The 57,671-nt window shown below is 67.1% G+C and carries 51 protein-coding genes (1 of these 51 running past the window's edge); 35 read left to right on the top strand and 16 right to left on the bottom strand.

Annotation, left to right across the window (positions count from 1 at the left end):
* A protein-coding gene (locus tag JW364_RS16580) for a DDE-type integrase/transposase/recombinase (RefSeq protein WP_205333837.1) crosses the window boundary here: on the top strand, positions 1-1,103 show its 3' portion. 253 nt of this gene lie to the left of the window's left edge; 1,103 of the gene's 1,356 nt are visible here — the last part of the coding sequence; its start codon lies off the left edge, out of view; its stop codon occupies positions 1,101-1,103.
* Positions 1,100-1,933 (top strand): IS21-like element helper ATPase IstB, encoded by an 834-nt coding sequence (gene istB, locus JW364_RS16575; protein ID WP_205333838.1) that lies wholly within the window; start codon positions 1,100-1,102, stop codon positions 1,931-1,933. The genes JW364_RS16580 and istB overlap by 4 nt, the downstream gene beginning before the upstream one ends.
* A 176-nt stretch (positions 1,934-2,109) precedes the next feature.
* Here the strand turns inward: istB and JW364_RS24650 are convergent, their stop codons facing one another.
* Positions 2,110-3,150: a helix-turn-helix domain-containing protein gene (locus tag JW364_RS24650; protein ID WP_374100844.1), complete on the bottom strand. Its 1,041-nt coding sequence runs from the start codon at positions 3,148-3,150 to the stop codon at positions 2,110-2,112.
* A 4,083-nt stretch (positions 3,151-7,233) separates the two neighbouring features.
* Here JW364_RS24650 and JW364_RS16565 point away from each other — a divergent pair.
* The 27 genes from JW364_RS16565 (at position 7,234) to JW364_RS16430 (ending at position 38,770) form a co-directional block, all read left to right on the top strand.
* On the top strand, positions 7,234-8,205 hold the full coding sequence (locus JW364_RS16565; protein ID WP_240199201.1) for a ParA family protein: 972 nt from the start codon (positions 7,234-7,236) through the stop codon (positions 8,203-8,205).
* Between the two features lie 227 nt (positions 8,206-8,432).
* Positions 8,433-8,783, top strand: a complete 351-nt coding sequence (locus JW364_RS16560) for a hypothetical protein (RefSeq protein ID WP_144066077.1) — start codon at positions 8,433-8,435, stop codon at positions 8,781-8,783.
* 1,920 nt (positions 8,784-10,703) lie between these two features.
* The gene (locus tag JW364_RS16550) at positions 10,704-12,353 is read left to right on the top strand and encodes a cutinase family protein (RefSeq protein WP_240199200.1); all 1,650 of its coding nucleotides are present in this window, start codon (positions 10,704-10,706) and stop codon (positions 12,351-12,353) included.
* Positions 12,354-12,498: 145 nt separating this feature from the next.
* The gene (locus tag JW364_RS16545) at positions 12,499-13,023 is read left to right on the top strand and encodes a hypothetical protein (protein WP_205333841.1); all 525 of its coding nucleotides are present in this window, start codon (positions 12,499-12,501) and stop codon (positions 13,021-13,023) included.
* Entirely contained in the window at positions 13,020-13,868 is an 849-nt protein-coding gene (locus JW364_RS16540; protein ID WP_205333842.1) for a hypothetical protein, read from the top strand. Before JW364_RS16545 ends, JW364_RS16540 begins: the two co-directional genes overlap by 4 nt.
* A 17-nt stretch (positions 13,869-13,885) precedes the next feature.
* A complete protein-coding gene (locus tag JW364_RS16535; RefSeq protein WP_205333843.1) occupies positions 13,886-15,256 on the top strand; it encodes a hypothetical protein in 1,371 nt (456 codons plus the stop codon).
* 161 nt (positions 15,257-15,417) lie between these two features.
* Positions 15,418-15,891: a hypothetical protein gene (locus JW364_RS16530; protein WP_205333844.1), complete on the top strand. Its 474-nt coding sequence runs from the start codon at positions 15,418-15,420 to the stop codon at positions 15,889-15,891.
* A gap of 43 nt (positions 15,892-15,934) precedes the next feature.
* Positions 15,935-16,222 (top strand): hypothetical protein, encoded by a 288-nt coding sequence (locus JW364_RS16525; RefSeq protein ID WP_182374557.1) that lies wholly within the window; start codon positions 15,935-15,937, stop codon positions 16,220-16,222.
* Positions 16,223-16,247: 25 nt separating this feature from the next.
* Positions 16,248-16,517 carry a hypothetical protein gene (locus JW364_RS16520; RefSeq protein ID WP_205333845.1) on the top strand — a complete coding sequence of 90 codons (270 nt, stop codon included), beginning with the start codon at positions 16,248-16,250 and terminating at the stop codon, positions 16,515-16,517.
* A complete protein-coding gene (locus JW364_RS16515; protein WP_205333846.1) occupies positions 16,463-17,149 on the top strand; it encodes a hypothetical protein in 687 nt (228 codons plus the stop codon). The genes JW364_RS16520 and JW364_RS16515 overlap by 55 nt, the downstream gene beginning before the upstream one ends.
* A gap of 4 nt (positions 17,150-17,153) precedes the next feature.
* Positions 17,154-18,053: a hypothetical protein gene (locus JW364_RS16510; RefSeq protein ID WP_205333847.1), complete on the top strand. Its 900-nt coding sequence runs from the start codon at positions 17,154-17,156 to the stop codon at positions 18,051-18,053.
* Positions 18,047-19,558: a hypothetical protein gene (locus JW364_RS16505; RefSeq protein ID WP_205333848.1), complete on the top strand. Its 1,512-nt coding sequence runs from the start codon at positions 18,047-18,049 to the stop codon at positions 19,556-19,558. Before JW364_RS16510 ends, JW364_RS16505 begins: the two co-directional genes overlap by 7 nt.
* A gap of 42 nt (positions 19,559-19,600) precedes the next feature.
* A complete protein-coding gene (locus JW364_RS16500; protein WP_205333849.1) occupies positions 19,601-21,097 on the top strand; it encodes an SCO6880 family protein in 1,497 nt (498 codons plus the stop codon).
* A gap of 26 nt (positions 21,098-21,123) precedes the next feature.
* Complete coding sequence (locus JW364_RS16495) at positions 21,124-22,182, top strand: hypothetical protein (protein WP_205333850.1); 1,059 nt, start codon at positions 21,124-21,126, stop codon at positions 22,180-22,182.
* Between the two features lie 21 nt (positions 22,183-22,203).
* The gene (locus JW364_RS16490; protein WP_205333851.1) at positions 22,204-24,168 is read left to right on the top strand and encodes a hypothetical protein; all 1,965 of its coding nucleotides are present in this window, start codon (positions 22,204-22,206) and stop codon (positions 24,166-24,168) included.
* Positions 24,165-24,563, top strand: coding sequence for a hypothetical protein (locus tag JW364_RS16485; RefSeq protein ID WP_205333852.1), 399 nt, complete (start codon positions 24,165-24,167; stop codon positions 24,561-24,563). The genes JW364_RS16490 and JW364_RS16485 overlap by 4 nt, the downstream gene beginning before the upstream one ends.
* The gene (locus JW364_RS24445; RefSeq protein ID WP_205333853.1) at positions 24,556-26,580 is read left to right on the top strand and encodes a transglycosylase family protein; all 2,025 of its coding nucleotides are present in this window, start codon (positions 24,556-24,558) and stop codon (positions 26,578-26,580) included. Before JW364_RS16485 ends, JW364_RS24445 begins: the two co-directional genes overlap by 8 nt.
* Positions 26,577-27,122 carry a hypothetical protein gene (locus JW364_RS16475; protein WP_205333854.1) on the top strand — a complete coding sequence of 182 codons (546 nt, stop codon included), beginning with the start codon at positions 26,577-26,579 and terminating at the stop codon, positions 27,120-27,122. Before JW364_RS24445 ends, JW364_RS16475 begins: the two co-directional genes overlap by 4 nt.
* Before the next feature lie 39 nt (positions 27,123-27,161).
* Positions 27,162-27,863, top strand: coding sequence for a hypothetical protein (locus tag JW364_RS16470; protein ID WP_205333855.1), 702 nt, complete (start codon positions 27,162-27,164; stop codon positions 27,861-27,863).
* Positions 27,860-29,794: a type IV secretory system conjugative DNA transfer family protein gene (locus JW364_RS16465; RefSeq protein ID WP_205333856.1), complete on the top strand. Its 1,935-nt coding sequence runs from the start codon at positions 27,860-27,862 to the stop codon at positions 29,792-29,794. Before JW364_RS16470 ends, JW364_RS16465 begins: the two co-directional genes overlap by 4 nt.
* The gene (locus JW364_RS16460) at positions 29,794-30,204 is read left to right on the top strand and encodes a DUF4913 domain-containing protein (RefSeq protein ID WP_205333857.1); all 411 of its coding nucleotides are present in this window, start codon (positions 29,794-29,796) and stop codon (positions 30,202-30,204) included. The genes JW364_RS16465 and JW364_RS16460 overlap by 1 nt, the downstream gene beginning before the upstream one ends.
* A 17-nt stretch (positions 30,205-30,221) precedes the next feature.
* Entirely contained in the window at positions 30,222-30,386 is a 165-nt protein-coding gene (locus tag JW364_RS16455) for a hypothetical protein (RefSeq protein WP_205333858.1), read from the top strand.
* Between the two features lie 142 nt (positions 30,387-30,528).
* Entirely contained in the window at positions 30,529-30,906 is a 378-nt protein-coding gene (locus JW364_RS16450; RefSeq protein WP_205333859.1) for a hypothetical protein, read from the top strand.
* Between the two features lie 309 nt (positions 30,907-31,215).
* The gene (locus JW364_RS16445) at positions 31,216-31,800 is read left to right on the top strand and encodes a hypothetical protein (RefSeq protein ID WP_205333860.1); all 585 of its coding nucleotides are present in this window, start codon (positions 31,216-31,218) and stop codon (positions 31,798-31,800) included.
* 41 nt (positions 31,801-31,841) lie between these two features.
* The gene (locus JW364_RS16440) at positions 31,842-37,568 is read left to right on the top strand and encodes a DEAD/DEAH box helicase family protein (RefSeq protein ID WP_240199199.1); all 5,727 of its coding nucleotides are present in this window, start codon (positions 31,842-31,844) and stop codon (positions 37,566-37,568) included.
* Positions 37,569-37,910: 342 nt separating this feature from the next.
* Positions 37,911-38,327 (top strand): hypothetical protein, encoded by a 417-nt coding sequence (locus JW364_RS16435; protein ID WP_159372083.1) that lies wholly within the window; start codon positions 37,911-37,913, stop codon positions 38,325-38,327.
* Positions 38,328-38,521: 194 nt separating this feature from the next.
* Complete coding sequence (locus JW364_RS16430) at positions 38,522-38,770, top strand: hypothetical protein (RefSeq protein ID WP_205333861.1); 249 nt, start codon at positions 38,522-38,524, stop codon at positions 38,768-38,770.
* 268 nt (positions 38,771-39,038) lie between these two features.
* Here the strand turns inward: JW364_RS16430 and JW364_RS16425 are convergent, their stop codons facing one another.
* Positions 39,039-39,671, bottom strand: coding sequence for a hypothetical protein (locus JW364_RS16425; RefSeq protein ID WP_205333862.1), 633 nt, complete (start codon positions 39,669-39,671; stop codon positions 39,039-39,041).
* A gap of 49 nt (positions 39,672-39,720) precedes the next feature.
* Between JW364_RS16425 and JW364_RS16420 the strand changes: the two genes are divergently transcribed.
* Positions 39,721-39,912, top strand: coding sequence for a hypothetical protein (locus JW364_RS16420; RefSeq protein ID WP_205333863.1), 192 nt, complete (start codon positions 39,721-39,723; stop codon positions 39,910-39,912).
* 156 nt (positions 39,913-40,068) lie between these two features.
* On the opposite strand, the gene mobF is transcribed toward JW364_RS16420, so the two are convergent.
* Positions 40,069-46,266 (bottom strand): MobF family relaxase, encoded by a 6,198-nt coding sequence (mobF, locus tag JW364_RS24540; protein ID WP_307814800.1) that lies wholly within the window; start codon positions 46,264-46,266, stop codon positions 40,069-40,071.
* Between the two features lie 7 nt (positions 46,267-46,273).
* On the bottom strand, positions 46,274-46,615 hold the full coding sequence (locus tag JW364_RS16410; RefSeq protein WP_240199198.1) for a hypothetical protein: 342 nt from the start codon (positions 46,613-46,615) through the stop codon (positions 46,274-46,276).
* 259 nt (positions 46,616-46,874) lie between these two features.
* Here JW364_RS16410 and JW364_RS16405 point away from each other — a divergent pair, with 259 nt between their 5' ends.
* The 3 genes from JW364_RS16405 (at position 46,875) to JW364_RS16395 (ending at position 48,927) form a co-directional block, all read left to right on the top strand.
* Positions 46,875-47,351, top strand: a complete 477-nt coding sequence (locus tag JW364_RS16405) for a hypothetical protein (protein ID WP_205333865.1) — start codon at positions 46,875-46,877, stop codon at positions 47,349-47,351.
* Positions 47,352-47,368: 17 nt separating this feature from the next.
* Entirely contained in the window at positions 47,369-47,944 is a 576-nt protein-coding gene (locus tag JW364_RS16400) for a hypothetical protein (RefSeq protein ID WP_014928894.1), read from the top strand.
* Between the two features lie 98 nt (positions 47,945-48,042).
* Positions 48,043-48,927 (top strand): hypothetical protein, encoded by an 885-nt coding sequence (locus JW364_RS16395; protein ID WP_205333866.1) that lies wholly within the window; start codon positions 48,043-48,045, stop codon positions 48,925-48,927.
* A 7-nt stretch (positions 48,928-48,934) separates the two neighbouring features.
* Here the strand turns inward: JW364_RS16395 and JW364_RS16390 are convergent, their stop codons facing one another.
* The 8 genes from JW364_RS16390 to JW364_RS16355 all read right to left on the bottom strand — a co-directional run bounded on the left by JW364_RS16390 (position 48,935) and on the right by JW364_RS16355 (position 52,864).
* Entirely contained in the window at positions 48,935-49,528 is a 594-nt protein-coding gene (locus tag JW364_RS16390; protein ID WP_144066083.1) for a thermonuclease family protein, read from the bottom strand.
* Between the two features lie 37 nt (positions 49,529-49,565).
* A complete protein-coding gene (locus JW364_RS16385) occupies positions 49,566-49,775 on the bottom strand; it encodes a hypothetical protein (RefSeq protein ID WP_014928897.1) in 210 nt (69 codons plus the stop codon).
* A 21-nt stretch (positions 49,776-49,796) separates the two neighbouring features.
* Complete coding sequence (locus tag JW364_RS16380) at positions 49,797-50,363, bottom strand: DnaB-like helicase N-terminal domain-containing protein (protein ID WP_014928898.1); 567 nt, start codon at positions 50,361-50,363, stop codon at positions 49,797-49,799.
* 3 nt (positions 50,364-50,366) lie between these two features.
* Positions 50,367-50,789, bottom strand: a complete 423-nt coding sequence (locus tag JW364_RS16375; RefSeq protein ID WP_205333867.1) for a hypothetical protein — start codon at positions 50,787-50,789, stop codon at positions 50,367-50,369.
* Positions 50,786-51,199 carry a hypothetical protein gene (locus JW364_RS16370; RefSeq protein WP_205333868.1) on the bottom strand — a complete coding sequence of 138 codons (414 nt, stop codon included), beginning with the start codon at positions 51,197-51,199 and terminating at the stop codon, positions 50,786-50,788. The genes JW364_RS16375 and JW364_RS16370 overlap by 4 nt, the downstream gene beginning before the upstream one ends.
* 81 nt (positions 51,200-51,280) lie before the next feature.
* On the bottom strand, positions 51,281-51,517 hold the full coding sequence (gene nrdH, locus JW364_RS16365) for a glutaredoxin-like protein NrdH (RefSeq protein ID WP_014928901.1): 237 nt from the start codon (positions 51,515-51,517) through the stop codon (positions 51,281-51,283).
* 301 nt (positions 51,518-51,818) lie between these two features.
* Positions 51,819-52,193, bottom strand: coding sequence for a helix-turn-helix domain-containing protein (locus JW364_RS16360; protein ID WP_240199197.1), 375 nt, complete (start codon positions 52,191-52,193; stop codon positions 51,819-51,821).
* Positions 52,190-52,864 carry a DUF6349 family protein gene (locus JW364_RS16355; protein WP_205333869.1) on the bottom strand — a complete coding sequence of 225 codons (675 nt, stop codon included), beginning with the start codon at positions 52,862-52,864 and terminating at the stop codon, positions 52,190-52,192. Before JW364_RS16355 ends, JW364_RS16360 begins: the two co-directional genes overlap by 4 nt.
* Before the next feature lie 115 nt (positions 52,865-52,979).
* Between JW364_RS16355 and JW364_RS16350 the strand changes: the two genes are divergently transcribed.
* Positions 52,980-53,234 (top strand): hypothetical protein, encoded by a 255-nt coding sequence (locus JW364_RS16350; RefSeq protein ID WP_205333870.1) that lies wholly within the window; start codon positions 52,980-52,982, stop codon positions 53,232-53,234.
* 30 nt (positions 53,235-53,264) lie between these two features.
* Complete coding sequence (locus JW364_RS16345; RefSeq protein ID WP_205333871.1) at positions 53,265-53,753, top strand: hypothetical protein; 489 nt, start codon at positions 53,265-53,267, stop codon at positions 53,751-53,753.
* A gap of 34 nt (positions 53,754-53,787) precedes the next feature.
* On the opposite strand, the gene JW364_RS16340 is transcribed toward JW364_RS16345, so the two are convergent.
* From JW364_RS16340 to JW364_RS16325, 4 genes are all read right to left on the bottom strand, one after another.
* Positions 53,788-55,050, bottom strand: a complete 1,263-nt coding sequence (locus JW364_RS16340) for a PIN-like domain-containing protein (protein ID WP_205333872.1) — start codon at positions 55,048-55,050, stop codon at positions 53,788-53,790.
* A gap of 64 nt (positions 55,051-55,114) precedes the next feature.
* Complete coding sequence (locus JW364_RS16335) at positions 55,115-56,146, bottom strand: nucleotidyl transferase AbiEii/AbiGii toxin family protein (RefSeq protein ID WP_205333873.1); 1,032 nt, start codon at positions 56,144-56,146, stop codon at positions 55,115-55,117.
* Positions 56,146-56,814 (bottom strand): type IV toxin-antitoxin system AbiEi family antitoxin domain-containing protein, encoded by a 669-nt coding sequence (locus JW364_RS16330; RefSeq protein ID WP_205333874.1) that lies wholly within the window; start codon positions 56,812-56,814, stop codon positions 56,146-56,148. The genes JW364_RS16335 and JW364_RS16330 overlap by 1 nt, the downstream gene beginning before the upstream one ends.
* Positions 56,815-56,929: 115 nt before the next feature.
* Positions 56,930-57,490 carry a hypothetical protein gene (locus JW364_RS16325; protein WP_240199196.1) on the bottom strand — a complete coding sequence of 187 codons (561 nt, stop codon included), beginning with the start codon at positions 57,488-57,490 and terminating at the stop codon, positions 56,930-56,932.
* Between the last annotated feature and the right edge of the window lie 181 nt (positions 57,491-57,671).

Raw genomic sequence — 57,671 nt, 5'->3', positions numbered from 1 at the left:
GCTACACCCAGTCGTATCAGAGCTTGACTCGTCAGATCCGGGCTCGTGGACTACGGCCGACGTGTGAGCAGTGCGCTACCGCGATCCACCGGCCGAACGCGGTGATCGAACATCCTTCTGGTGAAGAGACACAATGGGATTGGCTCGAACTTCCCAATCCGCCGGCGGCGTGGGGATGGGGATCGACGGCGTATCTGTTCGTCGGTTCGCTGGCGCATTCGGGACGCTGGCGCGGTTATCTGGCACCGAATATGACCCGCCCACATGTGGTCGCCGGCCTCGATCGCATCACCCGCCGGCTCGGCGGGGTGACGAAGGTGTGGCGGTTCGACCGGATGGCCACGGTCTGCCACCCGGCCAGCGGCACGCTGACCTCGGAGTTCGCCGCAGTGGCCAAACATTACGGCGTTGAGGTGGCAATCTGCCCACCACGACGCGGTAACCGCAAAGGCGTCGTCGAATCAGCCAATCGTGTTGCTGCTCAACGGTGGTGGCGCACCGTGGCCGATGACGTCACCGTCGAGCAGGCCCAAGCGAGCCTGGACACCTTCTGTCGTACCCGCTCGGATGTGCGAATGCGCCGCACCCGCGACGGCCGCTACAACGTCGCCACCATCGCCCAACGCGAACCACTATCACGACCGCCAGCCACGCCGTTCCCGGCGGTGGTGAGCGAACCCAGGACGGCGTCGCGTCAAGCGCTCGTCGCCTGGCGCGGAAACCAGTACTCGGTGCCACCGGAGCTGGCGATGGCCGAGGTGACGGTGACCGAACGCCTCGGCCAGGGCCATATCGACATCGCCACCACCTCGGGGATCGTGATCGCCCGCCACCGCCTCGCCACAGCCGGAACCGGCGCCCAGATCCGCGACCACGGCCATGTCGTCGCCCTCGACCAAGCAGCCATGGCTGCCGCGGTCACCGGCGGCAGACCGCACCGCCGCAAAGAACGCACCCCACCCGGCCAACACGCCCGTCAAGCCGCAGAACGACTGCGCCACAACACAACCACGACAGCGGACCCATCGACTCCGGCCGGACCATCGGTCATCGATATGAGCGTCTACGAACGCGCCGCACAGAACAGGACCCACCTGCCATGACCACCAACACCACCACATCCGAGCCGCAAAGTCAGGCGGCGGTCTCGACCTACCAGAAGTTGCGGGGCCATCTCTCCGTACTCAAACTCGACGCTGCCGCCGAAGCACTGCCCTCAGTGCTGCAGACCGCCGGCGACGAAGAGTGGTCGATGACCCAGATGCTCGAACATCTCCTAGAGATCGAGGTCTGCGCGACCGAAGCCCGTCGCCTCGCCGGGCGGTTGCGGTTCGCCTGCCTACCGACCCCGGCCACCCTCGAGGGCTTCGACTACGACGCCGCACCCGGCGTGGACCGCCACCTCATCCGCGAGTTGGGCACCTGCGCCTATCTGGAATCAGCGACCAACGTGCTGCTCATCGGACCGCCCGGCACCGGCAAAACCCACCTCGCGGTCGGTCTGGCCCGCGCCGCGGTCCACGCCGGCTACCGCACCTACGTCACCACCGCCGCCGATCTGGCCGCCCGCTGCCACAAAGCGGCCATCGAGGGCCGGTGGGCCACCTGCATGCGATTCTTCGCCGGACCCACCTTGCTCGTCATCGATGAACTCGGGTACCTTCCACTACCCGCCGAAGCCGCCTCAGCATTGTTTCAGGTTGTGGCACAACGCTATCTGAAAACCAGCATCGTGATCACCACCAACAGGTCCGTAGCCGAATGGGGCGAAGTCCTCGGAGATACCACCGTCGCCGCGGCCATGCTCGACCGACTGCTACACCGCTCGGTCGTGCTCAAACTCGACGGCGACTCCTACCGCCTACGCGACCACCACGCCCGCTCCCAGAACCAGCGGACCGCGACCGCACCGACCCGGCGAACGCTAGAGTAGAAGCCGCCTCCGGGTGGGGAATTTCAATGAACACACCTGGGGAGAATCGATGAGCCTTGTCACCGGCGTGAGCAGGCGTCCAATTCGGCCCAGCACTATCTCCTTAAACTCCGCGGGAACTTCGCTGTGGCGTGACGTTGAACTGTCACGCGGAGTCCTGATGATCGCGGTGACACCTAAGCAGCGTTACTTGTCTGCATGTGACTACGCACCAACGAACGAGCCGACGGATAGTCGACCTTTCCGCTGGGCCGCGTCGGGAACCGCCCATACCGTGTCCGCGAGGGCGCTGCGATTGGCAGTGCGATCGCATGCGGATCCGTTGCCACTCTGCCCGGTCCTCGATACCTTCGCTTCCCTTTTTGCTTTCGCCAGCGAAGTTCTTCATCCCACCAGTCCCGAACCAGTCGATCGACAAGATGGCTCTGCGCCCGTCGGACCATTGCGCCGTAAGATCCGAATGCGACGGCTACTTCGTCCCACCTATTTCTGGAGGGAGTCAGTAGGTTCAGCTCCCTGAAGTAGCGAAGCCACGCACGGACGCACCGGCTGGAGTAACCCGTGGCACTCACAAGGCCGACCACGGATACGTGACCACCCTGCCAGGCTGCGTGGATCCTCTCGGCGATTCCACCTAAACCTTCTCGCCAGACCCAGATGTCGTGGTGGGCATGGTGGAGTCGCATGGTGGAGCTGGCAAACGGGGGGCGTGTTTCCCCTTGTGTTGCAGCTGTGTCATGCGCAACATGTGCGAGCTCCCAAGTTGCCGACTCTGTCCCCTGCGCCTCAGCGACTCGTCTGATCCAGCCTTCTGCCTGGAGGCGGTGGAGTGCCCTCGATGCTGTTGCGGCGTGAACGTTAGCGGCTTCGGCTAGCCGGCGAACGTCGATGTTCACGGTCGTTGTGTGCGCCTGAGCGCACACAACGAGGAGGCTGTGCAGGACCCGTTCAGCACTGGCCCACCCCTTCCGTGCCCAAGTTGCGGGATCTGAGTTCGCTGCAGCGAAGACAGCCTCAATGTGAGTGCGGACTGGGTCGTCGACGGTGTGGTCGCCTTGCGCTCTTGGCCACGCTGTCTCGGCAGCAGTGCGCAGTGCTTTGTGCCATTGCGTGAGGGCGTGCGCCTCGTTCTGGCGGAGGTCTTCGCGCAAGCGGACGAGTCCAGGCTTGTGCAGATGTTGAAGCACATCAGTCCAGCACCAACCGCTAGCGGCCATCCCGAGCATGATCGACCACGCGTGTGCCGAGCGATCGTCGGCGGCTGTGAGCCGCGTGGCTAGGCGCTCAGCCGTAGTTGTGGATAGTTCGGTTCGCGCGCGATCAACCCGTGTGGCAGGCCCCTGCCCGACCAGCCGTAGGCCGATAGCCGTCGTTCGCTGCGTGGAGTTTTGCCGCGCGGTTGTTGGGAACCTCGCTATCAGCCACTCAGCTAGGTCGGGTGGCGCCGGCCGAGCCTGCATGTCCCTGACGGCGTTGCCCAGTTCCCGTCCGGTCAATAGTGGGCTCGCGTTTCCGCCCGACCGGTGCACAGACCCGGGGATCCGAACTGCGCCCGACACGGGGTTGGTAAGCGGTGAGATGTCGAGGGTTGGAAGGTGCGCGCGCAGCCTACGAGCAAGGTCGGCGACTTTCTCCGCGGGTATCCCTGGGTCAATGACGCGCACCCAGATGTGCCGCCCTCCTGAGGGCCCCGACTGCACTTGCAGGTGGCTCACACCCAAGTCGGTTAGGACGCCGGTAAGTACGTTGGCATCCACAGCAACGGCCTCGGGACCGTACGGTCCTGCATCCAGGTCGAATGCGAGCAGCGTGTACCGGGAATGGCGGTCCGCTAGATACGTCGCAATAGGCACCGGTGGCATTCGTTCTGGCCATGGTGCTGATCGGTATCTGTGTTCTTTTGTTGCGTCGACACGCACTGTGGAGCGGGGCGACCACTGCCTCCATTCACTCAGCATGTCCACCCACTAGTGGGCGAGTGCTGCGGACGAATGCAGTCGATTCCCCGCGTGTGGTTGTGCGACACGCGGAGCACAGGGATTGCGGGCACTCCGAGAGGGCGCACGCTACCCTGAGATCTGTCCGGCAAGACAGTCCCTTCGGGGATGGGCGAGAGCCCGTGAGACCGAGCTGGTAACTCAGTCTCGAAACTTCAGATCAAGGACCCTCCGACTGGTAATCGGGGGGTCCTTGTGTTGGACCTCGCGCGTTATTCAGATGTCAGCGTTCGGAAGGTTCGGAGGCTCCCTTCTGGGTTGGCGATGCTAGGCGCGCAGCACGAAGCTGGCGCAGGGTAGGAAAGATCTGGTTCGCGCCGAAGGCGCGGCACCGACGCTGATCGACCGTCGTCGGTAGTAGGGACCGACCGTGATGTTGGGCTGAAGAACTGCGCAAGCTCGAGCACGATCTTCCGCAGGGACGATCGAGCCGCGGTGCAGTGGCCACGCTAGGACCGGCGCTACCTGCGCGTCCTGCATTCATCACACCCCCTTGCTGGCTCGAATCACATCGGTGTAATTGTATGAGCGCGATTTCCGCGCGATTTTATGTTGGTGCTGGACGGCGGGTCAGGGGACATCAAGTAGGGCGGTTCTCTCATCTCTGCAGGTCATGGGCATTGTTCGGCTGTCTTTTCGCGCGAATTTATGCCACACTGGGTGGATGGATCGGTCCGCTGACGGCCGGCGTGGGCGCCTTGGCGCACCCACGCCAGTTCCGGCTGCTATCGAGAATCGGTCGACCAAAGCTCCGGTAGTGACGGCGTACTGCGCTGACCCGCAGTGCCGAAAGGAGTTTCGTAGGACCGCGGGTCGTGGTCGGCCTCGGATCTATTGCTCGGATGCCTGCCGGCGCTCCGCCGAGAACGCCGCTCGACGAATTTCCGCGCAACTTCAGCATCATCGCGAGATGGCGCAGATGCTCGAACGCGACCTCGCGGCGTTCGATTCGTCCGCGTCACCCAAGTCCACCCCGGAGCCCTCGTCAGTCGCTGGCTTAGACACAGCCGTTGCCCGCGCGGAAGGTGTGCTCCTGGGGCTTTCAGACGGGAGTGTTCTGGCAAGCGAGTTCACTCGCTTGCTGGACGCAGTTCGTGCTGCGCAGCCCTCGCAGCAGCAACATCGAGCGGGCTAACCGGCAGGCAATCGACAAGCCTGTCGGTAGAAGCGGCACCGACTGAGTCACAGGCGCGCCTCAAGCGGGCCATCAGCAGTAGTTCGTCGGTGGGTCAGAAAGATCTACTCCGCCGCGGTTCTCCGCTCCCCCACCGGCCAGCGGTGCCGGTCGAGAGCCAGCGCGTGACTACAATTATCGGATCACGACAGCATTCGAGCACCGTGACCTGCGCAAATTGAAACTGCCTCTCAGTTTCCCGCAGAACGACGAAACTGAGTTGTCCTATCCCCTAGGGCCAAAATAGGCGGCAGCTCGTTACGGTGCGATCTGGAGCCGTTTACGTAAGACTGTCGTCTCAGCGCGATTGCCAGGACTCCTGTCAGCCGCACTAAGCGTTCATTCTTGCTTCCTCAGCCCCAACGGGTCGTCGATACGCGATGGCCCACCTTCAGAGTCGAACATCTCCCGCCGGCCCATACGGCCGACCCATACGGGTGTCATCCGGTTGGTGACGACGTCGGCTCAGTTCTCGGAACCCCACCGCAGCCATCACTCAGGGAGTCTCCCGAAGTGCCGAGAGCTTTGTGGCATTGGGCCTAGCGGCCGAACTCGAGGGGCCGGCGGCGACACCGGTGCCCCCGGGGGAGTGAGACGACTCGGTGATCTACGTAGAGCACGGATTGTAGGTGCCCGCCTGAGCTGCCGCATGTAGTTGTGGCACTGGTTCCCCGGTCAGCCATCAGGTCATCCTAAGTGAGCCCGGTTCAGTTGTGGACCCACAAGAGCGGCCGATGTCTGTGTCGTGACCCAACAATGGGGTCCGCCCGGCCATTCCAAAGACTTCGAGGACCGCTGTTACTTGTTAGCGGTGGCTGCGCCGAGGTAGACAAGCGATCGAGCAAGGCGGACGCCAGCCCCCGGTCATCATTGGTGGGACGAAACTCGTCGTGAACGAGCTGCGCTGTGGTCTCATGTCTCTATGTCTCGGTGCACCCGTGTCGCGAATGGTCAAACCCGTCCCACCGGGTCAGGTCACGCAGACGCGCAACTCTGCGCGGGGACCGCTTCGTTGAGCTGTCGGCTCAAAAGCCACTCGGCCGACAGCCGTGCTGTGTGGCTATGTCACCCGGCACCTTGTTCTTACAAGGGTCTAGTCGAGAGCGCGAATCTCCCGGGTGCAGACACGATGCTTCCGTTCGTCCTGGGTATCGTATCCGCGATCCTGGTCTCCGACTCTCGTCCCCGCACACGTGGCTACCGACCGCGTCGATGGCGACTGCCGTGCGCACAAACGGCCTGTTCAGCTCGTAATAATGCACGCATTACTTCGCGCTGCAATGCGCGCAGCCACGCGCTCAGTGCAGTCGCCAGGACCGTCTAGGTGAATCGCGACAACACAGTGGTCACGAAGCTACGCGCTACGCCCCGAAATGGGCCTCCTAGCACGAACTACGACACTCGAGGAAATGCACCTTCGTGGGTTGCTGCCCGGACATTCTGCGTTAATGGGCGCCACCTCTTAGACCGCACGCCGACAAATACGTTCCTACGTCTGCCGGGCCGTACCGTGTACTGTTCGGCGCGCCATACATACAGCATGAAGTGCCGCACCGATGTACGGGATGGGCCCCAGCGTCCTTACCCCCATACGCCGAGCTGCGGTAAGACACGTATCTACTCGACTACGAGAGACCATGTCGCGCTCAGTACAAGGTGATGTGAAGTGCTACGTACTCGGCTACTCGCGGACGCTCGCAAGGCGATCTATGCGGCACAGAGCACTCATGTCCGCATACATCGCCATATCTTGACCCACGTCGCAGGGGTTGTGCGCCGAGATGTTTCTTCGTCTACGGGCTCCGCTAATGCGGTACATGTAGATTGGTGCACATACCACAATACTGAACACATACCCGTGCGCAGTCATGACAGCTCTGTCTAAGCAGTTATGGCTATACGTAACGCAGGACGTAGATGTTGCCTGCCGACCAGGCACATTGTCGTTGTTAACGCCTCGATCATTGCCGAGCTCAAGTGGGTATCTGCGGCGTCGCGCACGGGAGACCTCGCGGTAGAACGCCAAGTCATCTGCAGCGTGTCGTACACCGCGCGAACCGATGTGCGCTGTTATCCTCTGCGCATAGCGGACCCCAGTGCGCCCGGGAGGCACTGCCTCCCTGCGGTCCATGCGCAGCACCCCATTGGAGGATTCAGTGCAACACCTATCTCAACCCGCACTATCTCGGGTTGTCACGATCGCAAACGGCAAGGGTGGCGTCGGTAAGACGTCAACGGCGACAAATGTCGCTGGTTTGGCCGCTGCCGCCGGTTGGCACGTCCTGTTCATTGAGCTCGATCCGCAGGGCAACGCGGGACGCGACCTCGGCTACGAGATGGATGGGGCAGGCGACTCCGGACAACAGATCTTCGACGCGATCATGCAGGAGAAGCCACTACGACCCAGTCTTGTCAACTACCGACCCAACTTGGACGTACTTCCAGGTGGGAGCGGACTCGACGATCTTGAAGCGATACTGATCGGTCGTTCTCAGCGTTCGCCAGGTTCACACAGGCAACTCGCAGATGCATTAAGCCCCATCGCAGATGATTACGACCTCATCATCATCGATACCCCACCTACACGACCCCATCTTCTACGGTTAGCGCTGGCTGCTACACGTTGGATCGTCATCCCGACGAAACCGGACGACTCAAGCATCGACGGCCTGCAAAAACTCGCTGACGAACTGGTTAGTGCCAGATCAACAAACCCCGACATCGAGGTGCTGGGCGCCGTGCTTTTCGGTATCGAGGCCGCTGCGAAAGCCATTCGTAGAGAGGCGCGGGCCAAGCTAGACGCAGCGCTAGGAGGAGTGGCCCCGCTGTTCAATTCCGTTGTGCGCCATAGCACCATGACCTCGGTTCAGGTACGGGAGAAGGGCTTGCTTGCCCACGAGCTGGCCGAGCAGGTCGACAACGCCGAGCCGTACTGGAAGGCCCTCAAGGAAGGCAGGCGGCCCGACCGTGTGCCAGGCACAGCGCCGTCTCTCGCAGAAGACTACGTCCTCCTCGCCCAGGAGATCCTCCAGGAGATCGACCGACGCGAGACCGAACAAGATTCCTCCGCGGAGCCGGCACACGAAGGAGCACCTGCCTGATGGCCACCGATCGCAAGCCTGTCACCGGTCTCGCGAGGACCGGTAGCGTCCCGGGGCCGCCGCCCCGTAGACCAACCGCTCCTACAGCCGCACCGGCGGCGACCCCAGCAGTACCCGACGGCCCAGCGCTACCGCACAATCGACCGCAACCGGCAGCGTCCACTCGGCCTGTCTCGCGAGGTGCCCGACGCCCGAAACGCGTCGAAACCCGCCCAGACGAGATGCTGGTGTCAGTCACCCTGTCGCTTCCCACGCCACTCTGCACAGCCACCAAGGCACACAACAAGCAGAACGAAACAACCATTGCCGGGACATTGATGGACGCGATTGTCGCCAATCACGACCGCTTGCCGGCGTTAGTAGAGAAGCTCAAACGCCAGCACCACGACGATGGGCTGTTCGTACGAATCGAAGCCAGACCAGAAGAAGAGCGATCTTCGCTGACATTCCGGATGCTTGGTCGCAACCTGACTGTCATCGATCGCTTAGTTGTCGAAGTTGGTGCCGAGAATCGCTCGCAGCTGTGTAGGGCGGCTTTAGAAGCCCACCTCCAGTCTCAGTCGGTGGATTCGGAGTAAGCCGGTACACCCAATCCTCCGACGGTTCATCCCTGCCGGCTGGCGGTTCGCAGGCACGAGCTGCACACCCAAACCCGCGGCGTCCCTGCAGTCACGCGGGGGAGGGTGATGGGTCCGCGCGACTAAACGCAGTTCGATAGGTGAGGGTCGCCGAAGGGCGTCTGATATCTGGGTACGTATCAGAACGAAGCAACGGGCACGCAGTGAATTGCCAATTCATACCGTTGCGGGCGAGCCTGGGACTCACCCGCTTCGACGGGCGCAGAGAGTGCACGCCTTTATTTTGGTCTAATATCGGTGTAACTTCGGTTTGCCACCACCAATGGCGTCTTGTGGCGCGGCGCGATGTCCAACGACTGCGCAGCCTAAAGACTGGTCTTGCCGGATCGTGCTCGCGGGTCGGGTTGGAGGTTGCAGTAGACCAACCCGGCCCGCTGGGCCACCGCACCTAGCAACACCTGACGAGAACTCCAAGTTTGGGTCAGTCAGCTTGCTCCGACTGACTCGCTACGAACTCAGCGAACCGCGCTTCGTATCGCCGAACCTGAGGCATTGACATCGGGTAGCCGGCTAGCCACCTCAAGTAGTTGAGGTCATCGCTGTCAGAGGTGGACTCGCCTTCCGGTGGTGGCGTTCGTAGATGATCGTCAAGAACAAGGATTAGATCAGCGAGAGTGTCATCACGACGCGCTATTTCTGCTTGCCTGATTATCCACGCTCGGGTCAACCTGTCGGTCGCATGACGAAGATTCGCAACCACAACGCGCTGGTCCTCGTCGAGCGACGACGACAGGTCATCGACTGCGCGTACCTTCCGAGCGAGTTCGGCCAGCGCGTCGGTTCGAATGAACACGCCGTAAGCAGAGGGCGTCAGAGGACGTGTGGGGCGAGAAGAGACCGGATCATTCGTACCCGGGGCCAGATCGGTCGTGGGTTCGTCCTGCAGAGGTACCGGGTCACCTCCCTCGAAAGCGCGCGCGGCGCTTCCGGGGGACCACCGCAGCGGAGCGTCCAGCTTGGTCAACGTGACGAACCGCGGCTTGGCCATTAAACCTTGCTCGAGGCGTCGCATAGTCGGGTCACTCGGCCCGCCGGCGAGACTGACATCGGCTTGCGACATTCCCAGTTCCTGCCGGCGCCGTTGCACGAGGCGCCCAAAGCGCAAAGCATCGGCCACACCCGCACTCTAGGCGCTATAGACCGTTCCGGGGCGTGCCCCCTACGGTATTCCACCAATTATTGTTTAACTTCGGCTTTCAATCGGTCTACTGTCGGGCTATAGTACGTACCGACGCTCGATATTGATCGGTTACTGCACGGGTCAAGCTGCCGATTGAGCGGCTTTTGGCACTTTGCGAGACCCATGTACACCAGGTAGGCACAGGGTCTCCGTCTCGAAGTTTGACCCCGGCCGGACGCTGCAAAGTTTGGCGACTCGAACGGCGTCCGGACCGGGTGATTACCAGCTCGATGCGGTAAGTGCGGGCATCGAGGCGGGCGTTGAACAGTGTACCTGCGGGTATGCGCTGACAACGGTCGTCTGGGTGGGCTGCTCCTACAGCTTCGAGGAAACCCTTGGAGTGAAGGAACTCGCATGACGAACCTTCTTGAGCCCGATCCTCGTGGGCCAGATTGGTCTGGGCGTGTCGCTGTCGACTTTCGATCGATGGCACAGGTCCCAGGCTCCGGAGAGGGACGGTCAGATTGCCGTCGAACGGTCCCTCTCCGGAGTGGTGGTTGGCGACTACGCGCGAGCGCGATTGATTTGCCGTCGAACGGCTCACGCGTGGTCACCCGAGGAGACAGCTCCCTGTCTGTTGATGGGGGGCTGTCCCGGTGACCAGTGTAGAGATGCATCGTCCTGTCCAGAGGGGTGGACAGGACTCACGACACTCGATCTGGGCGACGACCCTGGCCGTCATGGCGACAGCCGTCATCGCCCTCGCCAATGTCGGGGTCGGGAACGTGTCTGCCGCGCCAGCGCAGCCGGGGGGCTGCCCTGGTCTGATGGTGTACGCGGTACAGGGCACCGGCCAGTCATCGCCGGACGCCGACCCGTCGAAGGACGCGGGCTTCCTGTCTCAGGTACTGCACCCGGCGATCACGGCCGCCCGCGGTGATATGGACCGCGCGTATGTGCCCTACGACGCCGGCTTCGGTGGTGCTGTAGCGGGCGGCAAGGTCCCGTACGAGCAGTCCGTTCAGGGCGCGGTCGCCAAGACACTGTCCTGGATCAAAGACAAAGCCGCCGCGTGCCCGGCCACGAAGTTCGGTCTGGTCGGCTACTCCCAGGGCGCTCACGTCACGCGGATCGTGTTGAACGACATCGTCGGTGGCAAAGCAGCGATCGGCGCCGACAAACTGGCTCTGCTGGCCAACCTCGGCGATCCTGGCCGTCCCGAAGGGGCTTCGTTGTTCCCCGGTAAGCCGGGGCAGACTTCTCCCGATCCGGTGCCGGGAACAAGCGGCGCGAACGTGTCCAAGGTCGTGGCGGTGTCGACGACCAACGCCCCGGGTGGCGGTATAGCCCCGGTCGGTGACGTCGAGGACACGTCGTACCAGGCCATCGCGGGGCGCTATCTGTCCGCGTGCACGCCCGGCGACCTCGCCTGCGATGCCCCGGCGAACGCACCGCTGGCGCGGTTGGTCACCAACATCGCGGGTCAATCGGAACTCAACCCGGACGATCCGATCGGGTCGTTGTCGACGATCGCCGAAGCACTGGCATTGACCGCAGTCAAGACCGCGGTGCCGGTGGTCAATGAAGATGTCCAGGCGCCGGAGAACAACCTCGAATCCGTGAGTTACCAACCGCGACAGACCCTGTCAGAGCGGTTGGCAGTGGCCTCAGACCCTCGTACGCCGTTGCCGAGTGTTCAGGACGCGTTGTCGGCGGTCATCAAGGTGGGCACGATCGGGTTCAACGCGGTGAAGACCGTTGTGCAGACAGTCGCCACCCCGAGCACCATCGCCGCGATCGCTACTGCGGGTGCTGCAAATCCACTGGCCATCGTCGGCATTCTGGGCGCAAAGCTGGGCCAGGCAGCGGTCACGCTGGTTCCACCGGCAACCCAGGAACGTCTTGTCTCTGAGGCATTTACCGCGTTCAAGTCCGAGTTCCAAGCGAACTCCGACCTGTTCAAGGTGTCCTCGCTGTTGAAGTACTGGGATGCGGCCAAGCAGCACACGTCGTACTCGCAGGTGTCGGCCACGCCGACAGGCCAGCCCCCGACGAAGCTGATCGGTGATTGGATCGTGGCGGCCGCGCGCGACATCGCCGGCAAGGACGGCGCGCCGTCGAACTCGTCCGGTAGCGGCAGCGGCAGCGATGACTTTTCGTGGCTGTTCGGCGAGGGGTCCGCTGGTTCGTCGACGCTTCCATCGTTGACCACGACGTCGTTGCCGCCGAGCGCTGCGACGTCGGAACCGGCGTATCCGTGGGAGCTCGACACTTCGTCACCATCGGCTTCGTCCGAGACAGTTCCCTCGGGGTCCTCACCGGTCCCGCAATCCACACCTCCTGGCGGCGCGTCCGGCCTTCCGCCGTTCCTCAGCGGGGCCTCGCAATGAGTCTGACCGTCCTCTCGGCCAGCCCTTCCCGCGTGTGCGGGCGCGGGTTGTGCCGCGCTTGTGGTGGTGGTCGAACCACCACCTCCAGTTAGACCCTTCCTCTCCACTAGCGCACTCAGCGAATCACTCCGGAAGGAGCGAGTACATGTTCAGTGACAGTGCAATCCGGCCCCCGTTCGGGGGACATGCCTCTCATAACCCCGGCCATCCGAACCGTCCCATCAGCTCGCAGGGTGGTGAGCCGGCGTGGTTGAGTCCCATCGATCTGATCACCGCAGTCACCGACCCGGCCACGTCGGTGATCTTGACCGATGAGAACGGCTGCGCGTCGACTCGATGGGGGATGGGCAATGGCCTCAGCATCACGCGGCTCAAAGAGGCTTACGACGAACGGGCGCGGTGCGTACTGCCCGGTGACCGCGGCTACCGCCTCGGCGCGAACAGCGTTGTGCTGGTGGTCGGTTCGAACGGTTCGTTGCCGGACGAGCTGCTGGTCGGCGCCACCTACCGCGACGTGTTCGACGACACGCTGCACACCATCGATCCGTTCTCGCTGACCGCGGTCCGGCGCGGTGTGTTCGGCGATGAACACCCCCTGCACTGGCACCTCGCCGCGTGCGATCGCTGGACCCGCGCATACCGCCACGGGAACGAGGTGACGTTCGGATGAGCACTGATTGGCAGAACGACCCGAGCGTGCAGTCCTGGCTGCACACCAGTGAGCCTCACTCCGACCAGCTCACCGAGTGGGTTGACGAGCCGACGCGCCCCGAGCAGGACATCCCAGCAGGGGGCGTTGACCAGGTCGACGACACTTACAGCTACGCCCCGCTCGATGATGCTGAATCTGATGACGCCGATTTCGCGGAGGTCGCCAAGCCCGCAGTCGAGGAGCCCCCGTACACCGGCAACGTCTATGCCGCAGCGCCATTCACACGAAGTGCGCCCGCTCCGACCCCGGTTCGACGTCGGGACCGCCGGTGGCTGCTGATCGTGGCGGCTGCCGCTTTGGTGGCGGTCATGGGGCTAGTGGCGATCGCGGTCATGATCCGGGGCCTGGTCATCGGCGGCGGCGAGGACGGCATCACCGATCCGGTTGCTGTGATGGACACCCCGGACCCGTTCTCCGATGCGGTGGAATGCCCCTCAACCAGTGAGGGAGCCACGACCACCGGCCGCGACCCGGGCGACCTGACGTCGGGGCCGAACGTGATCAAAGCGTTCAACTACGCCTACTTCCACTGGCGTTCGGGACCGGCCGCGCGGGCGATGGCCTCGTCCAATGTCGAGGGCATTGGCAGCGCCGTCGATTTGCAGTCGAGCATCGACACGCTCAATCCCCAAGCGCGGTACTGCCTGTCGATTGAGGAGACCGGTTCCAACAGCTATCGCGTGGCGGTCACGTTGATCCTGCCCGATGGCACCCGCGACCCCGACCCCGATGTCCAGAACATCACCACCACCCAGATCGGCGAACGCACCTACATCGCGTCTGTCACACGAAATAGGAAATAGAAAGGTCACCCCCTCCCATGTACATCACCACACCAGCGGTCACGGCTCCGCCGTATGACACCCCGCCCCGGCGGTCGCGAGCACAACGCCGGCACCGCACCGCCCCACCACCAGCCACCCCGTTCGTCGGGACAGTGCTTGCCGCGCTGATGGTTTCCGGTTCCTTCGGCGCCACCCTCCTGGTCAACAGCCCGGCCGCAGCCTACGAACAGGGCGGTATCGACCAGGGCGAGACCGACGATGGATTCGAGCAGGGCGGGGTCGGCGGTGGCGGCGACGACGCAACCCCACCGGCCGCACCTCCGCAGCGGACTGCGCCGAGCTACAACTACAACCCCGGCCCGGGCGCTATCCCGGCACCGCCCCGGGAAGCGCCATACCGGCCCTACGCCGATCCGCAGGCGTACAACCAGCCCAACTACGACACCGTCTACAACCCGGCGCCGCCGCGGGCCTACACTCTGCCCCGCCCGGTCGCGCCGGTCCGCCCGATTGCCTCGCCCCCGAAAACGTTGCGCGTGGGCAACTTCCTCGTCGAGGAAGACCAGCTGAAACGCGATGCTCCCTGGCTGACCGACCGTCAGCGGGTGTCGATCAACGAGTGGTCGGCCTATGGCGAAGCGAAGATCGCCCAGGGCCTCATCTCGGTCGGCGTTCCCGAGGACGAAGCGTCCCGCCAGGCCGCGGCCACCATCATCGGCGTCGCGCTCGGCGGCACCACGGGTGCGGTTGCTCTGGGCGTGCCTGCCGCGGTGACCGGCGGTGTCGGTGGTGCGCTGATCGGTACCGGCGTGGGAGCCGTCATCGGGTCGAGCATGGTGGTGCCGTTCCCCGGCGCGCACACCGGTACGGGCGCGGCGATTGGTGCGGCCGCCGGTGCGGCGATCGGCGCTGCGGCGCTGGGTATTCCCGCGGCGGTCGTCGGCGGTGTGGCCGGTGGAACGGCCGGTGGACTCCTCGCGCACGCCCTGGGTGCCGGAGATCCGGGCGCGAACCCGCGTCAGCCCGGGCTGCCCGGTCAGCCGGACCCGAACCGCCGCGCACCTTCGCCGCAGCGACCGGAGCCCGCTCCGCTGCCCAACCCCGGCGCCAACCAGTTCGAGCTGCACCTTCCTGCCGACCAGGCGACCAAGGCTGGTCTACCGGCGGTGCATTACCAGGTCAACGTCGGTGGAGATGTCAACGCCGAAACCACCATTGGTGGCCAGACCTACACCGCGAACTGGACCGCGGAGCAGGCCGAAGCCCCCTACAAGGCACTCGGCGGTGCAGCCGATCAGGTGCGCAAGACCGTCACCGACGCCGCGGTCGACCTCTCCCGGCAGGCCGAGAAGGCCGTCCCGGGTCTCAAGGTCACCTTCCCGCAGCTCACGCCGAAGGGGGCATAACAACGATGGCCGCGAGTGTGGAGACTGTGTCGGCGCACAACGCCGGAGCGATTCGGGGTGCGTCGATTCTGCCGCCGAGCGCATCGGAGATGTTGGGGCGGCGCACGACACGGTTACCGGCGCATCTGGTGGCGGCCGTGGGCTGTCACGGCGGTGCTGGTGTGTCCACGCTCGCGGCCCAACTCGAGCATGTCGGCGATTCCGGCCAGTTGTGGCCCGGGCGCGTCGACGAGCCACCGTTCGCGGTACTCGTTGCGCGGGAATCGGCGCGCGGCCTGGCCGCGGCGTCGCTGGCCGCGCGCCAGTACGCGACGAACAATGCGCCAGCCCATGTGCAGTTGCTGGGTTTGGTGCTGGTAGCCGGGCGGAAGGGAAAGCCGACCGCCCGGCTCCGCCGTGATCGTGAATTACTGGTCGGGTCGGGTCTTTTCGCGAACGTGTGGCACATCTCTTGGCACGACTTCCTCGTCGACACCCCGCTCAACGAACTGCCCTCGACCGGCCCCGACCCGGCCCCGGCGGCGCGGCGGGCCGATCCACGCACCGTCGTCGCCCCTGACATCGCCGCCGTCGGCCAGGGCCTGCGCGACGCCGCGGTCGCGGTGATGTCAGGTGACGCCGGCACAACCCCATAACGGCACAACTCCACAACCTCCACCTCACGAGAAGGAAGAGATCATGCTCCAGTCCACCCTGGCCTCGGCCACAGCCACCACCTACGTGGCGTTCAACCCCATCCCGATTCCCGGTCTGTCGGATCGGCTCAACACCTTCGGCGGGTGGGCCACCTTCCTGGCCTACTTCGCCTGCGCGGTGGCGATCGTCGTCGGCGGCGGCTTCATCGCATGGGACAAGATCACCGATCGCGGTGATAGCAAGGGGGTGAAGATCGCGATCAGCTCGATCGTCGGGACGATGGTGATCGCGACGGGCGCCACGATCCTGCAGGCCGCGGGCGGGCAGTGAGCCGTGCGGACCGAAGGCCTCAGCGATGAACACCACCATGACAGTGGCGTACGCGAAACTGCCCCCCGAGGTGATGAGCAACGTCACGCTGATCGGCGGCTGGTTCGTGTTCGTCGCCAACATGCTCGCACTCGTGCATCTGGTCTTTCTGGGCGCCTCGATCGCGTTCGACAAGGTGCGCGAGCATCCGTTCTCCCAGATCCCCGCGGGGGAGTGGTTCACCAAGATCATCTTCGGGGTGTGGGTGGTCGCGATCGCCGGCAACATCGCGGCGGCGGTGCTGGTGTTCGGCTGATCACCACACCGATCACCCTCCTCGGCCTGGTGTGCACGCTGATCGTGCTGCTGGCCGGGTGCGGATCAGACCCCGACACCGCCACATCGTCGACGCCGCAACAGATTCCGCTGACCGCGCCACCCACCGATCTGCGGTGGGTGGAGTTCAACGGGATGCGCCTTCCCCAAGCCGCCGAAGGCCCCCACGAGGTGTCCGATGTCATCGCTCCGGGAGGGTTCGACCGCACCCCTCCGGGCGCTGGGCTGGCCGCGGTCAATGCCATCGTGCGTCTGTCGGTAGCGCTCGATGACCAGTGGCCCCAGGTTGTGCGTGAGCTCCTCGCACCGGGACAGACGCGAGATGACTTCATCACCAACCGCATTCAGCTGTCGACCACGTCCGGCGTGCCAGCCGGTCAGGCCCCGCAAGTACAGGGCTGGAAACTGACCGCGTTCACCCCCGACAAGGCATCGGTCGACATTTACACCCGGATGCCGGACGGGTCGATGACGGTCAACCACACCACGGTCGTGTGGGCGCCAGCGTTCGGTGATTGGCGGCTGCTGCTGCCCGACGCGGCGGCGGGTGCCTCACCAGTGGACGCGATCTCGGCCACGCCGACCGACATGGTCGCACTGACAGGAGGGTAACCCCATGAGCACTCCCGATCCTCGCGAGGACCTCGGCCGCCTTGCGGCGCTGCACTCACTGCGCCAGTCCGGTGGCTACAAAGGCACCACGCTGGTGCTGTCGCTGCTGGTGTTGACCATCGTCATCGGCATGGCCGTGCTGGTCGCCGTCCGCGGTGACGGTGACGAGTCGTCAACGCAGCCACCGCAGGTCACCGCCACGGACACACCGACGTCGTTGCCGCCGCAAACCCCTGTGACCCGGCTGCCTGACGACGCGTTCGGGGTGCCCACCACCGATACCCGCGGCCGGCGGGTGGAAACCCCGACCAACCCGCTCGGCCAGGTCCTCCCGCAGACCACCGATCCCTCCGACACCGATGATCCTGAGGCTGTGCTCCCGCCTCCGCGGGGGTTGATGTGGCAGCGCGTGTATGGCGCGACCATCCCGTTCTCCACCTCCGACGGTCCGACTGCGATCAGTACAGACGGTGTGCCCACCGGGTTTGCCCACACCCCGCAGGGCGCGGCGATGGCCGCCTGGCAGATCGGCCAGCGCGCCACCTGGGCACCCGATGACCAGAACGTCGCCCTGCTCGATCGCGCGGCCGTGGTCTCCGAGGCCGCCCGTCCCGAGGCCGACAACTTGCGCACCAACGGCGCGCAAATCGATGCCGGTAACCCTGGTTTGCCCGCGCAGATTCGGGATGTGCCGGTCGCGGTCCGCGTCACCACCTACTCGACCGACTTCGCCCACGTCGAGTTCGCCCAACCGCTCACCCGCGACGACGGCTTTACCGCCATCTCGGTCGGCGTCGACATGGTCTGGCGTGACGGTCAGTGGAAATGGGTGGTCCCCGAACCCGGCAACGAACCGAGCCGACTGCTCATCTCGACCACCGACGATGGGTGGACCCCATGGTGAATCACCACAACAACGACTCTCGCCTCCGGGACTCGCGTTCGGGCCGCCTGCGCGCTCACCTGACCGGTCGACGCACCCACGCCGCGGTCGTGGTGGCGCTGATCGCCGCGACGGTGTCCTCGTGGGCCGGTGCGGGCACGGCCGCAGCGAACCCTCTGTGCGACATCGCTGGTCCGTTGAGCCGCGCCGTGTGTGACACCGCGGGCAACGCCGCCAGCAATGTGGCCGGCAGTGTGGTCGGCGGGACGTTCGAGAAGATCGTCAACTCGCTCCTGGAGGGCTATCAGACGGTCCTGACGTGGGCGATGGCGTGGTGGATCAAACTGCCAAACCCGCAGTTGGACAACAAGTCCTCCCTCATGCAGGAAGTGCACGACCACACCCTGCAAATCCAGATCGTGGGCCTGACGTTCTCGCTGATGTTCTTCGGCTTGCGGATGATGATCGACCGCAAACGCTCCCTAGCCGATGACGCCGAAGAGGGCTTCAAACTGATCTTCCGCTCGGCGATGGCCACCGCCGCGATCCCGCTGGCTCTGACCGTGGGCGGGCGGATCGCCGACGGCATCTCCAACTGGCTGGTTAGCGAATCGGTGACCGCCGGCGGCGGCAACGGCGACGTCATCAAGAACTTCCTCAAACTCAACCTGCTGACCAACTCCGGCCTGGGTACCACCGCCATCGGCATCTTCGCGCTCGTCGGATTCCTCGGCGCCTTCTTGCAGTTGGCGTTGCTGGTGGTGCGCGAGGCGATGCTGCTGCTGGTCGTCGCCGCGCTCCCGGTGGCCGCCGCATTCTCCGGCACCGGACCCGGTTCGCAGAGCTATCAGCGGCTCGTCGCGTGGTCGGTGGCGTTCCTGCTGTTCAAACCCGTTGGCGCGCTGACCTACTTCGTGGCGTTTCGCGCCGGAGCGTCCAAAGACAACGCCCAACAGGTGGTCCTGGGCATGGTGCTGATGATGCTGTGCGCGTTCGTGTTACCCGCGCTCATGCGCCTGATCGCCCCTGCAGTGGCAAGCATGGGCGGCGGCGGATCAGGTGCCGCAGCGGCCGGTGCGGCCATCGGTGCAGGCGTCGCGGCGGGCAAGGTCGCGGCCGCGGCCGCCTCGGGCGGAGCGACCGCCGGGGCCAGCGGCGGCGCGAGCGCAGGCGGCATGTCCTCGATCGCCGGTCGCGGCGGCGGCGGACCCTCCGGCGGTATCTCCACGGCATCGGCACCCTCACCACCACCGCCATCAGGTGGCGGCGGGCCCGGCGCCCAACCCGCCCTCTCCGGTGGCCAGGGCGGCCAAGCCAGCTCCGGCGGCGGGGGAGGAGGTGGTGGCGGTCCCACCTCCGGGCTGGGCGATGCGATGGGATCGGCCGGCGGACTGGCCGGGGCAGCAATGCAAACCGTCGCCGACAGCGTCGAATCCGAAGTCGAATCCACCACCAGTGCCGACCCGTCGCTGAGCAGCCCACCGCCGATGCGTTCGGGCTGGAACGAACACGCCATGGCGCACTAGCGGCCACCACTGACCCATCTCTGACTGTCGAAAGAGGTTGTCATGACCGACAAAGCCGGCACCCGCCGACTGCTGTACCGCCCTGCGGCGGCGTTCCGGTCCTCCGGCGCTTTCGGGTTCACCATGTTCTCGACGATGGTGCTGCTCGGGTTCCTGTTCATCGCCGTCGTCGGCCTGATGCTGCCGTTGCCCGGGATCATCAAATTCCTCGGGCTGCCGTTCACCCTGGCTGTGCTGTTCGTGCCGCTGGTGGTGTCGCTGCGCGGCCGCTCGGCGTGGGAGCTGGGCATGGGTGCACGGGCGGTGTCGAAGTCGCGCCGTGCCGGTGAGACCCTGGTGCGGTCCGGGCCGTTCACGAAGATCCCCGACGGCACCCCACCACCGGGACCGCTGGCCACCGCCGAGACGTTCAACTTCTCACCCGGCGATGGATCGGCGCCGTTCGGTCTGATCAGGTTGTCGTCGAAGAATTTCTACACCCTGGTGCTGCGGACCTGGCCCCAGGGCGGGGAGTGGAATGACCAGCCTGTGCGCGACCGGTGGGTCGCCCGCCTCGGCGACATGCTCACCTTCCTCGGGCAATCCCCGGACTTCGTGGCCGCCACGGTCACCATGGAAACCCTGCCCGAGTCGGGGATGCGGGCCTCCAGCATCGTGCGGTCGCGACTCAAGGACACCGCGCCAGCGTTGGCCCGCAAGATCATCATCGAAGCCACCGAAGCGGTGCCGACCGCCGAAGTGCGCCTGGAAGCCCGGATCGGATTGACCTGGCGCGCGGACACCATGCACCGCAAACGCGATGCCACCGACATGGGCAACGAGCTCGCACGACGACTCGGCCGGATTCGGGACTACTGCCACGCCGCCGGTCTGCGGGTACGGCCGATGCTCGAACGCGAAATCTGCGCGATCGCTCGCCGCAGTTTCTCCCCGGCCGACGAGCTCGACCTCGAGATCGGTCTGATGAGCGGTGAACCGATGCGCCTGCGGTGGGAAGACTGCGGACCGACCTCGGCCTCAGACCAGCACGGCCGCCTGCTTCACGATGCGGCGCAGTCGATGTCGTGGACGATGCGCAACGAACCCGAGGCGCCGTTCGACTCCAACGTGCTCGCCGATCTGCTGTCCCCGAACAGCGACGTACCACGCAAACGCGTCACCTTCGTCTACCAGCCCTACACCCCGGCCCAAGCCACCACCATCGTCAACAAGGACCACAACGATGCCCGCCAGGCCGTGCGCACCAACGTCGGCAAACTGCCCGAACGCGCGCTGGTGCGCCTGGACAGCGCCGAAGGCGCCCGCCAGGAACAGGCCCGCGGCGCAGGTGTGACCCGGGTGTCGATGATCGTCACCGCCACCTGCCCCATCGGTGCTGACACCCAGAAGATCGAAACCCTCGTCACCGATCTGGGCCTCTCTGCGGCCACCCCACTCGAACCGACCCGCGACGAACAACTCGTCACCTTCTGCGCCGGACTGGGATTCGGTGTCGTGCTCTCCGAAGAGAGCACCGTCTCCGACAAACTCGCCGCCTAACCCGAGACAGAAAGGACCACCCTGCGATGCCGACGCTCCCGGCCCTGACCTCGCTGCTCCAGCGCTCCCGCGCCCGCCTATCTTCCTCGGCGGCATCCCTGCCCCAGATCAACACCGTCCTGTCGATCACCGAACACCGCTCGGCCGGTGGCCACGACTACGGCCTGATCCGGGCCCACGCCACCGGTCACTACACGGTGATCCTCGCCGCGACCGGCGCGACACTGCGCGACTGGCAACAACTGTGCAACTACACCCGCATCGACTTCGGCGCCGACGCGTGGGATGTCGTCGCGGTCACCGCCGTCGCCGACACCTTCCCCCGCACCGACACCGCCCACCGGCAGTGGATGGTCCCCGAGGGCCATCACCACCTCGACGTCGCCGACATCGCCACCGACACCTATCTCGCGGTGACCTTCGTCGCGGCCACCTCGGCAATGAAAACCACTCCCGACGAGATGGCCGTGGAGGTGGGCCGGCGCCTGCACACGCTGATCGGGTCCCTGCACGCCGCCGGCCTGGACACCACACCACTGACCGCAGCGCAGGTCGCCGCGGTCGGAGTGCGGGCCTACCGCGGCGGCCTGGCCGACGACACCTCGCCCGCATTCGCCGACATCGCACCGGACTCGACACCACACCGGGTGCGCGATGTGCTCTGCCACAACGACCTGGTCTCGGCGACATGGGTGATCGCCCCACACGTGCTGGAACCGCCCCACGCGATGGGTTCGGTACTGGCCCAACTTCTTGAGCGTGACCCGACCACCCCGCGCACCCGGCTGGCGATCACCTGGCGGGCGACGTGCATCGCCGACACCATCCACCCCGATGACCCGATCCGACTCACCTTCGAGCCCGCTCTGCAGCGCTTCGGCGCCACGCTGACGATCACCGAGCCGCGTCCCCGCACGCCGTCGGTGGACTCCGTGCGCGACCGGTTGCCGCTGTTCGCCCGCCTCGGCGTGCGCAACGGCTACGACCGCCACGCCGAACTGTTCGCCGCCGGCATCGGGCTGGGGGTGTTGCTGCCCGAACACGGCGACATCACCGACGAAGCCCTGCGCCACCGCCACCGCTAACCGATTGCGAGACGCCCCACCATGACTGTCACCGACCTCCGTAAAGCCTCCACCGCCACCACTGACGGCGACACCCCGCCGTCGACGTTGCGCCTCAATGCCGGTGCCGCCTCGGCCACCCGGCCGAGCAGCAAAGAACGCTCGACCAAGCCGACCACGTTCTACGACGACGACACCCGCGAGGACCTGCTCGACACCGCCCGCAGCGGTGGGATCAGCGGCTACCTCGCCCGCCAGAAACTCGACAACGACGCCCGCCGCCGGGAACGCCACGAAGCCGCCATTGCCCGGCCGATCCAGTTCGACGTACCCACCTTGATCCGTACCAACCGGGGCTACGACGGGCGTGGCGGCGGCCGCGTCGCCCACGTGCGCCGCCCCAACGAGCTGCGCGGCACCACCGCGCACGTGCCGGGGTTCTACCCGTTCCCCATCGGCGCCTCAGCCCCCCTGGACGGCGCGCCCGTCGGCTCGCACCTCGACACCGGACAGCCCGTCGGGTTCGATCAGATCGGCTGGTTCGAGGCAGGACAGATCACCGCCCCGTCAGCGATGGTGTTCGGACTCAACGGGTTCGGCAAGAGCACGCTGAACCGGCGCATCGTCTGCCACGACCTGGCGACCGGGGTCCGCCCGCTCATCATGGGCGATCACCGCCCCGACTTCGTCAACATGATGCGCCAGATGGTCCTGCACGACAGCGACGGCCGGGTGCAGTACCGCGAGGACGGTGTCACCCCGGTCACCCCGCAGGTCACCAGCGTCGGATTCGACTCGCCGATGAATCCGCTGGCGGTGGGCACCTTCGGCAACCTCATCGCCCGGTTGCCCACCGCCGCGGCCCGCCAGCTCGCCGAACGCGAAATGCGGGCACGCCAGGTCACCGCCGCCACCGGCCTGCTCGAGATCAGCTCCGGCCGCCCGATCGCTCCGCACGAGGAGACGCTGCTGACCACCGCCCTGCGGGTGCTCTACGGCACGGCCAACGAGTTCACCCTGACCAATGCACCCCTGCCCGGCGATGTGCTCAACCTGCTACGCCAGGTCCCGCAGACTCTCATCGACGCCACCGCCCGCGACGCCGACACCAATCCCGAACTGCGCCGCGCCCACCAAGACCTCCTCGATGCCTCCGGCGCCCTGGGGCGTCGACCCCATGACGCGATCGCCGTCGACCGCTACCTGCTGCTGACCGAGAACCTGCGCCAGTCGCTCGACCAGCTGGTGTCGGGGCAGTTCGGCGAGATCTTCAACGCCCCCACCAAAGAGCCCATCGACATCGACGCCCTCGGGGTGTGCGTGGACATGTCCCGGCTGCCGGCCAACGCCCGCAAGCTGCGCGCCGCGGTGCTCCTGGCGTGCTGGTCGGACGGGTTCTCCGCCGTCGAAGCCTCGCACCTGCTCTCCGATCACGGCCTGCAAGAGCCCCGCAACTACGACCTGGTGTGCGACGAGTTCTCGCTGGTGCTCGGTGTCGGCAACGGCATCGTGTGGCGCGTCGACGAAGTCACCCGCGTCCAGCGCGAACAGGGCACCGGCAGCCTGTTCACCACCCACACCGTCAAGGACCTCCAGGCGTTCGACTCGATGGAAGATCGCCAGCGCGCCATGGGCTTTCTCGACCGCGCCCGGGTCAAGGTGTGCTTCCCGCTGCCCGAGGACGAAGCCTCGCTGATGGAAGGCAAGGTCAACCTCAACGAGAAAGAAGCCGCCACCCTCGCCGAGTGGGCCACCACCCCCCGCGGCATCGACGACCCGGTCGTCTCCGAGATCAGCGAATCGGCCTGGGCCGAGGGGGTCCGCGCGACCGGCACCGAAACCAACACCGTCCCGCCAGGTATGGGCAAATTCTTGATCAAAGAGGGTGAGCAGCCCGGTATCCCGGTGCAGATGCGGTTGACCGCCACCGAGCGCGCCACCGAGATGCACAACACCAACAAGCGCTTCAACCGCGGCCGCGGCGCCAAGTCCGGATCCGCGGCATGAGCACCGACAGCGACCCGGGGGTGGCCACCCCGATCGACCCGCTACCCAGTGCCTGGGAGCAGGTGCAGGACTGGGTGGTCGAACCCAACCCGCGCCGCACCGCCCACTCCGAGGAAGTCCGGCGACTGGCCGTGCGCGCCGTGGCTGAGCTACTCGCTCGCACATCGCTGTCGCTGACCGCCGCGGCCGCCGACGTCGCCGCCAACATCGGCGCCGGCACCAACAGCGTCATGCGGTGGTGCCGGGCAGCCGGGGTCGGCCGCGACGTCACCGCCCGCGACCGCGAATGGGCCACCCGCCTCGACGTCATGCGCTCGATGAACAAGGCCCTCACCGAGCACGTCCGCGACCTCGACACCACCACCGCGGACTATCGGGGTCTGCCTCGTGGGTGAGGGCAACGCCTCCACACTGCTGGTGCCGCTGCTGGCACTGGTGATGGGGTTCTTCGCCTCGTGCACGGTCATCATCTCCGTGGCCGGTGACGACGACGCGTGTCTGCCGCTGACCGGCGGTGTCGACCAACCCGCCGACGCCACTCTCTCACCCGGCGCCAAGGTCAAGCCGATGAAAGTCAAGGACTTTCAGATCACCTCCGGCTACGGGATGCGCGACGGGACGATGCACGAAGGCATCGACCTGGCCGGGGCACTCGGCGCACCGATCTATGCCGCCGCCGACGGCACCGTCACCGCCGCCGGGACCGCCTCCGGGTTCGGGCACTGGATCGTGCTCACCCACAACATCAACGGACACGTGTGGTCCACGGTCTACGGGCACATGTTCGCCGACGGCGTGCTGGTCAAAGCCGGCCAGAAAGTCACCGCCGGACAACACATCGCCAAGCTCGGCAACGACGGCCAATCCACCGGCCCGCACCTGCATTTCGAGGTGTGGGATGGCGGGCACCGCGACTTCACCGGCGGCCGCTCGGTCGACCCGGCCGGGTGGGTGTCCACCAGCCCCGAGCCCGGCGCCGCCCCGGCCGGGCGAGCCCCGGCCCAACCGGGTAGTCCGCGGGTGCTCACCGCACCCCGGGTCCTGCCCGCCGCCGACGTGGTCACCGCCGCCGACTGGGATGCCGTGGCCAAGCACGAATCCGGCGGCAACTGGAAGATCAACACCGGCAACGGCTACTACGGCGGATTGCAGTTCGCAGCGTCGACCTGGACCGGCGCCGGCGGTGCGCAGTACGCGCCGACCGCCGACAAAGCCACCCGCGAACAGCAAATGGAGGTCGCCAACCGCGTCCTGGGTTCCCAAGGCTGGAATGCCTGGCCGACCACCTCCAAGAAGGCCGGGGTCACCGGCAAGAAACCCGCTCCCGCAGGCACGTTCCTCAACGCCGCCGCGGTGCCGCCACCGGCAGGCGCCCCCAGCGGCCCGCCCGCATCGTCGGGGCCATCGGGCCCGCTGCCGCCGCTGCCGAAGTCCAAGGGCTCCGAAGCGCACTTCCAGGTCGACACCATCCGCCTCGCCCGCGCGATCGCCGCCAAGTTCCCCCAAATCCAGACCATCGGCGGCTGGCGCGCCGACGGCGGCGGATACAACGACCACCCGTCCGGCCGCGCCGTCGACGTCATGATCCCCAACTACACCTCCGCACAAGGGATCGCGCTCGGCAACGCCGTCAACAAGTACATCCTCGACAACAAGAAGCACTTCAAGCTCGAGTACACGATCTGGCGTCAGACCTACTACCCGGCCGTTGGCAAGTCCAACGTCATGAACGACCGCGGCGACCCCACCCAGAACCACTTCGACCACGTCCACGCCACCGTCGAAGGCCACGGCATGCCCCGCGGCAATGAGGTCTACACCGCGCCCGGCATCACCGGCGGGATCAGCGCCGACGACGGCGCCGACTGCGGCCCGGTCGAGAACCAGCACGGCGGGGGAGTCGACAACCTCGCCGCCGGGCGGGTCCCACCGGCCTACGAGCCGTGGTTCCGCAAAGCCGGACTGCTGTGCCCACAGATCAGCTCGGCGTTCCTCGCCGGAATCGGCAAGCAAGAGACCGGATTCAACGCCTCCCTGGTGTCCCCCGCAGGCGCGAAAGGACCGATGCAATTCATGGACTACACCTACCCGTCCTGGGCCAAAGACGACGACGGCAACGGCCGCGCCTCGGCCACCGACATCGGCGACGCCGTCATGGCCGCCGGTCGATTCTCCTGCGCCAACGCCAAACAGATCGACGCCGCGATCGCCTCCGGGCGGGTGAAAGAACCCGCCGAAGGCCGCGAAATTCTCTACGCCTACGCCTACAACGCCGGAGTCGGCGCGGTGCTCAACGCCGGCGGAACACCCACCGGCGGCGACTACGACACCCAGACCCGCCCGTACGGCCAGAAAGTCATCGCCTACGCCACACAGTTCGCCGATCAAGGACTTCCAGAGAAGAACCGATGAACCACCACCCCCGACACCACCTCCTGGTCGTCCTCGCGATCGTGCTGATCGCCGCACTGGCCGGATGCTCCGGCAGCGACGACACCACCGAACCCGCACACGACCATAGCCACGGCGAGCACTACAGCAGCCCACCCGGCCTGCCCGATCGCGCCGAACCGATCGGGGTGTTCACCACCACGGTCACCACCATGTTCAGTTGGCAACCCGCCACCGACACCTCACCCACCGACGCGCTGCGCCGCACCCGCGCCACCCTCACCGGCCAGGCACTGGCCTCCGCCGACAGCTCGGCCACAGTGCGGCCCAGCGCCCAGTGGGGCGCCTGGAAACAGTCCCTCGACGTCATCACCGCCCGCGTCGAGGGCGCCTCGGCAGTGCTGATCTCACCGGACAAGGCCAGCGCGCGCGGCACCGTCATCCAAACCGTGCTCGGCATCGACGCCACGGTGACCTCGTTCCGGAAGTTCACTGTCACCACCGATCTCGTCCGCGTCGACGGCCAGTGGAAGGTCGCCACCTACCCCCGCGCCGACACCTGACCCACCGACCTCTCATCACCCCTCGAAGGAAGGCACACCATGCTCGACCCACAGAGCGTCCCGCAGGACAACAGCCGCGAAGTCGACGACATCTTCGACGAAATCCGCACGATCATGCGGCACTCCCGACGTCGCGCCGACGAAGCGCTGCGTGAGGTCCGCAACCAGCAGCACCGCCGACGTGCCCGACAGACCCGCGCTCAACAGCGCCTGAACTTCGCGCGCCACACTGGCGCCCACCAGCCCCGCTACACCGACACCAGCGCCGAACGTCACCCGCTGACACCGGATTTGATGGCCCGCTGGGCCGGGGCGCACGCCGCCGCCGATCTGGCGCGCGAAGCCGCGGCCGAGGCCGCCCGCGAGGGTGACACCGCCCGGCAAGCCCAGACCAATGCCACCGCGCAGCGCGCCGAGCAATGGGCGCACGCCTGGGATGAGCGGCTGCGCGAGGCCGGCGTCGACCCCGACAGCATCGGCGGCCGCGACCGCGACAGCGACCTCGGCGAGGTCGCCGACACCGATCTGCTCGACCAGGTCTCGGCCGCGGCCGCGAACTATGCCATCGACGTCGACGACGCCGCGGCCGCGGGCGGGCACCGCTCGATGAGTGAACTCATCGCCGACACCGAACCCGCGCCCGAAGCCGCGTTGATCGCCGCTGGCGACAGCGACTGGCAGATCACCCCGGTCGCTGAGGTCGGGGCCAGCGTCACCCTCGACACCGGAGCCCAGCTGTGAGCACCACCCATCGCCGCGACCGCGGCCAACACGAGTCCATGGTCGGTTACTACCTCGCCGCAGCCGTGTTCGCGCTGCTGGCGATCGTCTACGTGTGCTGGCGGGCGGGTTGCTGGCTCGCCGGTCAGCCCGGCCCGGTGCTGATCAACCCGGCCACCGCCGCCGTCGACGGCACCTTCCAGTGGCCGGCGGCCTCCACCGTGCTCCTCGTGGTCGCGGTCATCGCCGCCGCCGCGATCGCGGTCGTGGTGGGACGTCATCGCGCCGCCACCGCCGTGCTGCGTGAGTTCGACCAGGTGGCACAGTTTCTTCCCCGCCCCCGGGAACTGCACGCCATCACCGCCCGCGATGCCAAGCAATCCGCGCAGCGCCTGCGTGGCCGCGACGCCATCGCCGGGCACCTCGACTACGGGCTCGTGCTGGGATCGCTGATCGGCGCGGGCACCTCCGCGCTCTACATGAGCTGGGAGTGGGTCGGACTCGTCATCGGCGGACCCCGATGCGGCAAGACCACCGGCTACGCCATCCCGATGATCTGCCAGGCGCCCGGAGCCGTGTTCGCCACCTCCAACAAGCCCGACATCTACGACGCCACCCGCTGGGTCCGTGACCGCAGCGACCTCGATACCACTCCCGCCGCCAAGGCCGACACCACCCGACAAGGGCTGCGCGCACTGTGGGCCTATCGCACCCAGCGGCGCGAACCGCCACGCACCCGCGGCACCATCTGGCTCTCGGACCTCCAGCACATCGCCGGCACTCAGGGCCAGCAGTGGTGGTGGGACCCGCTGTGGTGCGTGCACGAGCTCTCCGACGCCCGCGAGCTTGCCGCGATCTTCGCCGCCGCCGAAACCGCCGAAGGGTCACGCCTGGACGCATACTTCGACGGCGGCGCCAAAGAACTGTTGGCCCTGCACATTCTGGCCGCATCGGTCGGTGGGGGAGACCTCAAGCATGTCGACGGCTGGCTCACCGACCCCAAACTCAAAGTCGCCCGCCAGGTCTTGACCCGCCACGGCCACCACGACGCCGCCGCCAAGATCGACACCGCCGCCAACCTCAACCCCCGACAGCAAGACGGCCTCTACGACATGGCGCGACGGTTCATCAACGTCATGACCGTGCCCGCCTACGCCCGATCAGTCCTCCCGCCCCAACGTGTGCGGTTCGACGGCGACAACACCGTCGGCAGCAACGACATCCGCCACGACCTGCCCAAGTTCGATCCGCAAGCGTTCGTCACCTCCACCGACACCATGTATGCCCTGTCGATGGAAGGGGCAGGATCGGCCACCGCGTTGACCACCGCATTGGCCGACACCATCTTCAAAGCCTCCGTCGCCCAAGCACGGCGCAACGGTGGGCGTCTGCCGGTGCCCGTCGTGGCAGTGCTCGATGAGGCCGCCAACGTGTGCAAGCTGCCCGAACTGCCCGACTGGTACTCCCACTTCGGCAGCCAGGGCATCGTCATCGTCACGATGCTGCAATCGCTGGCCCAGGCCGCGAAAGTGTGGTCCAAAGACAAACTCGACATGCTCGTCGACTCCTCGAACGTCTACATCTACGCCGGATCATCGAACAACGAGTCCTACCTGTCCGGCCTGAGCCGGATGATCGGCCAACGCGACGTCCGACGCCGCAGCCGATCACACTCCAACTCCGGTCTGGGATCGACCAGCACCAGCGAATCCTGGTCCAGCGAACCCATTCTCGGTATCGACGACCTCAAAGCACTCCCCGCCGAGCGTGCAGTGCTGGCCACCTCCGGCAACCGCACCGTTGTCACCACCAAGAACTCCTACTGGCTCGGCCCCTACGCCGAACTGATCGACGCCTCCAAGAAGGCCTGCGCGACTGAACGCGCAGCACAGCAGACAGCACTGACCGCTTCACCGCCCGTCGCCGCCACCACCCGGGAAAGGACCTTCTGATGACCACCCACGACACCACCGACACCCCTGACGACGATCCCCGCGCGCACTGGCGGTTTACCTCCGGCGCCGACTGGTTCACCAACTGGCTCAGCCACATCAAAGCCGGGCGTTTCGACCGCGACACCCGCTGGTGTGCGCAGTGGTGGCGCCACGACGAAGTCGTCATCCGCCTCGAGGAGCTGTGGAAGGCGTGGGAGACTGCCCGCCTGAGCGAAGACCCCGCCGCGCTGTCGTCGTGGTGGACCGCCCACCTCGACGCCCACTGGCGAACGCTCACCGCCGAGAACGGGCCGCTGTACCTGTGCACCCCCGAAAAACACACCGCCACAGACACACTCACCGACGCGAGCACTCCACCACCGCCGGGATGGTTCGACCCACCCGCTGACCACACCGCCGCCGCATAGACCGCGAAAGCCAGCTCATGCCGTCACTCATTCATATCGCGCTCGTCGGCTGCTTCGTACTGCTGGTGGTCCTGTCGATCACCGGCGTCATCGTCGTCACCAAAGCCGCGCTGCGCCAACGCCGACGACCGCCCAGACACCACCACAGACCTGACCACGACGGAGCACACCATGACGACTAAACCGACACCCACATATCACCGCACCCGAAGGAGACCCGTCGTCATCGCCATCCCGGCGTTACTGGCGGCAGCGTTGATTGGCGTCGCATCAGTCGCAGGCTGCGCGGCCGGTGATGTGGACAGGTCATCGTCGCCCCAGACCGTGGGATGCACCCAGACTGCGGTCGCTCTGGCTGAGCGGCTGCAGGAGCGGTACCCGCAGACCGAAGTATCGGTACGCCCGACCACCGATACCAGCCCACCGGCTGACCGCGGCCGCGTGGTGCTGGTCGGGATCAACAACTGGGCTACCGATGCCGGTCGCGCTCTCGGTGCCCGCATTGCGACCGCGGTGCAGCGCGACGCCGCCGTCGACCGCGTCGAGTACGTGCTGTTCAACCGCACCTACTGGCCTGGCGATCCGACGGCGTATCCGCGAGCGCAACTGATGGAAGACCGTGGCAGCCCGATCGCCAACCACGCCACGCACGTCCGGATCACCACCCAGCCCGCACCGTTGGTCGAGTGCCCTGATGCCTAATCCCGGCGACGGCGAGGACCCGCCGTGAGATGACTCAGGCCCTGGCAGGTGCGTCAACACCTGCCAGGGCACTGATCGGTCAGAGATCGAGCCTCTGACCAGTGAGAAACGATAGCCACCCCCGCGAGGACCGGCGTTGGCCGGGCCGGGCGGACCTCACTTTGGTAGGAGCTCGACGCATGGCACGCAACGCCACCCCTGAGGACAACACCCCCAATCTGTTCGATCTACTCGCCGACACCGACCCATCCGGGAAGCGAATGTCGGCACCGCAGAGCACTATGAATACCCACACCGAGGAGGACACCGATGTTTCACGATCTGCGCACGGCACTGACCGAGCGGTACGCCCAGGAACTGACGCAGATGGACCGCACACAGTTCGAGGACTTCCTGACCGCGGAAACGACGCGACTGGAAGCCGAGATCGCTCAGACGCAGTCGCAGACCGAGCTGGCGACGATCGCAGCGTGGAAGGACCAGCACGGGGGCAACGACCCGGACGTGCTGACGACGCAGCGGCTGTATCAGCAGGCCCGGTACTCGGCGGAGGAGACGGTGCTGGCGACGCTATGGGAGGGATTCAGCAGTCCCGAGGACGACGACCAGCCGGACGACGAGCCGAACCCGGACACGATGACCGGGATGCAACGGTGGCTGACGCAGTGGGCGATCGAGGCGAGCCGAGAGACCGAACGACTGACCGAACAGGTGTGGCCGGATCAGACACCACGGTTTCAGGTGTGGGCCGAGCAACTGCTGGAAGCACGTCTGACCGACGGACTGCCGGTGCCCGACGGGCCGGCACATCCGCTGGTTCCGGAGCTGACCGCGATGGTGGACGCAGCGCTGGCCGATCAGGATCGCGCCGACGCCGAGCGCGTGCGGAGGTAGTCGACGACGGCCAGGGACTGCTGTTTGAGTCCCTGGACGATTTGCGGATCCCAACTGACCCCGCCGTCGTCGACCCCGGCGGCACGCCGCTGCCACCCAAGGCCGACGACGCACTGCCGCAGGTGCCGCAGTCCGAGACCGGGTTGCCGCTGACAGCGTGGGCGAGCACCCGAGTCGCCCCCGCACGCCGCCCGGACGGCTCGGTCGTCTACGTCAAGGCCGACCATGTGGTGGCCGGCCTCGAACCCGACCCCATCCCCGACTCGGAGGCACCGGAACCGGAGCCGCCGAGCATCGCGGCCCTCGACGAGGCCACCACCCCGGCACCGACCGAGGTGGTGGCCGCGACCCGGTTCACCCATCCGGGGACGGTGCTCGTGCCGTCGGGGGCCAAGTCCCGCGCCCGCGCCAATATCGCCGCACTCGAGGTCCTCACCGAGACAGCGCGCACCGGACGCCCGGCGACGCCCGCCGAGCACGAGGTCCTGGCGCAGTGGTCGGGGTGGGGTGCCGCGGCCGACATCTTCGACGAGTCCAAGCCGGAGTGGGCACCCGAACGCGACCAGTTGCGCGCCCTGTTGGATTCCGAGCAGTGGCGTCAGGCGAAGGCCTCCACACTCAACGCCCACTACACCGATCCGGCGATCGCCCAGACGATGTGGTCGGCGATGACTCGCGCTGGGTTCGACGACGGGCTGGTACTCGAACCGGGTTGTGGCAGCGGAACGTTCATCGGTCTGGCCCCGCCCGGCGCGCAGATGGTGGGCGTGGAGCTCGACCCGACGACCGCTCAGATCGCCCATCTGCTCTACCCCGACACCCAAGTGCGGTTGGAGGGTTTCGAGACCACCCGAGTCCCGGACGGCTCGTTCGCCGCGGTGATCGGCAATGTGCCGTTCGGCGGGTTCACCGTGCACGACCCGATCCACAATCCGGCCCGCCACCGCATCCACAACCACTTCCTGCTCAAGTCGCTCAACCTCACCGCCCCCGGCGGCTACGTCATGGCGATCACTACGGCCGGAACGCTGGATGCCGCCTCGGACAAAGCCCGCCGCGACATGCACGCCGTCGCCGACCTCGTCGGCGCGGTCCGGTTGCCCTCGACGGCATTCGAACGGGTTGCCGGCACCCAGGTCGTCACCGACGTGCTGGTGTTCCGCCGCCGCGAGGCCGACGTCGCCGCACCTGCGGACGCCGACTGGCTGCATTCTGACCTCGTCTCCCTCCCTGACCGGACCGGCGAGACCACCGAGATCGGGGTGAACCGCTACTTCACCACCCATCCCGAGCATGTGCTGGGCACGATGCGTGTCGATCGCGGGCTCTACCGCGACGGGATGCTCGTCGTGGCCGCCGAAACCGGCAGCGATGTCGCCGCAGACCTGAACGACCGACTGACCAACATCGTCGACGCCGCACTGGAGCGCGGCGACGGACTGTTTCTCGCCGACGACACCGCCACAGCCGGGATGGAGTTCACCGCCGGCGCCCTGGACGCCGACGCCCTCTACGGCGAGGACATCCCGATCGGGCACGTCAGCTACGACGAGACCACCGGGGTATTCACCCGCCGCGGGATCGACGGCGACGAGCCGATGAAGGTGCCCGCGACCCGCACCACCGAGACCCGGCACCTGCTGCGGCTGCGTGATCTGTTCGCGGCCACGATCGCCGCCCAGCGCACCCAGAGCAGCCGCGCCGAGCGGGATGCGCTGCGCGCGGACCTCAACGAGGTCTACGACGCATACCTCAACACCTACGGCCCGGTGAACCGGGCGAAGCTGGTGGGCGGCAAGGAACGCACCGCCGAGGAAGCCGCGAAGAAGTTCACAGAACTCGAAGGCAAGTGGCGTACTGCCAATCGCGACGCCGACGGCGCCGACTATCCCGGCCCGCTGCCCGAGGATGTGGCGGCCGAGCTCGATGAGAAAGCATGGCAGGTCAGCGCACCCTCGCGGCGCCAAACCCATCTCGAGGCGGTCCGCGCCGATCCAGGGATGGCCGGCGTGCTGGCGTTGGAACGCTACGACGACCAGACCGGCACGGTCAGCAAGACCGCGGTGTTCTCCCGCGACGTCGTCGTCGCGCCGGTCCCGGTGCCACGCGCGGACACCCCGGCCGAGGCGGTCGCGATCAGTCTCGGTGAACGCGGCCGGGTTGATCTCGACCGCGTCGCCGAACTGCTCGACCAACCCGCCGCCGAGGCGCGCGAGTCGATCCGTGGGCTGGTCTACGCCGACCCGGACATGCCCGAGGACCTGGTGCCCGCGCCCACAGCGTTGTCGGGCAACGTGCGCGCCAAACACGCCCGCGCCGCCGAAGCTGCCCGTACCGATCCCGGTAACCGGGACTGGGCAGAGCTAACACAAGCACTGGCGCAGGTGATTCCGGACGACAAGCAGCCCTCCCAGATCGGGTCGGTCAAACTCGGACCGACCTGGATCGAGCCGCGCGACTACGAAGCGTTCGTGCGCGAGACCTTCGGCGCCACGAGTGCCCGAGTGACGCGCGCGGCCGGTTCGTGGGGCGTCGAGGTGCCACCTGACGAACGCAACAGCGCGCTGATGCGCACCGAGTATGGCGCCGACAATGCCGACAGGAAGAACAAGGCGCTCGATGCGATCGACCTCACCGAAATGCTGCTCAACCAGCGGTCGATCGTGGTCAAAAACCCCAAGCCAGCGCAGGAAGAGGGGGCACCGGAAGTCGATGCCCAGGCCACCATCCTCGCCCAGGTCCAAGCCGAGAAGATCACCACCGAGTTCCGGTCGTGGCTGTGGTCGGATGATGAGCGCCGCGACCGCCTCGTCGCTGAGTGGAACCGCCGCTTCAACACCTGGGTCCGCCCCGAGCACGACGGATCACGGCTGGCACTGCCCGGTCTGTCCCCGGTGTTCGAGCCGCACCCCTACCAACGCGATGCGGTAGCGCGGATTCTCGCCGAGCCGACGGTGCTGCTCGATCACGTGGTCGGCGCCGGCAAGACCGGCACGATGTTCATGTCGGCGATGGAGCTCAAACGCCGCGGCCTGGTCAATCAGCCGTGGATCGTGGTGCCCACCCACCTCATCGAGCAGTTCGGCCGCGAAGTGAAGATGTGGTACCCCGCAGCGAACGTACTCGTGGGACGCAAAGGCATGTCGCCTGAGGACCGCCGCGTGTTCGCCGCCCAGACCGCGACCAGCGACTGGGACATGGTCATCATCCCAGCCTCGGTGTTCTCCGCGATCCGGGTCCACCCCCAGCGCCGTGTCGACTACATCTCCGGCCAGCTCGCCGAACTCGACGCCGAATTGTCCGCGAGCGCAGGCGACATGACCCAGGCAACGGTCAAGAAGATCGAACAGGCAAAGAAGCAGCTCCAGAAACGACTCGACGCCGCGACCGATCAGGCCAAGAAGGACCACGGGGTGTTGTTCGAAGACACCGGCGCGGACTATCTGTTCGTCGACGAGGCCCACGAGTACAAGAACAAGGGCCGCCAGTGCGCGATCGACTCGCTGTCGCTGACCGGGTCGAACAAGGCCGAGGACCTGTCATTGAAGCTGGACTACCTGCGTGAGCGTCGCCAGCATCAGGCGGTCGCGGCCGGGCGGGTCATTACCCCGGGCGCTGAGCGGGTCGCGACGTTCGCCACCGGCACCCCGATCGCGAACTCGCTCGCCGAGTCGTGGGTGATGCAGCAATACCTACGCCCGGATGTACTGGAGGCGGCCGGGGTCCGCTCGATCACCGACTGGGCGGCGTCGTTCACCGCGACCCGCTCCGAGACGATTCCCAACGCCACCGGCACCAAACTGCGTGTCGTGTCGAAGGTGTCGGCGTTCGCCAACCCCAAAGAGATGTTCGCCATGGCGGCTCAGTACACCGATGTCGTTGTCCGTGAACAGGTCCCAGCCAATCTGCCCGTCCATGACGGGCGGCAGATCATCACCAGCACACCCGGTCAGGAGCGGCGCGATTTCATCGCCGATCTGGACTATCGGGCCGACCATCTCGACCCGCGACGCGCCGACATCGACAACGTGCTCAAGATCCTCAACGACGGCCGCAACGTTGCGCTCGACCCGGCGCTGGCCAACCTCGAACCGGATCCGGGAAACACCCGCGCCGATGCCGTGGCCGAACAGGTCGCCCGCATCTACCACGCCACCGCCGACAACGAGTACCTCACTGAGGAAGGGGAGCGGTCCCCGATCCGCGGGGCGTTGCAGCTGGTGTTCTGCGACCGTGGTACCCCGCGACCCGACGGCCCGTCGGTGTACTCCAACCTCAAAGACCTTCTCGTCGAGCAGTATCAGGTGCCCGCGGAGAAGATCGCGTTCATCCACGACGCCAAGTCGCCGTCGCAGAAACTGGCGTTGCAGGCCGACTGCCGAGCCGGTCGGATCGCAGTGCTGGTCGGGTCGACCTCGAAGATGGGCACCGGCATGAACGTCCAAGGCCGCCTGATCGGTCTGCACCACATGGACGTGCCGTGGCGGCCCGCCGATCTCGAGCAACGCGAAGGCCGGATCATCCGGCAGGGCAACCAGAATCCTCGGATCGAGATTCTGAACTACGTCACCGCCGGCACCACCGACACCGTCATGTGGTCGAAGGTCGAGTCCAAGGCGGCGTTCATCGAACAGGCCAAACGCGGCCAGCTCGACGACGTCGCCGAAGTCGACGACATCGCCGACGACTCCCTGTCTGAGGCGGCCGCCGCAACCAAAGCCGCCGCGACCGGCGACGAACGGTTCCTCGAAATGGCGACCCTGGAAGACGAGGTGAAAAGCCTGTCCGCATTGGCCAGCGCCCACGCCGACTCACGCTCCCACGCGCGGCGGGTCGTGGCCGCCGCCGACCGGGCCATCCCACGATTGGAAGCCAGCATCGAGAAACTCGATCTTCTGCTGGCCGGTCACCAGGAGTGGATTGACGCCGGCAAGGAGTTCGTCGTCACCGGAGACCGGCCCCGGTCGAAACGTCCGGAACGGTCCGAGGCGCTGTTGTCGCGGGTCACCGCGGTCTACCACGAGCTCAAAGGTGCCGGCATGAAGCAATCCATGCCGATCGCGTCGATACCGTCAGGGCTCCAGGCGCACGCCTCACGCGAGTTCGCCCAGGACAAGATTCACGTGTGGCTCGATTGCCCCGGGCGGCCAGGGTTCACCCTTGACGCCCCTCAGGTGTTCACCACCAGCGAGCGGCGCACCGCGACCGCGTCCGGTCTCGCCACCCGCCTGGAGAACCTGTACGCCGGGCTCGACGACACCCGTGCTCAACTGGTCGCCGACATCGCCAGCTACCGACGCGAAGTCGAGGTCAATGCTCCGCGTATCGACGCACCGTTCGGCCTGGCGGAGGAGTTGCAGACCAAGCAGGTTCGGCTGCGGCAACTGCGGATGGAGATCGAACAGGCCCAACAGTCCGAGGAAGCGGTCGCCGCCCGCCAAGCCGCCGAAGAACGGATGCGCAGCGCCGGTCGCGGACCCGGCTGGAGTCTGGAACTCAACCCCACCCCGGTCATGGTCGAAGAAGCCGGCCTCGACCATGCCACCGAGTACATCGCCGCGATGAAACGCTCCCACCAACACCAAGCAGAGCTCTACCAGGCCGAGAAGGACACCACGACAGCAGAACCGGGAATCGGAACACTGCTCGCGGACACCCGGCCTGCACCGGACGCCGAGCGCACACAGGCCACGGACGCGCCGCAATCGCCGCACGATCCACTCGGTGAGGGCACACAGCCCCAGCGCGACCCGGACCTGGATCTGTGAGTACAGCAGCGACGTTCGCCGCGTTCAGACGGAGGCGTTGGCGGGTGCGCGCACGCTGCCGCCCCCCCGATGCCGCGCTCCGCCCTGCGGGCAAGCAGATCGAGCAGGCCGCCTCGGACCTGACTCGCCAACGGGCAACCGCTCTCAACAACCCGCCACGTGAAGGTCACCTGGCCCCCGGAGCACACGCCCGCCGATCGGCCGTGACCCACACCGGACAGGCGTGGCTCGCCACGCGCGACCAGCGTCGCCGGGCACGTCTGTCCCGGGTTCGTGATAGAAGCGAACCGCCACACCCGCGCACCCATCACCAGCAACCGATACCGAACAGGACGTGACCTCATGCCTTTGCCAACAGCTCGACTCTCCACCGCCGTCAAGACCATCGTCGCCGGACTTCTCATCACTGCCGGCCTCGCCACTGGTCTCGGCCTCGGTAGTGGGCAAGCGCAGGCGAAGATCGACGACGGCCGATACAAGTACCAGCTGGTCATGTACGGCGTCATCCCCTACCCGGAATCCAACGCGCGAGTGATCGGCAACCGCCTCTTCCAAGACATCTACGGCGTCGGACCGTGGAATGCCACCAACAGCCACATCACCCAGACCCGCAACGGCGGCATCGTCTCAATCGCCGGCGACCCAGTCGCGCACTGGTACTCCCGCATCGAACTACGCAAAACACCACACGGCTACAAAGGTGTTCTGTTCGCCGGCGGCGTCCCCACCGGCGACGTCTACCTACGTAAAGTCCGCTGACCACACAAAGGGTCGCGCAGGAAATGCCTGCGCGACCCTTGCCGTTCGGGCGATCGGACGGACCGGCGCTGTCAGGCGGGCGGTGATGGCCAACAGTGACGTTCACCGCGTTCCGACTGAGGCGTCGACGGGGAGGACATCCTGGCACTACCATTCGCGATGGCAAAGGTCGGGGTTATGAAAGGGAATACACGATGCTGACGAGGTCGGGGATACGCGCGGGGGTGGCGGGTGCGGCGCTCAGTCTCGCGGTAGCTACCGGTGGGGCGATACTGACGGGTCCGCCGGCACAGGCCGCGCGGATCGCGGATGAGTGCACCCTCGAGTTCGCGGATGTTGCGCTCGGTGGCAGTGGCCGTACGTTGCCGGACTCCCGGCCCATCGACGCAGCGATCATCTGGTCTGGTGCGGTGTGGGAATCGACGGCGCCACCGATCTCATGACGGGCGAGAGGTCCGGGAAATCGACCAGTGACACGGTCGGAGCGGTACGAATGAGGGACGCGAACGGTCGCGGTGTGGCGATGCCGAAGTCGGATAGTCGCGGCATCATCCGGCGGACGACCTCAGCGTTCCGCGCAACGACCCCCGTCATGGGGGTGCTGATGCGGACCGTGGACGTCATGCCTCACAGTCCAATGCGGTCGCTCAGGTGTTCGGTATTTCTTTTCGTCGCGGTGCGCGGCGGCATTCCTTCGCTCGGTGGGAACGTTTAGAACAGCTTGTACGTCGATCGGTTCACTGTGAAGCCGTGGCCGGTGTCGAAGTTGCGGCAGGTGGTGCCGGCGTCTCTGTCGACGGTGCAGGTGTAGCCGGAGACGAAGATCGGCTGGTTGTAGGGGAGAACGCGAGACTTTACGTCGCTGATGAACTGGTACTGCGGGTCACCGCGTTGCCGAAGCTGCCCGTGCTCGCCGTTGAGAGAGTCGATGGTGTTGGCTGTCTGAAAGTCTGGATGTTGGTTGATGGTCGGGGCCGCAGAGGGGAGCTGGCCGTGGCATCCGGCCGAGGCCGCACCAGGCGTGCCGATGATCGCGCAGGCGAAGTAGCCAGTAGGGCTCTGGAAGTAAAAGCCACTCTGTCCGTCGACTTGGTCACTGGCCCGGTAGTAGTCGTTGTTGTCGACCCAGTTGGCCGCCACCGGCACCGAATCGTCCTGCGACAGGACCTGATCACCGCCGCGGTCACAGCGGTACATGTAGCCGGACATGGCCAGGTTCCCGTAACCACCGTCGCGTCCGCAGGACCAGCCTTCGATGTCCGGCGGCGCGGCTTCTCCCACTCCCGGGATCGCGCTGATGATGCGGACCGCTTGTGCGCAGTCGGCGTGGCCGCGGTTGATCACGATGCGCCGAGCCTGGGTCGATTCGCACACGGTCCCGGGACCTCGAACAGTGGCGTCGACAGCCTGCGAGGGCGCCACCGACCCGTCGGTCACCGATGTCGGCGAGGACGCCTCAGGCGACGAAGTCGATTGCGTTGCTGTGGATTGGGTGGAGGTCGCCACCTCTGCTGATTGGTCGCCGTCGCCGCATCCCGCGAGCGTGACGGCCAAGGCCACGCTGACACCCAAGGCGGCGAAGTAGCTCCGCCCGACTCTGACTCGTCTCAGGCCCATAGACAGTGATCCCCCTCATCGACCGTGCCGTTACGCTAGCAAATTCGCACGTTCTCGACGCTCCACGATCGGTCAGTCGGCGGGCGCTGCCTGCCGTGCCCAACTTCTTGGGGTTGAGCGAGGGTTAGTCGCCCAGACCAGAGTCGTGGCCCCTATCCCTGGCTGGGGGTAGGTCGGAAGCGTGGGGCACGGGCGAGTGGGGTGCTGCTGTGGGGGTTGCTTCGGGGTCTGGCGGGTTGAGGGCAACCCGGATGGCGTCTTCGGCGTCGCGTCGGGCGGCGGGTAGCGCCTGGCGGCGGTCGCGTTCGGCTCGGCCGTGTTCGATCGCTACCGCGGTGGTGTCGCGGTCGTCGAGGGTTTTCTGTCGGAGTTCGCGGGCGCGGTTGTCGGCGTGTTCGGCGGCCGCGAGTTCGCTTGCAAGCATGGCGGTGTCGGCGGCGCGGGCGGTCAACTCGTCCCACTGATATTCAGGGATACCGACGTCCCGACGGGTCTGTTCGTGGGCGGCGGCGAGGTACTGGTGCTGACGCTCGGCCGCGGCGACTGCCTCGGCGAGGCGCTGGTGGTGCTGGTCGTGCTCGGCTCGTGCTTTGCGGCCGCGGCCGGCTGGCGGCAGTCCCGCCAGGGCGGCGCGCGCGTCGGCGACCCGGGCAGCGGCGTCAGCGAGAGCGTGGCCGGCGGTGCGGGCTGTGGCGATGCGGTCGACGGTGGCGGCGAGTTCGGCGTGGTCGGCGCGCACCCGCGGCGTCTGCTCGGGCGCGGGTCGGCTGGTTTTCAGGTCGTCGACGGCGAGGGTGTGGCGGCGGGTGAGGGTGCGTAGGTGCGCGGTGAGCTGGTCGTCACTCATGGCGCGGAGCGGGTCCTGGTGGAGCCAGTCACGCAGCTCGGCGTCGGCCGCCGGTTCGGCGACCGCGGTGGCGGTGGCTTCGGCGGCGGGTTGCGTCGTCGACGGCGTGACCGCGTCGGGGGTAGCGACGGGTGCGGTGGCCGTGGTGGGCATGAGGTAGGTGTCGCGGTGGTGGTGAGCGGTGTGGGTGAGGGCGTGGACGTGGTTGAGGCGGTTGTCGATTCGGTAGATGCGGGTGGTGAGGTCGGCGCGGCGGGCGCGCAGGTCGGCGAGGTTGAGTTCGTCGAGTTCGGCGGCTTGCAGGCGCATGAGTTCGACGTCGGTGTCGGTGACGCGGACACCGCCGGATTCGGCGATCGCCGTCTCGAGGCGGGCGTTCGCGTCGTTGTAGACGGCGGCGAGGGCGTCGCGGTCGGCGGTTGCGGCGGTGATGCGCCAGTCCAGGGCGGTGGCGTCGGCTTCGGCGCGTAGCGCGGCGAGGTCGGGTGCTTCGTCGTCGCTGAGGGGGTCGTGGTCGGTGGTGTCGGCGGCGCGGAGCTGGGCGGCGGTGCGGCGCAGGGCGGTTGCCTGGTTGGTGAGGTCTTCGATGAGTTGTTCGGCCATCATCAGGTCGTGGTGATGCCCGGCGGTGTCGGCGGCCGCGGCGAACTGGTGGTCGGCGGCCGCGCGCAACGCCAGGACACGTGGGGCCATGGCCTGCTGGTGGGCGCTGGTGCCGGCGTTGATCGCCTCGCGCAGCTGCGCCATGTCGGTGCCGAGTTCGGTGAGTTGGGCGGTGAGTTCGTAACGGAGCGCGATGCATTCGGCCAGGTCGGTCGGCGCGGCGAAGCGGTCGGGTGCAGCGACGGCGTCGGCGGCGAGGTCGTCGAAGTCCAGGTCCTCGTAGCGGTCGAGGTCGTCCGGGTCGAGGACGTCGATGCCGGTTTCCGGCGGCGGTTCGGTGGCGGTGAGCGCGGCGAGGTAGTCCTCGTCGACGCCGACGTTCTCGTCGAGGTTGTTGCCGGGTTGTCCGGTGCGGGTGTCGGCCCAGGGGTCGGCCAGTCCGGCGGCTTCGGCGGCGGCTTCGGCGGCGGCTTCGTCTTCGGGGGTGGGCGGTGCCGGCGGTAGTGGGGTGGTGTCGGTGGCGTGGCTGCTGTAGGTGACGAGCAGTTCGACTCGCCAGGTGAGTAGTCGGGCGTATTCGTCGAGGCGGACGGTGTGGTCGTCGTCGGTGCCGCTGTGGAGCAGGGTGTCGGCAAGGTCGAGTAGCTCGTGGGGGGTCCACTGGGCGGAGTCGGCGGCGCTGACCGCGGCCACGAGTGCGGGCCAGGCACGGTCGGTGAGGATCGCTTCGGCGGCCCGGTCCCCGACGATCCCGACGAGAGCGTCGGCCCAGTCGGGGCGCAGGCCGGTGTTGGTGGCTTCGGCCGCGGCGGGGGCCAGCTCACCGGACAGGCGCCACCACAGAGCGGCGGCTGGCATTTCGGTGGGCAGCGGGTTGTCGGCGAGGGCGTCGCGGGCCAGAGCATCGACGTTGAGGCCGGCGCGGGCGGCCAGCGACAGGTGGTCGGCGAGTTCGGGCCAGTACGGGTCGGCGAGCAGGTGGGGGTCGAGGTCGCGGGCGAGGTCGGCGTAGCGGGCGGCCTCGGCGGTGGTGGTGACCAGGGCGTCGGCGCGCTCGGTCAGCGCGGCGTGACGCCGCGCCAAGGCGATGGAATCTGGTCGCGGTCCGGCGGGACGCCGGTCGGTGTCGTCGACGCCGCGGGCGGCGCGGAACACGGCGAGTTCGGCGACGAGCTCGCCGCCGCGTTCGGCGTCAGCGAGGAGCAGCGGACGCGCCCACACGGGGGCGGTGGTGGCGTCCCAGGCGTGGGCGCGTTCGGTGACGGCGGCGGCGAGGTCGGTGACGAGGGTGCTGCGGCGGGTGAGGTAGGGCGCCCACTGTGGGTCGTCGAACCCGGCGGGTATGCGCGGCAGCCAGGGCAGGGGTCCGCCGCCTGCGGAGTGTTGCTGGGTGGGGTCCAGGCGCCAGTCGAGCACGGCGGCCGGGTCGGCGGCGGTGGCCAGTTCGCGGTGGGTGATCGCTGCTTGCAGCCGCGCGATCGGGTCGTCGCCACCGAGGGCCAGCGTGGCGAGGTGGGTGCGCAGGGTGGGCCAGGCTGCGCACGTGGTCAGTGTGCCGGCGGGGGTGCCGGTGTGGGTGCTGTAGAGGGTGTCGGCGTCGTGTTCGAGGTCGCGCAGCGCCTTGGCGCCGAGGGTGTGTTCGGCGGCCGCACCGAGGGCGTGGTCGTAGGCGGCGGCGGCCCGGGACAGACGCAGGAACGGGTCGACGGCGTCGCGTTGAGCGGTGGTCGCCGACTGCTGGGTGCCGTCGCGGCCGAGGATCGCGGCCAGGGTTTCCAGCCCGGTCTGGGGGTGGCGGGCCTTGGGGGTGGTGGCGTTGTGCGGGTCGGTTTCGGTGGTGGGCAGGTAGATGTGGTTGCCGTGGCGGCCGCGGGTCATCGCGACGTAGAGCAGCTGGCGGTCCAGGGCGTCGGAGCCGATGACGTGGCAGGTGTCGGCGGTCATGCCCTGGGCGGCGTGGATGGTGGAGGCGTAGCCGAGGGTGGTGTGTTCGGCGACGTAGTCAGCGGGTAGCTGCACGTGCCGGTTGAGGTCGAGGTGCGCGGCGGTGAGGGTGCCGTCGGCGCCGATGTGGGTGACCCGCCACCGGTCGCCGTTGCGGACCCAGTCGGTGGCCGACAGGCGCAGATCCCGGCGGTTGCTGCGGGTGCTGATGATGTCGCCGACGCTGGCGGCCAACCCATCAGACAGGCGCAGCTCGGGGCCGCGGAGGCGGGGGTCGATGCCGGCGAGACGGTCGGCGCGGGCCCGTTCGTTGAGGGCGTTGACGGTGTCGCGAGTGGCGGCGAGCATGACCGTGTCACGTCCGGCGGCGCGATCACCCAACCAAGCCAGGTAAGCGTCATCGGCGGCCACGGCGTCAGACTCGACGTGGATGCGGCCGTGGTCGGCATAGAAACCGAGCGCGGCAGGGTCACCGTCGCGCAGCGCCAGCGACGCCGCACCCTCGGCGGCATCGGAGAACCGCACCACCTGGCTCAGGGTGAGAGCGCCGGTTTCGTGGGCGACGTCGCGCAGCACACCGCCGGCCGAGATGGAGGCGAGCTGTTGGTCGTCGCCGACCAGCCGCACACTGCCACCGCGGGCGGCCACACACCGGATCACCTCATCGAGGTCGGCGGTCGAGGCCATTCCGGCCTCGTCGACAACGACGAGGGTGTCGGGTCCGATACTGGTGAACCAGTCCGGCTCCTTGGGTGCGTGATACCCGGGGTCGGCCAGCTTCATCTGTGCCGCGGCCACCTTCGCCGCGAGCTCAGGATTGCCGACGGTGCGCGAGGGCGGCGTCGCGGCCAGGGCGCGGTCGCGGCTGGCGTGGGCGAGTTGGACGAGCTTGGCGGCGGTGTCGGTGGTGGTGTCGAGTTCTTCACGCAACACCGCGGCCGCGGCGGCGGTGGGGGCCAGTCCGATGAGGGTTCCGCCACTGTCGGTCCACGCCCGGGCGAGGGTGCGCAGGGCGGTGGTCTTACCGGTACCGGCGGGCGCCAGCACCAGTTGCACACGGCGCCCGGAGGTGGCCAGTTCGCGCACCATGGCAGCTTGGCCGGCGTTGAGTTCGCGGCCGTTGGCGGCTTGCTCGAGCAACGCGATCTCGACGGTGGCCTCGTCGAGGCAGCGGCCGTCGGCGCGTTTGGCGGCGGCCACAATCCGGTGCTCGGCGGCGAGGATCTCGGTGCTGGTGTGCAGGGCGACGTCGTGGCGCACGAACACCGATTCGCCGTTCGCGCGGCGCAACACTTCCGGCTCGCCCAGGTCGCCGTCGAGGGCATCAGAGGACACCGCGACGCTGGTCTCGGCGGCCAGTGCGGTGTCGACGATGCGCTCGATGGCGGCGGCGAGTTCGTCGGTGTCGGTGATGCCGGCGAAGTCGCGGACACGCAGTTGCCGTTCGGCTTCGGCGCGCAGATGCGGACGCTGCCAGCGGGCGCGGGTGGACGAGATGGTCTCGATGCACGCACCGGCAAGGTCGGTGCACAACTCGTCGGTGAACTCCGGATACTCACGAGTCCGGGGGCGCGGGTGGGTGACCTCGTGCACGAGGTCGCTGATCGCCCGATCGCCGCCCAGGACGCGACGCGCTTGGCTGCGCCAGGCGTGGCGTTGCTCGGCATAGGAGCGGGGTTCGTGCTTGGCCTCGCGGGTGTCCAGGGTGGCCCGCTGGGCCAGATCGAACGCCTCACCGGTCGTAGGTTCGCGGCCGTGATCGGCGTGAAACTGCTGCGACAACTCCCCGAGACGGCGCTCGATCATCGCGCGTCGCGACGACCACTGCGTCATCAGTTCGGTGGACACACCGTCGATCTCGCGGACCGGTCGCTTCCGGGCATCGGCCTGTAGGCGTTCGCTGAACGAGACCCCGAGATCGCGCTGGAGGTAGAGCTCGATGCGCGAGTTGTACACCTCCGAGGCCGACACGGTGGCCTTGAACAACGGGGTGCCGTCCAGGGCCATCCACCGGGTGATCCCGGCGGCGTCACGCACCCGCACCTTGTTGGAGATGGCGACGTGGGTGTGTAGGTCCGGGTCCCCGGCGCGGGAGTCTCGGTGGGTGAACGCCGCGGCGATCAAACCGTCGGTGTCGACCTGGGCGATGCCGTCGGTTCCCAACCGCGACAGGCACGCTTCGCGCTCGATGAACGCCAGTGCATCGGCGACCGCCTGACGGTGGGCGGCCTCGATCTTCTCGGCCATCGGCAGCGGCGCGACCGCCCACAACGCCGACACCGATTTCACCGGACTGAACGTCATGTCGTAACCGGCCACCGCCGACTGACGCCGGCGGCTTTCCTGCGCGATAAACCCTGAGAGCTCGCGCGAATCCCGCGGCGGGCGACGGTAAGTTTGCGTGAATCGCTCGCGGCCCAACTCAGTCCGCAACGCCGCCCGGGTGTCGTCGTCGATGACCGCATCCCACCGCTCGCCGCGGGCGAGATTGTGGTCGCGGAACACCACCGCCAGTTCCTGTAAGAACTCCGGGAATTCGTTGTAGACGGCGTAGGCGTTGCCCAGTTTCGTCGCCGCCAACGCCTCGGCCGTTCGGCAGTCCGAGGACGCCACAGCGTGCTGTTCGATCGCGGTGGCGTTGGGGTGGCGACCCTCGCCGAACAAGGCCTTCATCTGCACCGCCGACACCATCGACCCGGCCTCGACGGTGCGCTTGCCGAGCAGCTGCTCCGACACTTCCAGCCCGGCCCCGACATCGCTCAACCCGGCCAGCCCAGACCCGATCCACTGGCCCGGGGAATCGCCTTTGGCGCTGTAGTAGTCGGCCAGCGACACCCGCCCCTTGTCGGTGGCATCCATCGCCGCAACGGATTTGGTCAGGTACTCATAGCCGTCGCCGGCGGTGAGCTTGTGGATGGTGGCGGTCACGGCCGAATCACCGTCGGAACGGGCGCAACTCGTTGGTCCGGATCACCGCATGGACGCTCGCGCGGTGCGCCCGGACCAGCTCGGCAATGACTCCGCTGGCGACCTCGTCGCCGCCCTCGATCCGCTCGGCCAGCGTCCCGAGAAGTTCCGCGGTGGCGGTAGGGGAGGCCAGCACCTGGGCCACCGCATCCTGAGCGGTCATCCCAGTCGCGGCGGGCCGGTCGTGGCGGCGGACCCACGCCGCGCGGCGGCAGTTCGTCGAGCACCAGCGACGCGGCCGACCGCGTCGCGGTCCGCCGTCTCCGGGCAGCACGCCACCGCAGTGATCGCACGCCCCGGCACCGGCCATGGCTGCATTCTGGCACATGAATTTCGTCGGACGAATCCGGAATGCAAGAGGTGTGTGGGAGTTATCTGATTTTGCAGATCGGGGGAGGTGGTGTGGAAAGTGGTGGCGCAGGGGTGTTGGTGCAGGTGAGAAGGCTGAGGGGTGGGACTGGGAACGCGGAAACGGTGGCGAGGTTGAGGGGGAGTGAGGGTGAAACGTGCACCGAGAACGGGCGTGTGGCGGTGGCGAGGGGGCGTTGGCCGGCGTTATCGTGGCTGGTATGCCGTCGAACAATTCAAAACTCACTGCCAGTCAGGCGCGCGCTGCTGCGCGCAAACGAACCCTCGGGGCGTTGGAGACGCGTCGAGCCGAGGAACGCGCGAAACTCGAACGCAGACTCGAAGCTGAGTTGCGGGTGATGGAAGCCAACGAGGCCAACATCGCCGAGTTCCTGCAAGCCGACTCCGAACTCGCCGCTGCCGAAGCGGAACTGCGAGTGATTACCGAACGGTCAGCGAAGGCGAAAGCCACCGCGCTCGCCGCGATCGCCGAGCGGGTAGGAAGTGTTAGTGGCGCCGCCGATCTCGTGGAGATCAGTGCCGCGAAAGCCAAGACGCTGCTGCGTGAGGCGGGCCTGTCCGTCGCGACGAAGAAGGCCACCCCCAGCGCGGAGCCAACACCGAATCCTGTCGCGCCGGATGCGGCCACCGATGAGACCCGCGGTGAGCCATCCGATCCGGCGGTGATGTCGGCCTAGGGCTCTACGGTTCGGCCATGAGTGTCGACCCTGACCACGATCAACTCGGCCTGTTCGCGGTGCCGGCCACCCACCTGGCGGTCGGCACCGCGACTCCGTCGCCGGGTGTGGTCACCGACCCGACGCTGATGCCCGATGCTCGCGCCGAAGAACACTTCTGGCAGCACGTCGTACTCACACCGCGTGGCTGCTGGTACTGGATCGGGGCGATCAGCTCGCCCGACGGGTACGGCCGATTCACCTTCCGGCGGAACAACCGTCAACGAGCGATCAGTGCGCACCGTTTCGCGCTGCTGCTGGTGCACCCCGACCTCGGTGCCGACGCCGCCGACATCGGCGAGCACTACTGCAATGAACCTCTGTGCGTGCGCGTGGATTCCGCCCACGTGCGTATCGGCACCCAGACCAACAACCTCACCTACGCCGTCGGTCTCGGCCGCCACCGCGGATCACGACCAACCACCGCTATCGACCGCGCCGCGCGTTCGATCATGCTGCGCACCTACCTACGCGACGGCGGCGACCCCGACCACGCGCATCGGCTGTTCCAGCCCGTACCGTCCGCGGCCGCCGACCAGCTCGGCCTGTTCTGAAACAGACACCCGCCTTGTGTTAGTGCCCGGGCGCTCACGCGAGGGGCACAAACCGCATTGCGGCGTCGTCCCGCCCCAAGGCCCGAAAGAGGACTTCGATGCTCGAACTCGAACCCACAGGCTCGCAGATCGTGAGCGGGCGTTGGCAGTTCAACGCTGCGCGCGTCGGCGCGCTCGTGATCGCGGCTGCGGCGTACGCGGCCGCGTTCGGCGAAGGTATCTCCACAGCGATCGACCGCTACGGGCAAGGCGCGTCCACGCAGCCGTTCTCCTGGTCTGGGGAAGTGCTGGTGTGGTTACGGCTTGTCGTCGCAAGTGGTGCGCTCGTCGGCCTCAGTTGGCTGATCCTTCGCGAACTCACCACGAGGCCGTGGTGGTGGTCGTGGCCGCAGTGGACTCGCCGCCCTCCGCTGTCGCGCTCGACCTACGTGGCGTGCGTGAGCGTGTACGTACTGAGCGTGTATGCCACCCTGGGTCTTCGGTGGCTCGTCGACCTCGCGCTGCCAGCGCTCGCCGTCGACGACACGAGCACAACAGCGCAGCGTCCGTTGGCGGCCGCGGTCATCGCGGGACTGAGGGCCGGGTTCGGTGAGGAGGTGTTCGTTGTCGCGGTGCCGATCGCGGCGCTGGCGATGTGGCTGCCGTCGACTCGTGTGGGCTTGATCGCGGCGTTGTGCGTGCTCGTTCCGATGCGGCTGGCCTATCACGTGTACTACGGGGCCGGCCTCTGGGTGAGCATGGGCCTGTGGGCAGTGGTGTCGGCGTACATGGTCTGGCGATGGCGCGACTACCGGCTCGTGATCGGGTTCGCGTTGGCGCACGCGGCATACAACATCTGCGAGGGCTACGCGTTGGCCTTCTGGGGGTTAGTCAGTGTTGCTGCGGCGGGCGTGGTCGCGCTCGCGCTGACGCATCGGGTCCGCACCGGACGGTGGATCACCATGGCACCGCCGCTGCGGGCGCCCGCCCCTGTGCGCGTCTGAGGTTCGGCTATCGCGGGCACTGGCCCCAGACACCGGCTCGGGCTGCTTGCGCGTCGCGTTGGGCGGCGGCGAGGGCGTCGGCGTGGCGGCCGGGTTGGTGGTTGTAGACGTAGGTGCGTGCCCACCCTTCGGCGACGAGTGTGTGGTTGAGCATCGTGTCGCCGATCCAGACGTAGGCCAGGGCGCGGCCGTAGCGGTCGGTGTGGTCTTGGGTGGGGTCGTACTCGAGGTGCACGGTGGTGCCGGGGGCGGCGAGTGCGCGGGTGCGGTCGCTGGCTTGCGGGCCGCACGGCTGGACCGGGGTATTGGGCTTGCGGACCTCGGGGGTGTCGATGCCGAGTAGCCGCACGGTGAGCGCGGGATCGGTGTCGGTGGAGACGGTGATCGTGTCGCCGTCGATGACTCTGGTGACCACTGCGGGCGTGGTACCGCCTGATGGCCGCGACGGCGCAGCAACAGAGGTCGTCCGCGGCCACAGGTCGCCGGGTGCGGGCAGGGCGTCGACGACGCCGCTGAGGGCCACGAATGCTGCCACGACGAGTGCGGCGAGCAGCGCGAGGCGCAGCACGGTGCGGGAGGCGAGACGGGTGAGGGTGCGCATGGACAAGGGCTCCGAACGAGGCGGGTGCGGGCAGGGGTCAGTCGAACAGCGACATCTGCTGTTCGGCGGCGGCGGCGTCGGTGCGGTCGATGTAGGTCTGGGCCCAGTCCTTGACCACGGCGACGGGTTCATCGAGGGCGGTAGCGACTTGGTCCCAGGTGAGGTTGTCGACGTGGCGCAGGGTGTAGGCGTCGGCGTGGAGCTTGGCGAGGTCGGCGGCCGGGTATCGGATGTCGGTGGTGGGCATGGCGGTGTTCCTTTCGATGTCTTAGTTCGGGCGCAGGTTGGACAGTCGGGTGCGGTGTTCGCGTAGTGCGATGCCGTGGGCGCACATGTAGTCCCACAGTTCGGCTTCGGGGAGGTGGTCGGCGGCGTGGGTGATGCCGTCTCCGGCGGCGCGGTAGCGGCGGCGGTAGGCGTCGGCGACGACCATCGCCGCGTAGTGGCGTGCCTGGATGCCGTCGGCGCCGGCGGAGGTCGCCGCGACGAGCGCGCGGGTGAGGCGCTCGGCGCCGAGGGTGGCCGCGCGGCCTTGGCGGCGTAGTTCGTGGGCGACGGTGGTGGCGTCGTGTGCGCGGCGGGTCCCGTCGGCGATGAGGTCGGCGATGATCGTGAACAGTTCGCCGTGGGCGGGCACGTAGAAGTCTTCGGCGCGGACCAGGCCGACGATGTCAGCGAGGTCGTCGTGGTGGGCGGGTGTGGCCCACAGCAGCGCCGAGAGCAACAGGACCTCGGCGTGGCCGGTGTCGCTGGCCCACCCGTGGCCATCAGCGAGCGCCGCGTCGTCGTGAGCGGCGGCGCTCACCGACGGGTCGGGTGGGGTCGCGGCGGGCATGGTTCAGATCACCTGGTGGCCTCGTGTGGTGTCGCCGCGGCCGTCGTAGTCATAGCCGAGGAAGTGGCCGCACTCACGGCGGGCGCGGTCGGCCAGTTCGAGGGCCTGATCGAGCAGGTGGGGAAGCACAGCAATGTCGGCGCGGCGAGTGGACACCTCCGTGAGCGGGAGGCGGGTGAGGTCACCGCCTTCGTAGACGGCGATGACGATCGGGTGAACGGGCGACCATCGCGGGTTGCTCGGCGCGAAGACACCGGCGCCGTTGTCGATGAGTGCCTGCCAGTCGTTGTCGATCATCACCACGACGTCGCGCGTGCGGGTGTAGGCGAGGTGCCCGCTGCGCTGCGTGCCGAAGGTGGTGCGGGTGAACACCAGCCCGGTGGTGGCCGTGATGTCGGCGAGAGCGGCGTCGAGGGTGTCGCTCATCGGAGACGCCGTTCCGCGCGGGCTTCGAGGGCGGCGAGCATCGCTGTGTCGTCCTGGGCGGCGAGCGCGATCTCTTCGGCGGCGCCGATCTCGCACTCGGGTGCGTGCGGATCGCTGAAGTGTTCCCCGCACCTCTGGCAGCAGTCGGAATGGATGTTGGCCAGGGTGACCTGGATGATGTTGTCGTCGAAGTTGGCCACGTAGGCCAGGCCGTTGGGAACGGCGATCCTGACGACAAGGTCTCCCTCGACGTCGGCGAGCGTGGCCTGCACCTGGGGTGCGGAGGTGTCGGCGGGATCCGCTGCGGCGGGGGCGGCCCACAGTGAGGCGTTGTCGGCGGCGATCGTGAGGCCACCGAAAGTCCACTGGGTGTGGTCGTTGGTGGCGCTGGTGGTGGATGGACGGCTCATCCTGGTTCTCCTTGGTCGGTGTACTTCGGGGTGGGTGTCGTCGACGGCAAGTGCGACACCCACGTTGCGGGACTGGTCGGGTCAGGCGGCGGTGGCCAGTGCCTTCACCCGATCGGGGCGGAATCCGCTCCATGACTGCTGGCCGTCGTCGACGACCACGACGGGGGCCTGCTGGTAACCCAGGCTCATCACGTAGTCACGGGCGTCGTCGTCGGCACTGATGTCGACCACCTGATAGGCCAAACCTTGCTTGTCCAACGCTTTGTAGGTGGCGTGGCATTGAACGCAAGCGGGCTTGGTGTACACGGTTATGGTCATTTCTGAAGCCTTTCTTCGGTGGCTGTTTGCTTTCTTCTATTCTATATCTATAGGGCTGTATATGCAAGGGCTGCAACGTCTTTCAGTAGTCGAAGAAATGCACCGAGACATGCTGTTAGGGGTCCTTTGAATGCCCTCCACCTCACCTATTCCAGGATTCTTTTATACGTTTGGAAATCTCCAGAGAAACACGCACCGAATAGCTTCGGAATTGCAGGGGGTTGCGTGACTGCGCCGGTAGGCAAGAGGGCCCTGGCCCTCGGGACGGCTACTGGCGGCGTTGAGAGTGGCGGGGCCGGCGTCAGCGGATGGTGGTGATGAGCGCGCTCGGTGTGGTGTGCAGGGCGCGGGCTATCCGGGTGAGTGTGACCACGGTCGGCGCACGCTCGCCCGCCTCGATGCCGCGCAGGAAGGTCCGGCTGGTGCCGACGGTGCGCGCCAGGGCTTGCTGGCTGATCTTGAGTTCGGCGCGGCGGGCGACGATCGCCGCACCGACGGCGGCCATGACGGCGGTCTCGTCAACGCTGGCGACGGACGGGTCGCTCGACATGGGATCGGGCCTCTCGGAGACGGTCGGTGATCGTGTGGTGTCGAGCTTGCCAGAGCCAGGGAAGAGCGAGAGCGTGCCGTGCCCGACAGACAGGTCGGGCACGGCACCATCGGTGGTGTCGGTCATCGGCCGAGGGTTTCGGCGGCGACGTCGTAGCCTCCCCACAGTGACCGGCCCGGCACGGCTCGCCACCCGTGCGGTCCGCGGCGGGTGATCATCGGGTAGCCCTGGGGACGGTCGGTGCCGTGCAGTTCGGTGACGGTGGTTTCCCAGTTGCGGCGGGTGCGGCGCTTGGGTCCGTCGTCGTAGGGCGCCGAGGGCACGATCGGGTCGTCGCGCCATCCGGGGAAGCAGTGGTCCAGGCCCAGCAGCGCCGCGTCGGTGTCGTCGTCGACGACCTCGGAGTGCCAGCCGCAGCCTCGGCAGAAGCTGCGCGAGACCAGATCACCCACGCACAGGCAGCCGCGGTGCGATGCCCGGTTGCATCGGAGGTCGGTTTGCAGGGTGATCGGGATGCACGCGCTAGTCGGCTCCCGGCTGCTCGCGTATTCACCGATCGCGACGTGCCAGCCGTGCGAGTCTCGCAGGCAGGCAAGGTCAGGCCACGCCTGGCTCCACTGCGTCATCGCGTGTTGATAGTCGGCAATCGTGGTGCACCGCAACGTATACAGCCTGGGCACGCCGGTCGTGCGTTCGGCGGTCTCGCGTTCATCGCGGGCCGCTTCGGCGAACATGTCGAGTTGCTGGCCGGGCGAGGGCACCGCGGTCGCTGATGTCGGGAGGGTGGTTGTGGTCATGACTTGGCTGTACCCCATAGGGTGCATATTGTGAACCCTATGAGGTACGTGCTTTCGGCGGTCGTATCGCCGGGAGTCGCACGGTCGCAGCAGCATTCACTAAGAGGGGCATCGCATGTCATGGAGCTACAGCAACATCGCCGCCAGCCCGAGCGCGCGTGAGATCATCCGCGCCACCAGCGTGCTGCAGACCGGCCACGCCGAGCTGGTGCCCATCGAGCACGTGCACGCCATGGTCGATCTGACCTGGTCGCAGTGGGCACTCGGTCTCGCCGAAATCCTCACCACCGGTGTCGGGGTCGTCTTCGGTGATGACGAGAACCGCGAATGCCTGTTCCTGACCCGCACGCCGATCTACGCCGCCGACTGATACCCGCGACGTCACCTGAGAGGACACCCAATGACGCGCCGACCTACATCATTCGACCACCACGACATCGACCTGCTCGATCTGCTCGACGGCACCGCTGAGCGCATCGAGGAGCAACGCCGCCTCGAGGCCGAGGTCGCCGCCCTGCGCCAGCTGTGGGAGCAACGTCGCGCGGGGCGACCCGACGGCCTGCCCGTACCGACTGGTGAGGACTGGTGCGGACGCTGCGGGCAGAACACTTTTGACTACGGGCTGGTCATCAACCACGACCTGGGGTACCTCGGATGCCCGGTCGAGGTCGACCCCACCTGGTCGAAGTACCAGTGTGTCGGCTTCCGTGGCGCCGTGGGTTACCCGTCGGGAACGCTGACCGTCGACGACCTCTGCGACCGCTGGGATCGCCAGTTCTTCCCCGACTGCGTATGCGGACACCCCTGGGGAGTGCACACCCATGCCGCCCACCCCACCTGGAGCTTCGCCTGCGGCACTTCCTGTGGTTGCCTGCTCTATAAGGAGTGAACGACGCGCCATTGCCGCGTGGCGCTGAGATCCCTCAGTCGTCTGCGCTGGAATCAGCCTCGGCGGGGTCATCACCATCACCGGGCCTGTCGTCGTCGATGTCGTAGCTGTAGCCGTAGTCGTGAAGTTTGCGGCGGGCAGCCGCAATGCGCTGCTGGAACTCTGGGGAGCGCACGATCTTGGCTAGCTCGGAGACGAATGCCTGTCGTTGCTCGTATTCTGCTGCGCCGCGATCCCGCTTGAAGGATTGCAACAGGTCCGCAGCTTCGCTGTTCCTGGCCACCACCCGAGCTATCTCCCGGTAGTCCGCGTCAAGCTCTGGATAAAGCTCTGTGACCCTCATTCCCCCATGTGGCGTGCCCGCGGAGGTCAGTGAGACTCGCGCGTGCTTGACCTCGTCGATCACGTCCTCGTCTACATCGGCGTTCAGGTACTTGTTGAGGTCATCGAGGAAGGCGTCGGTACTGATGTGGTGGTAGCGGTGGCCGGTCTCGTCAGCGAACTCCCGTCGGAGGTCGGGCAATGTCCCAAAGTCCTTGTCATCGACGATTTGACGCCAGTCTGCCTTCATGTCGTTGCTCACGAACAACACGTTCTGCTCGTCAGTTTTGGCCAGGTCCATCATCTCCATCCAGATGAGCGGGTCTCCGATTCCGCCGTCGCGTTTGGACTCATCGGCTCCGGTCCCGGGGGGCATGGCAGCGGCGAGCCGAGCACGCGCTTGGTCCTCCCGTGCCTGGAGGTCGGTTGCTGTCCGCCGCTTGCCGATCTGACCGGGATCGGTGAACAGCTTGTCGATACGGTCTCGGATCGGGTCAGTTATCTGAATTTGTTTGGGGTGGAGGATGTTCGACTCTCGCTCTGTCCGCAGTGCTTCGCTGACCGCGGTCGCGGCTTCTTTGAATGCCTTGTCTATCGCATCGAGTAGCCGTTCCCGTACTTCTGTGTCCTTGACATCCTTGACCGCTGCGCGGAGGTCTTGCAGGAGTGGACTGTGGGCGCCATTCTTCTTGGCCCCAGAGATTAGGGTCGTAGCTCTTGAGTATTGCTTGGCGTGTTCTGCTGCGACAGTCAGTCGTCGACGGTGGTATTCGAGGCCGGCGCGGTACGGAAGGAAGAGGCGGGGACGGATCTCGTCCCGTTCGAGCTGGGCGAGGATCTTCTCGCGGGACTCTTTCGATATCCGGTACAGGTCGAGTAGAACGTTGGCATCCAACGCAATTCTGGCTGTGGTGACGAAATCGCGGCGCTCATCGTCGCCATCGGCGGGGTACCACTCACCGAACACCTCACGCATCGCGTCCTCCTGCCTCCTGCCTTCGCTGCCCTGTGCCCGCTTTGCGGCGGGCCGCTGGTCAAATCTAGAGCTCGGGTCCGTGGTCGCGGGAGCGTTCTGCCGGTGGCTCTGGCGGCCGGGTAGAGGTCTCCGGTTCGGATGTTCGAGGCGCCGTGCGTGGAGCGCGGGTGTCGCCGAGAAGTTCTCCGATCGTGCGTGTTCCCTCCGACGTCCAAACACCGTCGTTGGGGTTCCACCGGCCGTGCCCCGTTACGCGTGTCAGGACCGGTTCGATGAGGCTGTTGGCGGCCGTGAGCGCGGCGTCGGGCTGGTGCAGGTTCGCCGGCAAACCGCTGTGGGCGGCGTGCTGGGGGTAGTCACGTTCCCAGGTCGGGTTGGGCAGGACCAACGGCACCGGGATTGTCAGACCGCGGCGGTGTTCTTGGTGGCGGATCGCGGTGTGGAGCTGCTCGGCGTCGAATGACTGGGTGCGGGCGAGGATGACGAGGTCGACCAGATCGTGGGCGCGGGTGGAGGGGGTGTCGCCGTGGGTGCCGTGTAGCTCGTAGAGCGCGGCGACCTTGTCGGCGACCGCTTCGGCGGCGGCTTGCATCCGGATCACGGGCATGGGGTCGAGTTCGTCGAGCGCGAGCACGGGGTGAGGGCTCAACATCTCGGGCGGTAGCAGCATCTCTCGGTGGGTGGCGATGTCGAGTTTGGCGTTGGAGAACCGTTGTCCGGCAATGTTGTAGTGGATACGTCCCGCGAACAAGCCTGGGCTACGGGTCGCGGTGATCGTGACGTCGAACTCGCCGAAATCGCCGGGGCCGGGTTGGACGGCCTGGCGCAGCGATCGCTGCATGTGTTCGGCGTCGAGGCGGGTGGCCAGGTCGGCGTCGGCGGTCGGGCGGGCTTGGGTCGGGACGCGGAACTGCAGGGCGGTGCCGCCGGTGAGGATCCACTGGTCGGCGTCGGGGGAGCGGAACAGCCGGGCCAGGAACAACTGGAGGGTGACGGCGCGGGCGAGCTCGTCGCGGCTGAACCTGCTCGTGCGAGCTTCGGCGGACAGGCGGGCTCTCAGTCCGGCGCGGAAGGCCTCTTCGGACGCATAGGGCATCAGCCGACCAGCACCGGCCCGGCCGGCATCTGGGCCTGATCGAGCAGCGAGGCAAACAGGTCGGCGCCGGAAGCGTAGTTCCAGCGCGGCGCGGCCCGGTCACACACTGCGATCAGTTCGTCGGCGTCGACCAGTGACTCGCTCAGGCAGGTGTGCAGCGCGGTCCCGATGTGCCCGCCGTCGCCGTGGGTGAACAGCAGGTCAGCCACGGTACGGGCGGGGGTGGTCACCGGCAGTCCGTCGACGAGGTCCCAGTCGCGGCCGCGGTCGCCGATCGGCCGGCGCCAGGTGCGCACCGAGGGGTCGCGGACGCTGATCCGGTGCGGGCTGCTCAGCTCGAGGCCGGATGCGGTGATCGTGCCCAGTCGCAGAACTTGGGCGGCGGCGGCGTGACTCACCACGCTGTCGGGGTGGGCGCGGCGTTCCTCGATGTCGGCGGCCGGGTGCAGCGCCAACCACTGTGCCGCCCAGTCACCGAGGGTCGTCCAGGCCGAGGACTCGGGGAGCTCGTAGACGCCGTGATGCACCCGGACGATGGCCTCACGCTCGGCGAGCCGGGCGAGTACGTAGGGAGCGACGCCGAGGTGGCGGGCTTGGGCGGTGGTGAACAGGCCGAACTGGCGATCCGCCAGGTCGCGGATCGCGCCCCACCGGCCAGCGTCGATCATGCAGCAATAATAGCAATCGGTGTGGTGGGTGACCGGCACGAGAACACTTCCTCTCCTGCTGGGGTGTGGGTCTGACCGGCCCCGGCGTGGCTGGTTTCGCCGGGGCCGGTGATGGTTACGCGCCGCGGGGGTGCAGGACCTCGCGGAGTCGGGTGCCGATCCACAGGGGCACGGGTGGGGTGACGGCGTTGCCGTAGCCGTCGATCTGGTCGCGGCCTTTTCCCCAGACGGTGAAGGTGCCTTTGTGGTCGCCGAAGTCGGGGTCGAATCCGCATCCGCGGCCGACCTCGTGGGGGGTCATCATGCGGAAGAAGCACTCTTCGAGGGGAATCTCGGCGAGGGCGTCGCGCCAGTGAGTGGCCAGCAGGGCGGTGGTGTCGCGGCTGGTCATGGTGCCGAGGGGATCGGTGAGCGGGTGGGCGGCGGTTTCGGTGCCGGTGCTGCCGTTCTGTTTGAACCAGCCTGCGAGCAGGGCGGGGTCGCCGGTCGCGGTGAGCAGGCCGGGGGTCTGTTCGGCGGTGACTGTCGGCATGGCCTGGGCGTGGCTGGTCGGGGTGGTGTGTTTGCGGAAGGGCACCACACCCGAGGACACGATGCTCAGGGTTTCCGAGCCGCCCTGGGTGGGCAGGGCCTCGTCGAGGCCGCGTGGTGCGCCTTGGAAGTTGTTGATGGCCATGGCGACTGGGGGTGTGAGCAGGCCGGTGGCGTTGGTGGCGGTCTGGGTCCACAGTGAACCGTCCTGGGTCTGGTGGAGACCGTGATCTCACCAGGAGAATGCCGGTATGGGTGCACTGAGGAAGTTTGATCCAGAGACGCGTGAGCGGGCTGTGAGGATGTATCACGACCACCTCGCCGAG

The organism is Gordonia sp. BP-119, from assembly GCF_016924115.1.
Classification (GTDB): Bacteria; Actinomycetota; Actinomycetes; order Mycobacteriales; family Mycobacteriaceae; genus Gordonia; species Gordonia hongkongensis.
This window is presented reverse-complemented; position numbering and strand designations above follow the sequence as displayed.

Excerpts from the sequence above, each read along its gene's own strand:
- istB (WP_205333838.1), top strand. The coding sequence starts at position 1,100 with ATGACCACCAACACCACCACATCCGAGCCGCAAAGTCAGGCGGCGGTC.
- JW364_RS24650 (WP_374100844.1), bottom strand. The coding sequence starts at position 3,150 with ATGGCCGCTAGCGGTTGGTGCTGGACTGATGTGCTTCAACATCTGCAC.
- JW364_RS16565 (WP_240199201.1), top strand. The coding sequence starts at position 7,234 with ATGCGCAGCACCCCATTGGAGGATTCAGTGCAACACCTATCTCAACCC.
- JW364_RS16550 (WP_240199200.1), top strand. The coding sequence starts at position 10,704 with ATGGCGACAGCCGTCATCGCCCTCGCCAATGTCGGGGTCGGGAACGTG.
- JW364_RS16545 (WP_205333841.1), top strand. The coding sequence starts at position 12,499 with ATGTTCAGTGACAGTGCAATCCGGCCCCCGTTCGGGGGACATGCCTCT.
- JW364_RS16540 (WP_205333842.1), top strand. The coding sequence starts at position 13,020 with ATGAGCACTGATTGGCAGAACGACCCGAGCGTGCAGTCCTGGCTGCAC.
- JW364_RS16535 (WP_205333843.1), top strand. The coding sequence starts at position 13,886 with ATGTACATCACCACACCAGCGGTCACGGCTCCGCCGTATGACACCCCG.
- JW364_RS16525 (WP_182374557.1), top strand. The coding sequence starts at position 15,935 with ATGCTCCAGTCCACCCTGGCCTCGGCCACAGCCACCACCTACGTGGCG.
- JW364_RS16520 (WP_205333845.1), top strand. The coding sequence starts at position 16,248 with ATGAACACCACCATGACAGTGGCGTACGCGAAACTGCCCCCCGAGGTG.
- JW364_RS16510 (WP_205333847.1), top strand. The coding sequence starts at position 17,154 with ATGAGCACTCCCGATCCTCGCGAGGACCTCGGCCGCCTTGCGGCGCTG.
- JW364_RS16505 (WP_205333848.1), top strand. The coding sequence starts at position 18,047 with ATGGTGAATCACCACAACAACGACTCTCGCCTCCGGGACTCGCGTTCG.
- JW364_RS16500 (WP_205333849.1), top strand. The coding sequence starts at position 19,601 with ATGACCGACAAAGCCGGCACCCGCCGACTGCTGTACCGCCCTGCGGCG.
- JW364_RS16495 (WP_205333850.1), top strand. The coding sequence starts at position 21,124 with ATGCCGACGCTCCCGGCCCTGACCTCGCTGCTCCAGCGCTCCCGCGCC.
- JW364_RS16490 (WP_205333851.1), top strand. The coding sequence starts at position 22,204 with ATGACTGTCACCGACCTCCGTAAAGCCTCCACCGCCACCACTGACGGC.
- JW364_RS16485 (WP_205333852.1), top strand. The coding sequence starts at position 24,165 with ATGAGCACCGACAGCGACCCGGGGGTGGCCACCCCGATCGACCCGCTA.
- JW364_RS16475 (WP_205333854.1), top strand. The coding sequence starts at position 26,577 with ATGAACCACCACCCCCGACACCACCTCCTGGTCGTCCTCGCGATCGTG.
- JW364_RS16470 (WP_205333855.1), top strand. The coding sequence starts at position 27,162 with ATGCTCGACCCACAGAGCGTCCCGCAGGACAACAGCCGCGAAGTCGAC.
- JW364_RS16460 (WP_205333857.1), top strand. The coding sequence starts at position 29,794 with ATGACCACCCACGACACCACCGACACCCCTGACGACGATCCCCGCGCG.
- JW364_RS16455 (WP_205333858.1), top strand. The coding sequence starts at position 30,222 with ATGCCGTCACTCATTCATATCGCGCTCGTCGGCTGCTTCGTACTGCTG.
- JW364_RS16445 (WP_205333860.1), top strand. The coding sequence starts at position 31,216 with ATGTTTCACGATCTGCGCACGGCACTGACCGAGCGGTACGCCCAGGAA.
- JW364_RS16435 (WP_159372083.1), top strand. The coding sequence starts at position 37,911 with ATGCCTTTGCCAACAGCTCGACTCTCCACCGCCGTCAAGACCATCGTC.
- JW364_RS16430 (WP_205333861.1), top strand. The coding sequence starts at position 38,522 with ATGCTGACGAGGTCGGGGATACGCGCGGGGGTGGCGGGTGCGGCGCTC.
- JW364_RS16410 (WP_240199198.1), bottom strand. The coding sequence starts at position 46,615 with ATGGCCGGTGCCGGGGCGTGCGATCACTGCGGTGGCGTGCTGCCCGGA.
- JW364_RS16405 (WP_205333865.1), top strand. The coding sequence starts at position 46,875 with ATGCCGTCGAACAATTCAAAACTCACTGCCAGTCAGGCGCGCGCTGCT.
- JW364_RS16400 (WP_014928894.1), top strand. The coding sequence starts at position 47,369 with ATGAGTGTCGACCCTGACCACGATCAACTCGGCCTGTTCGCGGTGCCG.
- JW364_RS16395 (WP_205333866.1), top strand. The coding sequence starts at position 48,043 with ATGCTCGAACTCGAACCCACAGGCTCGCAGATCGTGAGCGGGCGTTGG.
- JW364_RS16390 (WP_144066083.1), bottom strand. The coding sequence starts at position 49,528 with ATGCGCACCCTCACCCGTCTCGCCTCCCGCACCGTGCTGCGCCTCGCG.
- JW364_RS16385 (WP_014928897.1), bottom strand. The coding sequence starts at position 49,775 with ATGCCCACCACCGACATCCGATACCCGGCCGCCGACCTCGCCAAGCTC.
- JW364_RS16380 (WP_014928898.1), bottom strand. The coding sequence starts at position 50,363 with ATGCCCGCCGCGACCCCACCCGACCCGTCGGTGAGCGCCGCCGCTCAC.
- JW364_RS16375 (WP_205333867.1), bottom strand. The coding sequence starts at position 50,789 with ATGAGCGACACCCTCGACGCCGCTCTCGCCGACATCACGGCCACCACC.
- JW364_RS16370 (WP_205333868.1), bottom strand. The coding sequence starts at position 51,199 with ATGAGCCGTCCATCCACCACCAGCGCCACCAACGACCACACCCAGTGG.
- nrdH (WP_014928901.1), bottom strand. The coding sequence starts at position 51,517 with ATGACCATAACCGTGTACACCAAGCCCGCTTGCGTTCAATGCCACGCC.
- JW364_RS16360 (WP_240199197.1), bottom strand. The coding sequence starts at position 52,193 with ATGACCGACACCACCGATGGTGCCGTGCCCGACCTGTCTGTCGGGCAC.
- JW364_RS16355 (WP_205333869.1), bottom strand. The coding sequence starts at position 52,864 with ATGACCACAACCACCCTCCCGACATCAGCGACCGCGGTGCCCTCGCCC.
- JW364_RS16350 (WP_205333870.1), top strand. The coding sequence starts at position 52,980 with ATGTCATGGAGCTACAGCAACATCGCCGCCAGCCCGAGCGCGCGTGAG.
- JW364_RS16345 (WP_205333871.1), top strand. The coding sequence starts at position 53,265 with ATGACGCGCCGACCTACATCATTCGACCACCACGACATCGACCTGCTC.
- JW364_RS16340 (WP_205333872.1), bottom strand. The coding sequence starts at position 55,050 with ATGCGTGAGGTGTTCGGTGAGTGGTACCCCGCCGATGGCGACGATGAG.
- JW364_RS16335 (WP_205333873.1), bottom strand. The coding sequence starts at position 56,146 with ATGCCCTATGCGTCCGAAGAGGCCTTCCGCGCCGGACTGAGAGCCCGC.
- JW364_RS16330 (WP_205333874.1), bottom strand. The coding sequence starts at position 56,814 with ATGATCGACGCTGGCCGGTGGGGCGCGATCCGCGACCTGGCGGATCGC.
- JW364_RS16325 (WP_240199196.1), bottom strand. The coding sequence starts at position 57,490 with ATGGCCATCAACAACTTCCAAGGCGCACCACGCGGCCTCGACGAGGCC.